A 54,957-nucleotide genomic window follows, 5' to 3' on the forward strand; every position below is an offset into this window, starting at 1 on the left:
GGTAGGTGTCGAGCGTCAGGTGGGAGAGCGGCTCGTCGACGAGGTCGCGGTAGGTGACGTCCAGATCCGGCTGAGCTCCCCGGAGGCGGTCGACGACCGCGGCGGAGATCGCCCGGCTGGCGGAGCCTTCGCCCATGATGCTGGAGTCGATGTGCAGAAGTTTCACTGATGGTCTCCGGTCTGGATTTGTGACCAGGACCAGCTATGTGACCGAAACTCTTTCGCCAAGAACGCATATTTCTAGGACCAGGTCACATGGATATGCCTGCCTCTCACGGCGTGACGGAGCGATGCCGCAGGATGAGCGGCGTGCTCACGATCGTCGGAGACAAGTGGACGGTGATGATCGTGATGGTCCTCATCGAGCGGCCGCGGCGCTTCAACGAGATCAAGCGTCTGATCGGCGGCATCTCGCAGCAGATGCTGACGCGCACGCTCAAGGCGCTGGAGCGCGACGGCATGGTCAGCCGTACGGTTCATCCGACCGTTCCGCCTCAGGTGGAATATGCTCTGACGGACCTCGGTCACTCGCTTTCGAGGCCGCTGCGAGATCTGGGCGAATGGGCGGGCGCACACCTTGAACAGATCCTGGAAAATCGCGTGGGATACGACATGCGGAAGGATCAGGGAGACGTAACCCGGAGCCAGGCCAGCGGCTGATCCGAGGCCTTGGGGATCCTGCATCGCCTCGCGGTCGTTGCGGCGGAAACGAGGCAGGTTTCCAAGAACCGACGAGGAAGCTCCGGCTACCTGATATCGGACAAGGTCCGAATTGCGGGGGCGAGGCTACGGTCGGGCGACTTCATCCTGGGTCGCCGCGAAGCTCCGAAACCTCTCCTTCACATCTCGTATGTCAGTAAGTTGCGATGAATAATCGACCGCACTACGTCTATGTCGCTGCCAGCGACCGCCTGCTCGCCTGGTCGAAGGAGGAGTTCGACCGTGTCGTCGTGAAGGTCGGCATAAGCGAGCGCCCGACCATGCGCGAAATGGGACTGAATGGCACGCATCCGACCACGGGTGCGTACGTACATCCGTGCTGCGGCTGCAGCGACTGGAAAATAGTCGCATTGAAGCAGACTCCGACGAGGGGCGACGCCGAGGATCTGGAGAGGCGCTTCATCGCCGCCTTCGAGCCATTCGACGCCTATGTGCGTCACGCCGTGCCCTGGACACTCCCGTTCAAGGGTGCGGGGGAGGGCGAGCTGCTGCTGCTCCCGGAAAAAACTCCCGTCGGTGTGGAACTGGCGCGGTTCGATGCGGACGTGCGGGACCTCTACCTCGCGGGCCGCTCCGGCCTCCTTAGAGCCGTTCAGGTCATCGAACCCGAAGCCGACGAATGGGTCGACGATGAGGAACTCGAATTCCGCCGGGAGCGTGACGATTACGTTACCGGCGCCGAGCACAATCGTCACGAGGCACAGGACCGTGCGGCCCTGTCACGGGAAAGCGGTCACTACTACGAAGACTGAGTTCGAAGCGGTTCCGCCAATTCGGCCAGGATCAGACCTGTGCCCGGCCGCCATCGACGAAGAGCTCCGTGCCGCTGACGAAGCTGGATGCATCAGAGGCGAGATAGAGCACCGCCTGGGCCACCTCCTCAGGCAGGCCGACCCGACCCATCGGGACGGATGAGACCAGCTTCCGGAACGCTTCCGCGGACAGGCGCTGGGTGCCGGGCGTGTCGATGGGGCCGGGGCTCACGACGTTAGACCGGATCCGCCGGTCCTTCAGCTCGATCGTCCATGAGCGCACGAAGTTGCGCAGGGCGGCCTTCGTCGCGCCGTAGACGCCGAGTCCCGGCGTGCCCTTGGACCCCGCCACCGAGCCGATCAGGATGATGGAGGCGCCGTCACGGAGATGCGGCAGCGCCTTCTTCACCGTGAACACGGTGCCCTTCACGTTCGTCGAGAAGAGCCGATCGAAGTGCTGCTCGGTCATTGCTTCCAGCGTTCCCACCTCGGCGACCCCGGCGTTGGCGACGAGCACGTCTATCCGACCCAGTCCGGCGACGACCTCGTACAGGCGGTCAAGATCCTGAAGGGAGCCTACGTCGCCGCGAAAACCGGTGGCGGCCTGCCCGAGCGAAGCCACCGCCTCGCCGAGCTCCTTCTCCCGCCGGCCTGTCACGATCACGCGCGCGCCTTCCTGTATGAAGGCCTTCGCTATGGCGAAGCCGATGCCGGAGCTTCCGCCGGTGACCACCGCCAGCCTGCCTTCGAGCGTCGCCATGGTATGTACCTTCTCCAATGCGTGATTGAGGCGCCCGTCCGTGCGGGCGTCCGACATGACGCCTCGCCGTTTTCCGCTCAGGCTTCCAGGAAGAGGCGCAGATGAGCCAGGAACAGGTCGGGATACTGGAAGTGAGGAGCGTGTCCCGAATCCGGGTAGATGATGAGCTGCGCGTTCGGCAGATGCTGCTGCAGGTGAAAGGAATTCGTCGTGTTGAGCATCACGTCGAGGTGGCCGTTCGCCACCAGCGTCGGCATCGTGATGGCGGCGAGGTCCGCGAAGCGCTCGCCGTGCGGCTCGAGCCAGTCCCGCCCGGCGGCGACCTGCGCCATGATCGTCGGCATGCCGCTGGGCGCATCGACGTCCTCGGTGCGTGCATGCCGCCGTTCCCAGTACCGCGCCGCAGCCGCGCGGCCGGCGTCCGACTGTCCGAAGAACAGCCAGGCCATGTCGTCGAGGCCTGCGTTGCCGCGGGCGCGCTGGGAGACCTCGGCGATATACGGCGACGGATCGCCGCCACGCGGGCTGGTACCGACCAAGACGAGACGCCGGACACGCTCGGCGTTCTTCTTGGCGAACGCCTGGGCGACCATGCCGCCCATGGAGAAGCCCAGCAGGTCGAAGGTCCCTAGCTCGAGTGCATCGACGAAGTCGACGATGCAGTCCGCCATTCCCTCGATCGTGCTCGGCGTCTCTCCGCTCGAGGCGCCTACGCCCGCGTTGTCCACGAGGATGATCTCGCGATCCCTGGCCAGGCCATCGGTGAAGGCCGGATCCCAGTGGTCGAGCCCACCGGTGAAATGCTGCAGAAGCACGATCGGCGTCCCGGTCGAGTTGCCGAACCGGCGGTAGGCGTAGCGGTTCTGGCCCGCTTCGATGAACTGAGTGGGGGCGTTCTGATGCGTCTGCATGGTTCGATCTCCTTGAGGAGACCGTGGCTCACGCCGGCGCGGCTAGCGATATGGACGTCGGTATGATCCGGACGCACCCCCGTAGGGGCCGGGCATCGCCACGACGAAGTCCGGTTCGCTTCAGGCAGGATCCGCGTCCGCGATCGGCAGGTCGAACGAGAAGCCGGCGCCTCCGCTCGGCAGATTCCGCACGGTCAGCTGCCCTCCCATCGCCTCGACGGTCGTGCGGCAGATGTTCAGACCCATTCCTATGCCGGTCGACTTCGTCGTGAAGAACGGGTCGAACAGCCTGGACAGGTGCTCGTCGGGAATGCCCGGCCCGGAGTCCGCGACATGGACGCGGACCGCGGCATCCTCCGTAGTGATCTCCATCGATATGCGGCGGTGCCCGGGCTGGTCCCGCATCGCGTCGGCCGCGTTGCTCACCAGGTTGACGAGGACCTGCTGCACCTCGATCGGATCGCCAATCACGCATGGCACGCCTTCGCCGCAGACGATCTGCAGATCCGCCCCCGATCGCGCGAGATCATGGTGGAGGAGATCGCGCGTGTCGGTGGCAAGACGGCAGAGATCGACGGCCTTCCTGGCCGGCCGACCTGCGACGATGTTCTCCCGCGTCCGCTGTACGATGCCGGCGATGCGCTGGGCAGTTCTGTCGACGCGCTGCAGGATGCGGGCAACCGCTTCGACGTCGGGGTTATCCCTTCCTGCGAGGCGAAGTCCTGTCGTGGCGTCCATCAGCAGGGAGGCGATCGGCTGGTTCAGCTCGTGGGCGATGGAGGCGGAGAAGGCGCCGACGGTCGCGATCCGGTTCGCGCGCGCAAGCTCCGTCTGGGCGGCTCGGCGCATGCCTTCGATCCGCTCCTGGTCCGAGAGGTCCACGTGACTCGACAGGTGGAGACCTTCCGCCAGCCTGGTCACGGTGAAGTAGACCGGTATGCGTCTGCCACCCTTGCCGACGAGAACGGTGCGGCCATCGATATGGCTCAGCCCGTCGAAGTACATCTCCAGCTGGCGAAGCAGTACCTCGGGGCCGTCGTCTGCGTTCTGGGCCGGTGGATTCGCGACGAGCTCGGCCACGTTCTCGAAGCCCATCATGCGTGCCAGCGCCTCGTTGACGCGGGTGGTCCGGATTACGGCCAGGGTGCTGGCCAGCTCGTCCGGGTGCGTCGCCATGTACGAGCGTAGATCGGTGACTCCGCGCGCCCTGAGATCGTCGAGGATCCTCTCGGCCGCGCTGAAGTCCATCTCCGCGAAGGTCATGTTGCTGACGTCGAACAGGCCGGCGTAGCGGCGTTCGGTGCGGACCAGCTCGGACGTTCGTTCCGCCACCCGCTGCTCCAGCGTCTCGTTCAGCTCGCGGACCTTCTGATGCGCCGCCACCTCCTCGTGGATGTCCGACATTCCTCCGTACCATCGGATCTCGCCCGATCTGCCGGCGACGGGCACCGGCCGGCCTACGTGCGACATCCAGCGATAGCTGCCGTCCGCGTGGCGCAGTCTGTATACCGTTCGGAGCTCCTTCTCCGCAGGCATCACCTCCTTCAGCAGACCTACGAACCCGGCCCGGTCGTCGGGATGGATGTCGGCCAGGTAGTCCTCCGGCTCGATCCGGTCGCCGAACTGCCGCCCGGTAAGCTCCGGATACCTCCGGTTGTAGAAGTCGACGGTGCCGGAGGCGTCCGACCGCCAGAGGATCTGCGGCACCGAATCGGTGACGTTGATCAGTTCGGCCCGGCTCGCCTCGAGTTCTCGCTGGACCTTCTGCAGCTCCTCCTTCGCGACCACCTCGTCATGGACGTCCGAAAGGCCACCGAAGCGCTCCACCTTGCCGGTAAGCGGCGAGTAGGCGGGGCTGTCGTAGATCTGCATCCAGCGATAGCTGCCGTCACTCTGGCGGACCCTGATCTTGAGATCCGTCATCGTCCGCGTCGCGACCGCATGCGAGACCGTCTCGGTAAGGGCCGGCACGTCGTCCGGGTGGACGACGTCGTTGTAGCGCTGCCCTTCCAGAACGCTCCAGCGGTCCAGCCCGGTCACCGCCGTCCAGCTCTCGTTGAGGTACTCGATCTCGCCCTGCGGGTTCGAGCGCCAGAGAACGAACGGGACGGAGTTGGCGAACAGCTCCACTTCGGATCTGCTGCGGTCCAGGTCCAGCCTGACCGTCTCCAGGCGCTTGCGGCTGACCAGCAGCGCGGCGGTCACGCCGATGGCCACGCATGCGAAGATACAGCGCAGCGTGTTCGCGAGGGTCGGCTGGTGAAGATGTGCGACGATCCAGGCCAGGACGGTCAGCGCCACGCATATCTGCGCCGCCCGCAGGACCGCCTTCACGCCGCCACTGACCGATACGAGTACCAGGACCGCAAGATAGAGGATCGATACCGAGAAGTCGTAGACAGCGATGCTGTCGACGGAGAAGACGGCTGCCGCGAGCAGGATGGCCGCAACCAGGGAAAGCGGTCCTGCCAGTCGCCCGTCCATCATGCCGGCCCCCTTGGTTCGCACCGGCTCGCGGCCGGCACTATCCAGGAGCATACCTTCCCGACCTTCGCTTCGCAAAGTCGCTGCGGAGGAGGCGAGGGGGCGCCTCGATCATGGAGCCGGAGACGGTCGATGCCGCGCGGCGGCGAAGTACGCCATCAGGCTTCGCGCTTCGCGGCATGCGCGCTGCCCCACAGCGATCCCGGATTCACCCGCTCGGGATAGAGCGCGAGCATGGCATCGTAGAGGTCCCGGGCCGTCGTCGTCTCCCCATCCAGGCGGTCGAAGTCCTCGATGTACCGCCGGGTGGCTTCGATGTGTCGCGGGCTGTTGTCGGGGGTGAGCGGTCCATGCCCGACGATGACGATCTTCGGACGTAGCGCCTCGATGCGATCGAGCGCCGCGAGCCAGGCCCTGCGACCCGCCCTGTCCGTCTCGACCAGGAAGGGATGCACCTCGTTGTAGACGGCGTCGCCCGAGACGACGAGGTCAAGCGAGGGGACGTGAAGACCGGTGGTGTCGTCCGTGTCGGTGTGTCCGAGATCGATCACCCGGAACTCGTGGCCTTCAAGTTCGAAGCGATCATTCTCGAGTACCTGCGCGATCGTGAGACGATCGGGCACGAGACCCGGAAAGCGTTGCTTCCAGTTGGACTCCAGTACTTGGGGCGACGAAGTCGCCCGCATTGCGTCCACGACGTTCGGACGGGCGATCGCCCGAGCGTCGGGGAAGCGCTGCAGCAGCTTGGTTAGACCGAAGAAGTGGTCGGGATGGGCATGGGTGAGATAGATCGAGCGAAGGGTCCGGCCCTTGCTCTCGATGAAGTCGGCGAGCACCGACGTCTGGGAATCGCTGAGGAAGGTGTCCACCAGCACGGCGTCTCGTTCGCCCCAGAACAGGGTCGTCGTGTTGGCGACCCAGCTCAGGCTCTCCTTCCCCGGCGGGACGCCCTGGGTGGCGCTCGCGCGCTTCATGATGAACAGCTCCCATTCGAGCGGGGGACGGACTGCCTCGGTCATGGTGACGTCCTTCTATTCGGGTCAGAGATGTTCGCGAAACCACTCCAGGGCGGCGGCGATGGCCGCGGACCGCTGGGCGATGTAGATGTCGTAGTGGACGCCGGGAACCAGAACGAGCCGCTTGGGCTCGAGCGCCCGCTGGTAGGCCGCGAGCGCCAGGTCGGTCGGCGTCGCCCCGTCCTCCCGCGCTACGATGAACATCAGCGGCGTCGGCGAGACGCGGCTCACGAAGGCGCCTGGCTCGTACATGCGCGCCAGTCGCGACGAGCGCAGCGTTACCGTATTCTCCCATACGCCCTCCGGCACGGGCCGAAGCATGAAGTCGATTGCGTCCTGCGTCCGATACGCCGCCGGCACGCCTGGATCGGATCCGACCAGTGCCTGATAGCCCGGTTCGCCGTCGAGCTGGTTGCGGTCGTCCTGTGCCAGCGCCTCGTCGACGGCGGCGAGCTGATCGGCCGGGATCCGGCGCAGGCCCTGCTCGTAGCCGCTGATCGTCGGCACCTGGGCGACGACCGCCTTCAGTCTGCGGTCGCTGGCACCGAGCATGATGGCGTGCCCGCCGGAGTAGCTCGTGCCCCAGAGGCCGATCCTCCTCGCATCCACCTCGGGCCGGCCCTCCAGGTAGGAGATGGCCCGCCGCCAGTCCGCGATCTGCCGCCACGGGTCGACATCCTGACGCGGAAGCCCTTCGCTGCTGCCGAAGCCGCGATGATCGTGCAGCAGGACAGCGAAGCCAGCGTCGGCGAAGGCGACCGCGAACGGCTCCAGACCGTAATGGATCGTGCCGCCGAACCCTGCCGACATCGTGATCGCAGGGTACGGCCCGGCCCCTTGGGGAAGGAATAGCCAGCCGCCGATCGCGGTTTCCGCGTCGGCTCGGAAGGAGATGTCGGTCCTGCTGATGCTCATGGTCGTCTCGGATCAAGAAGGGAGATCTCAGGCGGCGGCTTCGGCGGACGGTCCGAAGGCGAGCCGGTTGTCGGAGAGCCAGCCGCTGACCGGGCGCGCGTCCTTGCCCGTGAGATCGCTGACGGTCTTGGTCGTCTCGGCGAGCACGCCATCCCGAAAGATCCGGTCGAGCCCGAGCAGCAGGTCCGCGACCATCTCGCTGACGCCCGAGGCGACGAGGATCTCCCGATGCTCGGCGCGCGTCCGCTGCGCATAGGTCACGGGTCGGCCGAGTAGCTGCGACAGTTCCTCCGCGATCTCCGGCATGCTCACCGTGCCCGGGCCCGTGAGATGATACGCCCGCTGGGAGTCGAGGAAGCGTTCGTCGAGCAGCGCGACGCGCGCCACCTCGGCGACGTCCCGCGTATCGATCAGATTGACCCGACCGTCTTCTGCCGTCCCGCCCCAGGTGCCGCTGGCGACGGGAGCCTTCGCTCGTGCGAGGACGTCCACGAAGCAGCTTGGACGCAGGACCGTGTAGCCGATGTCGCAGTCGGCCAGATGCGCCTCGATCTTCATGTGCCAGTCGAAGGGGTGCAGACGGGTGGGCGGTCCCATCGCGGACAGCTTGACGATGTGCGAGACGCCAGCGCGCACTGCTGCATCGATCATTGCGATCTCGTTCTCGACCTGCCTGTCCGACGTCCCGTGGGCTAGGAACAGCCTGTCGGCGCCTTCGAGCGCGACGGAGAGGCTTGCAGGTCTGTCGAAATCGATCTGCGCGATGGGGGGTGCGGGCGACAGGCGGCAATTCGACGCGCTCCGCGACAGTCCAAGGACCTCCACCGGGTCATCGGCAAGCCGGGCCATCAGAGCCGCGCCGACACGGCCCGTGGCCCCCGCCACCGCGATGCGCGGCCGAACCTTGCTGAAGCCGTCTCTGGACATGTGGATCCTCGTTCGGATGTGACTGACTTACGAGTCCTACTTCGGTCGGGACGCCGGACTGCACTGCACGATGGTATGGGGCGTGGCGTGCCTTCGTAGAATTGGAGGGCCGCGTGACGAGCGTCATCATCGTCGGCAGCCCGGCACATGCCGCGTACCCCGATGGAGGCCCTTCCGATGATCGCTTCAAGCACAAACCATGCGGACGGCCAGCCCGTCCGCGCGAGCAGGTCTGGGTCGTGAACGCGGAGACTCTGTCCGGCTGGTCCGGAGAGCTGTCACGTCGCGACGCGCTCGTCGGCCTGCTGGCTGCCGGCGTCATCGCAGGTGCCGCGGCCACCCCGCTTCTCGCATCCCCATCCCAGACGCACGGAGACATGACCATGACCACCTTCACGACCAAGGACGGCACGCAGATCTTCTACAAGGACTGGGGGCCCAAGGGTGCCCAGCCGATCTTCTTCCATCACGGCTGGCCGCTCTCGTCGGACGACTGGGACACCCAGATGCTCTTCTTCCTCTCGAAGGGGTATCGGGTGATCGCGCATGATCGCCGCGGCCACGGGCGCTCCACCCAGACCGACGTCGGCAACGACATGGACACCTACGTCGCCGACGTGATCGAACTGACGGATCACCTCAACCTGAAGAACGCAGTCCATATCGGCCACTCCACGGGCGGCGGCGAAGCCTGTCGCTATGCGGCAAAGGCCAAGCCGGGGCGGGTTGCAAAAGCCGTGCTGGTCTCGGCAATTCCGCCGGTCATGCTGAAGTCCGAGAAGAACCCGGGCGGGCTCCCGATGTCGGTCTTCGACGGCTACCGGTCGGCCCTCGCGGCCAATCGTGCGCAGCTCTATTACGAAATCGCAAGCGGCCCCTTCTACGGCTTCAATCGTGAGGGCGCGAAGGTCTATCCCGGAACGATCCAGAACTGGTGGCGCCAAGGCATGATAGGCGGCGCCAAGGCGCATTACGACTGCGTCGCCGTCTTCTCCGAAACCGACTTCACCGAGGATCTGAAGCAGATCGCCGTTCCCACGCTGGTGATGCACGGCGACGACGACCAGGTCGTGCCGATCGCGGACGCCGCGCCATTGGCCGTCAAGCTGCTCCGTCAGGGACAGCTCAAGGTCTACAAGGGCTTCCCGCACGGGATGCTCACGACCCATGCGGACGTGCTGAACCCGGATCTACTGGCCTTCGTCAAAAGCTGACCCGCACGAGCGCCGAGAAGGGCAGCCCATTCGCTGATCGCGGTGAAGACCGTGCTCGTCACATGGCGATGGCCGTACCTTCTCGGCAGCTCGGTCGTCATGCCAACATCTGGGCTTCAGCCCGTAGTATGCACGTCAGTGAGGCCTCCCTACTCTGCCGCATGATCAAGGCCGCCGATTGGATAGGTCGAGGTAAGAAGGTACATGGGGGCATGCCCATAGCCCACGACGGATCCGTGATCAGCTCCGACGGACGCCTGATCTTCTGCAGCGTCGAGAGGTTCGTGCGAGACATCTGCGTCGGCAGCTGCTGCTTCATATGCGGCCGTTCCGAGCGCGAGGTAAGGTTCAACCGCGAGCATATCCTTCCGAACTGGATATTGCACAGGTTCGATCTGCACCGTGAGACGGTCACGCTGCCCAACGGTGTGCGGCATCGGTACGGCACATACACGCTGCCATGCTGCGTCGACTGCAACTCCGAGATGTCTCGCATATTCGAGGCGCCGATCAGCGAAGCGGTCGGCAACGGCTTCCAGGGCGTGGACGCGATGCTGCGAGATGGAGGCGGCTTCCTCCTGTTTCAGTGGCTGGTGCTGGTATATCTCAAGTACCACCTGAAGGACCGGCTTCTGCAGCGTCACCTCGATGATCGCAAGGGAAAGGAGCCGATCTCTGCCGGATACGAGTGGGAGTATTTCCATCACCTGCATTCCGTCGCTCGCGCTCACTACACCGGCGCCGAACTCGGGTCGCACGTAATCGGATCGCTGATCGTAATGCAGGCTGCGGATCTCGAACCGGCGTTCGACGCGGCGACCGTCACCGACGCATCCACGATCTACCTGCAGCTGGGCGACGTGCTTCTCTTCGCGGTTCTCAACGACGCGCAGGCGTCGGTATCCGCGATCGATCAGATCCTGGAACGGATCGACGGCCCGCTGAACAGAGTGCAGGCGCGCGAGCTGGCCGCCGAGCTCGCGGCTGCGAACCTTCATCTCGAGAACCGCCCCCAGTTTCGTTCCCTCATGTCAGACAGAGAGGGCTCAGGTCTGGTGATCGAAGGAAACGTCGATGGTGAGAAACCGGTATTCCTCGATCGCGACGACCAGCTCGTCGGGTATATCAAGTGCGGGCTGCTGCATCAGTACTTCGGTCACGTGGTGGGCATTCCCGCTGGAGAGGTCGAGAAGCGAATGAGGGAAAATCACTTCACCTTTCTCTGGGACGCGGAAGGACGACTGCAGAAGACCGGAGCTCAGCCACGAGAAGGGTAGCGCAGCTTCCCAGTAGCAGGTCGTGCTCAGCACCGCCCTGTAGCTCTTCGGAGAAGCGCACGCCCTCTACGTCCGACAGATCGCTCGAATTAGGCTAGTCGAGCAGAAGCTCCAGTTCGTCTATCAGATCGGCGGGGGAGAAAGGCTTCTGCAGGAACTTACGTACGCCGGCTCCGTAGGCGCTCCGTTCCAGCTGCGCCGCGGGGTATGCGGTCATCAGAATGACCGGGGGGCCGGCTCTCGACTGGAGACACCTGGCAAGCTGAATGCCATCCGTTCCCGGCATCTGGACGTCGCTGACGATGCATGCCGCATCGGCGAGAAGAGGGGACCTCAGCAGATCGTCGGCGTTTTCGAACATAACCACCTCGTGTCCGATGCTGCTGATAAGCGCCTCGAGCGACACCCGTACGTCCTCGTCGTCGTCAACTACTGCGATGAGGGAGGTCGGACCGGTCATCTAGGCTACATTTCCCCCTCGGCCGGCGGACCAGCCGCTCCGGACGCGCAGTGTACCGGCGGATCTGACTACTCCTGCAATGCAGCCGGAGTTCCTGGACTATCCCACTGGCGTCGTCTGTGATGGCCCGAAGGGGGCGATCCCATACTCATGTATGTAGTCACCACGACGATCCGAGATGGCACGGCTGCGGAGGATGCGCTAAGTGGGAGCCTCGTCCGGCATCATGCGGAGGCTGGAATAAATGAGCGTCGCAGTTAACCTGAATGTGAAGGCGGCCGTGCTGGAAGAGGCCGTCCAGGCCCCGCTTGTGCTCGTAGTGGACGACGACGCCGACATCCGTGCGAGCCTGACCGACATGTTCCTGTCGGTAGGCATGGAGACGCTGACCTACGGCTCCACCGCGGAGCTCATGGCGGCCGGTCTCCCCGACCGGCCGAGCTGCCTCATCCTCGACCTTCGCCTTCCCGGTGTCAGCGGTCTCGAGCTTCAGGCCCAGCTCTCGGGCCAGGGTATTCGCCTGCCCATCATCTTCCTGACCGGCTACGCGGACGTACCCACCTCGGTTCGGGCAATGAAGGCGGGGGCCGTGGACTTCCTGCCGAAGCCGTTCCGCGAGCAGGAGCTCCTCGACGCGGTCGCGGAGGCGCTCCGCTTCGACGGCGAGCGACGGCGCGACGAGGACGAGGTGAACGGAATTCGTCATCTGGGGAGCCAGCTCACCCCTAGGGAATGCGACGTCCTGCGGGGAGTGGGGAGGGGACTGCTGAACAAGCAGATAGCGTTCGAGCTCGGGATCACCGAGATCACGGTAAAGATGCACAGGTCCAGCGCAGGCCGGAAGCTGAAATCCGTCTCCGTCGCCGACATGATCCGCAAGATCGAGCGGCTCGGCCTCTGATCCATTCCAAGAGCGGACCGGGCATCCGATCCGCTCAAGTACGGTGAGCTACCGTATCGTCCGCACGTTCTCTAGCCCGCGAGGGGCAGGACCAGGGTGGAAACGACGCCGCGTCGGTCCACGCGGTCCCTCACCGCTATGCTGCCTCCATGCGCTTCCGCGATCGAGCGGCAGATGGCCAGCCCCATGCCGAGCCCGTCGGCCTTGCTGCTCCTGAAGGTCTGGTAGGGCGCTGCGAGGAACTCCGGGGAGAGACCAGGGCCCGTGTCGCTGACCGCAACATGCGCGCTGCTCGCGTCCGATCGGATCTGCAGATCGATCGTCCGCGTCGTTCTTGGTACCTCGGCCAGCGCCTGGATCGCGTTCATCATGAGGTTGGCAAGTATCTGCTGGAGCTGGATGCGATCGCCCATGACCAGGGGAGCACCGACGCCCCGGTCGATTACTACCCTGATGCCCTGCTCGTCGAGTTCCTGACGCAGCAGCAGCCGGGTCTCGGCGACGACGTCGTCTAGGTACAGCCGTACAAGCGGCACTTCCCTGTTCGCCGCGACCGCCCGCAGCCGCTGGATGATCTCGCCGACGCGCACCGCATGCTGGCCGATGAGCGAGAGGACGCTTCCGAGCTTACCCGTGGGCGGATCAGGCCTGCGCGCAAGCCGCTCGGCGGCGGCCACATGATTCGCGATTGCCGTCACGGGCTGGCTTACCTCGTGGACTATCGAGGCGGTCAGCTGCCCCAGCAGCGAGATGCGGGAGGCATGCGCGACCTGCTGACGCATCCTGTCGATCTCGTCGCGCGCCCGGACCTGGTCCGTGATGTCGATCTGTGCGACGAGCACCTCGCTGCTGGCAGGATCCGGATTGGACACGCGGCAGAAGAGCGTGTCGACCGGGCTCCCGTCCAGACGCAGCATCCGCATCTCGGACTGGAAGACCGGCTCGCGCACGAACGACCCCTCGATCGACCGGCGCAGGACCTCGCAGCCGGGCGGGATGATGCCGGTCATGTTCCTGCCGATCAGCTCGTCCGGCGTGGCTGCTCCGAACAGTCGCACGGCCGCATCGTTGACGGAGACGAGGCGAAGGTTCGCGATGACGAAGTCGACGAAGTCCGGATGACTGTCGATGTACCGATGCATGTCGGTGACGCCATCCGAACGCAGCTGCCGGAACGTATCCGCGATTCCGGGTGCCGACAGCTCGGACAGCGCGATCGTGGGGACGTCCAGAAGCATCTGTCTGCGCGCGCTCACTTCGCCGAGCTGTCTTGCGGCCTGGACCCGGTCCGAGATGTCGGTGAACCCGACCAGGAGCGTCCCGCCCCCGACGGTCCCGGGAAGGAAGGAGACGGTGAAGAGCGCGTCGAAGATCCGCCCGTCCAAGGCCCTCATCCGGGTCTCGGCGACGTGACGTGGCCTGTTCGTGATCGCCGAGATGACGCTTTCGGCGAAGTCGCCAGTACTCTCCTCCGGCCAGTAGTAGTCGAGCGGCGTCGCCAGCAGCTCGCGCTTCGTGGCGGGGCCGAACATCTCGATCGAGCGGTCGTTCGTGTCGATGATGCGGGTCGCCCGCATCATGACGCGGGAGACCTCGGGATTGCTGCGGAGATGGCCCGGTATGTCGGTGACGCCGCTCTTCGCCAGCTGCTGGATCATGCGACCGACCTCGACGAAGTCCAGCTCCCAGAACGAAGCCGCCACGGCGCCGAACAGATTGCGGTAGCGATACTGGCTTGTCGCCAGGGCCCGCTCGGCGGGATGCTCGACGTCGAGCAGCGAGCTGACCTCCATGCACTCGGGGCGGTCTGCCTCCGCCAGTCGAGCGACGCGGAGCCGCACGGTGCACGCGGAGCCGTCCCTTCTCCTTCGCTCGACACTACCCTCCCACAGACCAGTCGCGGCGAGCGCCTGCGTCGCGGCTTCCGGATAGTGACCGACGAGTTCGGCTATGCCGCGTCCGACAGCCTCGTGAGGCTGCCAGCCGTAGAGCGTCGCCGAAGCCAGATTCCAGCTGTTGACCACTCCGTCGGCGCCGATCGAGATCATGCTCTCGCTGGACAGATCCAGTAACTGCGCCAGGACTCGCTGCACCTGTGTTCCTCACCTTCCGCTGTGGCCGACACCTCGACGGTTCGGCGCATACTCTAGCTTTCCGTGGTCGCGACAACGGCTGCTCCGTGCAGACAGGCTGTCGGACCGCCGGTCTCCGGTCATTCTCAGTATCAGGCTGCTTCGACGGCGGTCAGCAGCTGGTTGATCGTCGATATGACCAGAGGCCCCCTGCAAATGTTGGACGCGACGCGGTTGAGCCAGTCCAAGGACATGTCGCCGATCACATGCACTTCCTTCAGCGTGGTGACATGAGTGCCGGCGTGGACTGCTCCTTCTTCCGGCTTCAAGGTGCACAGGAAGGTACTGGCACGCGGGTGAGAGCTAGCGCCCGGGAGCAGCCATCCGGCTTCGGAAGGGTGCGCCGCTGCATCAGGGCGGTAAAGACAATGCAACGCGGGTCTCAGCGTTCGAGCCCGCGGTTTGCCTCGATGATCAGGTCTGCAAGCACGTCCACTGGATCAACTCCGCCAAGATTACGCCAGTCTCTAGGAGCTGCGTTCGGCCGCTGGGAACAATACGATGGTAGGGTGTAGGTCGGACCGATCGACTGACGTTCCGGCGCTCATTCGTTGGCCAGGACCGGAGATACCTTTTCGACGAGAAGCTCCAGCTGACCTTCGGACCAGCCTGCACGCAGGAAGGCGGCCATTTCACTCGGAGGAACGTGCCAGCCATGCTCGCTCGCGAGCGCCGCCATACGGCGCAGCTCCTCGAGCCGGCAATTCGCGAGTCGGTTCGGCTGACGGTATGCGAACAGTCGGCCGAACGCGTCTAGAAGCGGCCTCGATCGGAAGGACGAGGTTCCGTCCCGCTGCCCGATGGCTATAACCAGCCACTCCAGGGGCCCGAAGGTCTCCGGGGCTGGATCGCCGTCGAAGGCCCAAGCCGAAGGCTCCTCTATCGAAGCGCTCTGCTCGATCATGTTCTCCAAGATGGGTAAAGCGGTGAAGGCATTCATCGGCCTGCTCCAGGATACGCCGCCGTCCGGGCGACGGGCCTTTCCTGCGCCACGCACGGTCCGACGGAAATCGTACGGAGTGGCGTGAGCGACCTACCTGGGTATGGGAAGCCGGCCCATGGCCGATCCCGGCCGCTAGCCGAGGATGGTCTCGAGTTCGTCGATGAGCTCGTTCGGGTCGAAGGGCTTGCTCAGGAAGCGGTACGCGCCGGCTTCCTGCGCCCGCCGCTCGACGTCCTCGCTCGCGAACGCGGTAACGAGAATGACCGGCGCAGACGTGACCTGTCGGAGCCGACGAGCCAGCTGGATTCCGTCCGTTCCGGGCATCTGGACGTCGCTGATGAAGCAGGAGAAGGCGTCGAGGCCGCCTGCCGCGAGAAGCGCGTCGGCGGACTCGAACAGTACCGCCTCGTGCCCGATGCTCACGATGAGCATCTCGAGCGAGATCCGCACGTCCTCGTCATCGTCAATAACGGCCACAAGCGATGGGACGCTCAAGTCAGCAATCCTTCCGCCGCGACTACACCGTCCCGAGAACTAGACGGCACATCCCGCTTCCACAAGCATACCGAGGTACGTGGTCGATGGCCGAAGTAGCGATGTGAATCTGAGCTAGGTGGAGGTAGGAGAGGATCGCAGCACGTAGCGACGTGCGCCTCTGGGATGAAGTCGAACGGTTGCTACAGAGCGAAAGCCTTGAAGGACAGGCTTCCGGCATCCGGGCTGTCGAGCAGCCGGGATGTCCTGCCGATCCATACGATCTGCTTGGCGACAGCGTCGTCCGTATCGATGCCGACGGAACGATCGTCGGCTGGAATCGCGCGTCCGAGGAGCTCTACGGCCATGCGCGCGGGACGGCGCTCGGTAGAGACGCACGTGACCTCTTCGGGGATGTTGAGGCAGACTGGCGGTCACGCCTTGATGGGGTCGACAGCTGGAGCGGGGAGGCAATCCGCCCGACGGTGGTCGGGCCGACGCTGCTGCAGGTACGCTGGAAAGCGCGCCGCGACCAGGAGGGACTTCTCTGCGAGATCGTCGAGACGGCCCGAACCGCGCCCGAGCTGGAGCAGCTTCGACGCCAGGTTCGATCCGCGACGTACCGGTTCGAGAACCTCTTTCAGGCACTGGCGGTCAGCTTCTTCGAGACCGACTTCCGCATGGTCGGGGCCGAACTGAAGAGGATGCGCGACAGCGGCGTCACCGATCTGAAGACGCATCTACTCGGCGATCCCAGCCGGGTGCGCGCCCTCATGGACCTCGAGGAGGTCGTCGACGTCAACGCCGCCAGCGTAAGACTGTTCGGCGCGACCGAAGGAGCGGAGCTGTGCGGCCGGCGAAGCAGTCGGCTGTGGCCTGACGAGAGCATCCCGGACTATGTCGGCGCACTGGTCGCGGTCATGGACAAGCAGCCTGACTTCGTGTGCGAGACAAGGCTGCGTGCGCTCGACGGCAGTCTTATCGACGCCCTGTTCACCGTGGCCTGGTCGCCCGAGAGCGCGAAGCGCGGAGTGATGGTCGTAGGTGTGGTCGACCTGCGCGAGCAGAAGCGCGCTTTCGCAGAGCTGCAGCGGAGCGAGGAGAAATTCAGGAAGCTCTTCGACGCCATGTCGATAGGCCTGCTGGAGTACGACTTCTCGGACGCCGACCGGCTGATCGCGCGCTACCGAGCCGAAGGCGTCGTCGAACTCGGCGGCCACCTGACCGGGGATGCCGAACGAATGCAGGAGATGATCGACGCCATGCGTGTGGGCGCGATCAACGACAGAGCTCTCCAGATCTTCGGCCTGGGAAGAGAAGACGTCAGAACAAAGGGGGTCGGCTGGCTCTGGCCCCAGGATACGTGGAGCATCGTCGCGCGTGCGGTGAGCGGGCGCTATGAAAAGCGTCTGATTCCGCCCGAGGACAATCGTATCCGACGGCCGGACGGGAGCGAGGTCGACGTGAACATCACGCTCTGGGCAGAGCCGGAGCGTCGATCGGACCAGCCGGTGCTGTGCGGCGTGGTCGACATCAGCGACCGGATCGAAGCTCAGCAGAGGCTCGAGCTCGTACGGGCCGAGTTCGCCCACGCGTCCCGGATCTCCACCCTCGGCGAGCTGGCGGCGTCCGTCGCCCACGAGATCAGTCAGCCGCTCTCGGCTATCATCACGAACTCCAGCACGACGCTTCGCGCCCTAGAGAAGGACACGCCCAGGTCGGTGCTGCTCCGCTCGCTCGCCGAGCACACGCTCGGAGCGGCGCATCGCGCCACCGAGATCGTGACGCGGATCCGATCCGTCGTCGCGCCGATCACGCCTGAGCGACAGCCGCTCTCGCTCGACGCGATGGTGTCGGAAGCTCTGCCCTTCTTGCGACACGAGCTGAAGCAGGGACAGGTCCAGCTGATACTGCGCTTCGAGCAGCATCTGCCTCCCACCTGCGGAGATCGCGTCCAGCTTCAGCAGGTGGTGGTCAATCTCGTGCTCAACGCCATCCAGGCCATGCAGGACCTACCCGAGGACGAGAGGCAGATCGAGATCGCAACTGCACGAGACGGCGACATGGTCATGCTGACGGTCGACGACACGGGGCCCGGCATCGCGCCTGAAGCTCGGGAGCGGCTCTTCGATTCCTTCTACACGACCAAGCCACGTGGAATGGGCATCGGCCTGGCGGTGTGTCGCTCGATCGCGGAGTCGCACGGCGGATCGATCGCCGCGTTCCCCCTCCCGCGGGGGGCAAGGTTCGTCCTCACGCTGCCGCATATGGCCGGGGTGCATGCAAGCTAGGGACCTGGTCCTTCAAGAGCAGGGAAGCCGGATCGGCGGCCCTATACCGAAGTTGGGCTGTCGCGATCTTCAGCGGAGGAGGAGAAGGCTGTTCTATGAAGGACCGCATCCCGGAAGGACGAACCTGATGATCAAGCGCGCGCTGCTCCCCCTCCTGCTGCTGATGCCGAGCACCGGGAATGCTTCTTCGGCCAGTGCCTGGTCCAAGCTCGCAGCCGAGGCCAAGGCGCGCTGCTCCGCCGAGAGCCGACTTCTCCGTCCGTCCACGTCGGCTCCCCTCGTGTTCAGCGACAGCACCGGGCAGGTCGCGGTGCTCGTAACCGGCGAGTTTCCGCAAAAAGGTCTGCGAGGGGTGAAGGGTAGCTATCTGTGCCTCTACGATCGCCGGCACGGAAGAGCGGAGGTCCAGGAGGCCAAAGGGTGGCTGGAGGCGCGCTGATGTCGTCGACCGGCGAGGACGAAGGTGCCCGGCCGGTGCCGTTCGTCGAGTTCCCCATTCCAGTCGACGCGCTCCGCGAGCGGACCGTTCAATGGCATGATGCGGCCATGGCTGGTCCGCTGACGGCTGGGCTGTCGGGGCTGGAGGTCATGCGGGGAATACGCGATGGGACGCTGCCAGCCCCGCCGATGGCCCGAGCGATCGGCTTCCGATGCGTCGTCGCCGAACCGGGCGAGATCGCGATGAGGCTCGATTACGAGGCCTCGCTCGAGAACACGTTGCGCATGCTCCATGGCGGAGTCGCCGCGACGATGCTCGACACGGCGATGGGAGCTGCAGCGCACACCATGCTGCCGGTCGGAAGCGCGGTAGTGACCCTGGACCTCACGCTGACCTACATTCGACCGATAGACGCCCGGAACACGCCCGTGACGGCTACGGGGCGTGTGCTGAACGTCGGTCGTCGCACCGTCTACGTCTCGGGGGAGGTGGTCGACCGCCACGGTGCACTGACGGTTCATGCCGTCGGCAACTTCTCGATACTGAATACGCGACCAGCGCCAGCGGTCTAGATTATCCACTCGTGCGCTGGCGGCGGGCGCTCGCCCACGGGCCCGTCCGTTCGGCAGGCGATCCCACGCCGCCAGCGGAAGAGTGGCGAGATCAGAACGGCTATGGCCAGCGGCTAGAGGCGCGCATTTTACAGTCGGTATAAGCGCGAGCACGCCGCTTCCACAGAAACGACCGCCGGTTTGCGTTCAATCGTGGTTGCCCTCTGGGGAGGCCGCGCGATCACCTTGTTCGGTCACCGGTCGGCTAAGCGAAATAGGATCGCTCGCTGGAAACGTCTCTTCGAGGGCTTCGTCCAAGGCATCGTCTTGAGGTTGAAAATTTACGTGCTGGTCAATTCGGCCAGTCATGCTTCTAATCTCCAAGCTAGAAACTCAGCGAGCAATGACACTACCTATAGCCCGATCCTACCTGTCCCAAGGTATGCTGCGGTGTCTTGGCCAAGTACGCTGCAACTCGCTTGTGTTTAAGGCTACGCGGATCGCCTCTGCGTGCCCGAACATCGTAGGCGGTATCGATGAAGGAAAATTGCGTCGAATCTACGACGTACTTGAGTAGCGATTGCACTTCGCGCGACCGCGTCGCCAAAAGGTGGCCTCCGCTTGTAAACGGGTGCGAGTAGCGGCGGCACCACGGCCTGGAAGAGGCAGGGTTATGAAAAATCGGCGCAGGCTTACCGCTGAAGGACAAGGGATTGGCGCGCCCGGCAGGATTCGAACCTGCAACTCCAAGCTTAGAAGGCTCGTGCTCTATCCAGTTGAACTACGGGCGCGCGCGAAGGACCGGTTAGCGCGGTTTGCGCCGGACTGGAACCGCCATATAGTCCGGGCATGAGCAAAACGGGGGACGGGCGCGCGGTCGATGCCGGCGCGATCGGGGGCGGGGCGTTCCGCTATTACGATTTCGTGATGGCGGCATTCGTCGCGATCCTGCTGCTGTCGAACGTGATCGGGGCGGGCAAGGTCGCGCAGATCGTGCTGCCGGGGATCGGGCCGTGGCCGTTCGGGGCGGGCATCCTGTTCTTTCCGATCAGCTATGTGATCGGCGACGTGCTGACCGAGGTCTATGGCTATACCCGCGCCCGGCGGGTGATCTGGGCCGGCACCGCGGCGGTGGTGTTCATGGCGTTCATGAGCTGGGTGGTCGTCGCGCTGCCGCCGGCGCCGAGCTGGGGCAATCAGGCGGCCTATGCGACGATCTTCGGCCAGGTGCCGCGGATCGTGCTGGCAAGCGTCTGCGCCTTCTGGGCGGGTGAGTTCGTCAATTCCTACGTCATGGCGCGGATGAAGGTGCGCACCGCGGGGCGGCATCTGTGGATGCGGACGATCGGGTCGACGGTGCTGGGCGAAGGCGTCGACAGCCTGATCTTCTACCCGCTCGCCTTCCTGGGCGCGGAAGGCTTCACGCCGGGGCTGGTCGTCACCGTGATGCTGACGCAATGGGCGCTGAAGGTGACGTGGGAGGTGCTGTTGACGCCGGTGACCTATATCGTCGTCGGCGCGCTGAAGCGTGCCGAAGGGGTCGATGTGTTCGACCATGGCACTGATTTCACGCCGTTTGCGACGCGGGTGTGAGCGCGGCCGACCGACATGGACACCTGAGCGGAAACCGAAACCTTCCACCGTTTCCGTTCGTGCGATGATGGTCGACGATGGAAAAGAGCCGCCCGCTCGTGCAGCGGCTAGCACGGCTCGCGGCGTGTAGGACAGCGGGGCGGTTTGACGAGCGCATGCAACGGGTTGGCTATGCCCTCGTACCCATCCCATGCTGCGCGATGCTTTCCCTGTCCCGCCGGGGCAGGGAAGGGGCGTTACGCCCCGATCGTCTCCAGCACGCCTTCGAACAGGCGGCGGCCGTCGGTGCCGCCATGGGCGGTTTCGATCTTGCGTTCGGGGTGGGGCATCATGCCGAGCACGTTGCCGGTCGCGTTGAGGATGCCGGCGATGTCGCGGGCGGAGCCGTTGACCGGTTCGTCATAGCGGAAGGCGACGCGGCCGTCGCCCTCGAGCCGGTCGAGCGTGTCGGCATCGGCGAAGTAGTTGCCGTCGTGGTGCGCGACGGGGACGCGGATCGTCTCACCGGCGTCGTAGCGGCTGGTGAAGGTCGATTGCGCATTGTCGATCCGGAGTGCGACGTCGCGGCAGACGAAGTTCAGCCCGGCGTTGCGCATCAGCGCGCCGGGCAGCAGCCCGGCCTCGGTCAGCACCTGGAAGCCGTTGCAGACGCCGAGCACGGGCAGGCCGCGACCGGCCTGTTCGACGACCGCCTGCATGATCGGCGACCGTGCGGCGATCGCGCCCGAGCGCAGGTAATCGCCGTAGGAGAAGCCGCCGGGGACGGCGACGACGCCGATGCCGTCGGGCAGCGCGGTGTCGCCGTGCCAGACCATCGCCGGCGCGACGCCGGTCACCGCCTCCAGCGCGACGGCGAGGTCGCGGTCGCAATTGGAACCCGGAAAGACGATGACCGCGGTTTTCATCTCAGATCCGCTCCACGCGATAGTTTTCGATCACGGTGTTGGCGAGCAGCTGGCGGCACATGCCGTCGATCGCCTCGTCGGTGGTGGCGTCGGCGACCTCCAGTTCGAACACCTTGCCGGCGCGGACGTCGTCGACGCCCGCGAAGCCGAGGCTGCCGAGCGCATGGTGGATGGCGCGGCCCTGCGGGTCGAGCACGCCGGGCTTCAACGTCACGAAGATACGCAGCTTCATCTCATTTATCCCAGTTCACTTGCCCGAGTTTACTTGCCACGCCGTTTGCGATGGCTGTCGAGGTCGAGCACGGCGCTGTCCTCGCCCTCCGGCATCAGGCCGAGACGACGCGCGACCTCCTGATAGGCCTCCGCCTCGCCGCCGAGATCGCGACGGAAGCGGTCCTTGTCCATCTTCTCGTTGGTTTCCATGTCCCACAGGCGGCAGCCGTCGGGGCTGATCTCGTCCGCGAGGATGATGCGGCCGTAGTCATTGTCCCAGATGCGACCGAATTCGAGCTTGAAGTCGACGAGCTTGATGCCGACGCCGGCGAACAGGCCGGACAGGAAATCGTTCACCCGGATCGCGAGGTCGGCGATGTCGTGCATCTCCTCCTGGCTCGCCCAGCCGAAGGCGGCGATATGTTCGTCGGTGATCATCGGATCACCGAGCGCATCGTCCTTGTAATAATATTCGATGATCGTACGCGGCAGCTTGGTGCCTTCCTCGATCCCGAGCCGCTTCGACAGCGAACCGGCGGCGATGTTGCGCACCACGACCTCGATCGGCACGATCTCGACCTGACGGATCAGCTGCTCGCGCATGTTGAGGCGGCGGATGAAGTGCGTCGGCACGCCGATCGCGTCGAGCATCGTGAAGATATGCTCGGAAATCCGGTTGTTGAGCACGCCCTTGCCGTTGATCGTGCCCTTTTTCTGGGCGTTGAAGGCGGTGGCGTCGTCCTTGAAATACTGGATCAGCGTGCCGGGTTCGGGACCCTCGTACAGGATCTTGGCCTTGCCTTCGTAGATCTGGCGGCGCCGAGCCATGCGCATGTCCCCTGGAAAAGAGCAGCCCCGGCGGCGCGGGTGATCCGCGAGCCGGGGCCGGAATGGGCGGGCCTATAAGGGATGGGGGGCGGGGGTGCAATGCGGTGGCGTCAACTCGACCCCGGCGGCGGCGGCAGGTCACGGTCGCCGACGGCGATCAGCCGGTACCAGAGCGGGCGGCCGAAGCGGATCCAGAGCAGGATCAGCACGAGCAGGCCGAGGAAGGGCGGGCCTAGCGCGGCGAGCAGCCACAGCGCGGCGCCGAGCGTCGCGGCGGCGGATGCGAGGGCGGTGTCGCCCGAATCGCGCAACCGGTTGACGAAGCCGGAGCCGCGTCCGGTGGCATAGGTGAAGCGAACCGGGGCGGTGACGATGCTGGCGCGCGCACCACTGCGGGTGGCGGCCGCGATCCGCTGGTCGGCAAGGCGACCCGATCGCTGCGCCTGCAATTCGGCGCGTTCGGCCGCCGGCAGGTCCGACCGGGCGAGTTCGCGGTCGATGCGGGCAAGGTCGGCACCGGCGTCGTCCGACTGGCCGGTGGCGACCCGCACCTCCTGCGCGGCTTCGGTGCCGCCGATATGCGCCCCGGTCAGCGTCGCGCCGGCCCGTTCCGCGGCATCGACGGCGTCGCGGCCGAACCGGCGCGCGATCGGCGCGGCAACGTTGGCGGACAGGCTGGCGGACACGTCGCCGGCGGCATCGACGTCATAGGCGATGCCGGTGATCCGGCAGCGCTCCGGCCCCAGCGCCTCGCAGGCGGCGGCATGCGCTTCCTGCAGTTCGTCGATCGCCCGGGCGGGCAGCGTCAGGCTGTAGGCATAGGAGAAGGCGAGGCCGGCGGTGCTGGCGTTGCCCAGCGTCGGGCCGGGGTCGCTGCCATCGGGTGCCTTGCTGCACCCCGCGAGCGCCAGAACGGCGGTGCTGACGGCGGCGGCGATGCTGCGCATGATGGTCCCTCCCCGGATGTCCGATATACCATCGACGGACTGGGAAATGCGGTCAAGCGGCGTCGGCGGGTGACAAACCGATGACAAGCGCGCTGCGGCCGACTAACCGGCGGTGATGTTGCTGCTTCGTTACCTGTGGCTGTCGGGCCTGTTGCCGGCGTGCGTGCTGGCCGTGCCCGCGTGGGCGCAGCAGCAGGACGAGCAGTTCTGGACGCAGATCAACACCAACGTGCCGGTGACCGAGGACGTCCGCGTCACGCTGGAGCAGATCGCGCGGTTCAGCGACCGGCAGGACGGGCTGTACCAGACCGAGTTCGGCGTGCTGCTGGGGGCGAAGGCGGCGAAGGGGATCGAACTGGGGCTCGGCTATCGCAAGGTCGGCGCGCACAACGGCAACACGGCCGCGAACGAGAACCGGTTCCGCCAGCAGGTGGTGGGCACGTTCGGCGCGTTCACGACGCGATTCCGGATCGACGAACGCGTCAACCCGCGCGGCGACGAGGTCGGGTTCCGCATCCGGCCGCTCGTCCGCTACAACCACCGGCTGCACGCGGGGAAGACGACGGCGCTGTTCGTCAGCCACGAAAGCTTCTTCCTGCCCAACACGACGCGCTGGGGGCAGCGCAGCGGCTATGAGCGGATGCGCAACATCGTCGGGCTGATGCTGCCGATCGGGCCGCGGATGGTGGCGGATATCGGCTATCTCAACCAGTATCGTTTCGGCCGGTCGGGATCGCGCGCGCAGATGGACCATGCGCTGAACCTGCAGCTGACGATCAACATCCGCGGCGTGCTGTTCCCGCATCTGCACGACTGAGCGCGTCGGCGGCGGTCAGAAGGCGAACTGGACGCGTCCGACCAGCCGGTCGCCGCTGTGGGCGAAATCGGCGAGGCGGTTCGACGGCCCGTCCCGATCGACATCCGTGCCGGTATAGTCCAGCCCCAGGGTCAGGGCATTGCGTCGATGCTCGATCCCCAGGCGCCAGTCGACGTAGGGGCCACCGGGGCGAAGACGCTGCGCGCGGGCGACGTGGTCGACATCGCCCGACGAGCGACCCAGCCGTGTCAGCAGGGTGAACGGCGTGCCGGGAATGCCGGCGTTGGCGGCGGCATAGAGATAGACGTTGCTGCCGCCGATCGCGCGTTGCGACGGCGCGACCATCGTGCCGACCGTCGCGTAGAGCGGGCCGATGCCGTACCCGGCCGAGATCCCGACTTCGTGATAGTCCATGCCGCTGCGCGCGCCGGCAAACAGGTGGCTGGCGGCCTCCGCCCGAAGGCGTACCGCGCCAAGATCCCAACCGGTCGACAGCGCGAGGTCGACGACCGCGTCGGCGCCGTCGTGACGCGGGCTGCCGCGCGTGGTGACGACGCGCGCCGATCCGTCGATCGGCCCGGCGGAGATCTGTCCCTCCGCACTGGCGGCGGCGCGGCCGGCCGTCCAGCTGAGGCCGCGCCGCACCTCGTCGCTACCCGCCTCGACTGTCGCGGCGGGCGCACGTTGCGCGTGGACGGACGCCGGCAGGGTGCAGGCAAGCACACCCGCGATGGCCGCCATCCGCCGGCCTTTCGTCATGCCACCATCCGATCAGCCGGCGCGGACGGCGCCATGGATGCGGTCGAGTTCGCTGCGGAGCGTCTCATGGTCCTCGCGGGCCAGATCGATCAGATGGTCCTGCATGTCCGCCGTACGATCGGCGACCTCCCGGGCGATTGCGGCGCGATTGGTGACGCACCAGCCGGCGCGTGTGCCCGATACGATCGGCCTGCTTTCGATCTGGCGGGTCATGGTGGCGCCGGAGGCGGTGGCGGCGCGGCGATCGACGACCATCGATGCGGCCCAGTCGCAGCGCAGCGTCGAGCCCTTGCCGGCGGGTGCCACCGCGCCGACCTGTTTGTGCGACACCGCGACCGTGCCGCGATAATGGGTCGCGACCGGACCGCTATGGTGATCCAGCCGGCTCTGATGATCGACGGTCATGCCGAGCGCCGCACCCGCGGCGCCCAGCATCAGGCCGGCGGTCAAGAGATAGGCCATCGTTCCTCTCCTCTGCTGCGTCCGGTCCTGCCGACCGGCTCCTGCGATCGTTATCGATCCTGTCGATACAATGACGGTGGGCCAGGGTTGGTTGCCGTCCGGTCGCCGCGCAATACAATGTAATGCCGCGTTCAGGTCACCGCGTTGCGCGTCGCGAACCGGGGATCGCGCCATGCCTCGGTGGCGACGATGTCGCGCAGCTGTTCGCCGGCCTGCCAGACGTCCTCGTGGCTGAGGTAGAGCGGGGTCAGGCCGAGGCGGAGGACGTCGGGGGCGCGGAAATCGCCGATGACGCCGCGGGCGATCAGCGCCTGCGTCAGTTCGTAGGCATAGTCCGCGCGGAAGCTGATGTGGCTGCCGCGGCGCGCCGGGTCGGCGGGGCTGACGCAGGGCAGGCCGGCGGCAGCGCCCGCCTGTGCGAGGATGTCGAACAGCGCGGCGCTCTTGTTGGCGATGGTCGCCATGTCGATCCCGGTCCACAGGTCGAGCGCGGCCTCCAGGCTGGCCATGGCGAGGATCGACGGGGTGCCGACCAGCCAGCGCTTCATGCCCGGGGCGGGGCGATAGCCGTCCTGGAAGGCGAAGGGTTCGGCATGGCCCATCCAGCCGCTCACCGGGTTGGCGAGCGCCTCCTGATGACGGCGCGCGACGTAGAGGAAGGCGGGCGCGCCGGGGCCGCCGTTGAGATATTTGTAGGTGCAGCCGACCGCGAGGTCCGCCTGCGCGGCGGTGACGTCGAGCGCGACCGCGCCGACGCTGTGGCTGAAGTCCCAGAGCATCAGCGCACCGGCGGCATGGGCGCGGGCGGTCCATGCGGAAAGGTCGAAACGCTCGGCCGTCTTGTAATGGACGTGGGTGAGCAGCAGCAGTGCGGTGTCGTCGTCGAGCGCCCCGGCAAGGGCGGCGCGATCGACCACCCTGAGCCGTGCGCCGGGGACGCAGGCGACCGCGCCTTCTGCGATGTGCAGGTCGGTGGGGAAGTTGCCGGCCTCGCTGACGACGGTGCGGCGGGCGGGATCGTGGCGGAGCGCGGCGACGATCGCCTTGAAGAGATGCGTCGAGGTGGTGTCGCCGACGATCACCTCGTCGGGCGCGGCGCCGATCAGCGGGGCGATCCTGGCGCCGAGGCGCTGCGGCGCGTCGATCCAGCCCTCGTTCCAGCTGCGGATCAGCCGCTCGCCCCATTGGCGCGTCGCCGCATCGGCGAGCGCGGCGGGAACGGCGCGGGGAAGGGCGCCGAGCGAATTGCCGTCGAGATAGATCACCCCGGCGGGCAGCTCGAACCAGTCGCGAAGGGGCGCGAGCGAGTCGGCGGCGTCGAGGGCGCGGGCGTCGTCGCGAGTCATATGGTGCTTTCGAGGGCGGCGAGGATGAGGGTGCGTGCCTGCGTCCAGGCGGGCGTGCCGGGGGCGATCAGCTCGACATGGCCCGTGTCGGGCACGGTGTGGAGCTGCGCGGTGTCGCCGGCGGCGGTGGCACGGGCGACATAGTCGGTGGCCATGCGATAGGGGACGATCCGGTCCTCACGCCCGGCGACGAGCGTCTGCACCGCGCCGATCGGCAGCAGCGGCGGGATCGACGTATCGGCGAAGGGCGCGGGGCGGTCGCCGACGAGCCGGGCGATCACATCGGTGCCGCAGCCGTTGTCGGGACTGGCGGCGACCGCCTCCAGATCGGGCAGGCCGCCGAGCACGACGACATGGCGCACCGGCAGCGGGTCGGCATCCCGGAGCGGACTGTCCGCGGGCAAACGGTGGCGCGCGGCGAGCCAGAGCGCGAGATGCCCGCCCGCGGAATGGCCGACCGCGACCATGCGCGCGAGGTCGAGGCCATGCGCATCGGCCTCCGCACGCAGCCCGTCGGCGGCGGCGGCGGCATCGCGGAAGGTGCCGGGATAGCCGCCGCCCTCGCGGTCGACGCCGCGATAGTCGATGTTCCACACCGCAACGCCATGGTTCCGCAGGTCGGCGGCGACCCAGTCCATCAGCCGGCGGTCGGCGATCCCGGTCTGCCAGCAGCCGCCATGGACCATCAGCACGACCGGATGCGGGCCGTCGCCGGCGGGACGCCACAGGTCAATGCGCTGGAGCGGGTCGGCGCCATAGGCGATGGTCGCGTCCGGTGTTCCGCGCGGGCGGGCGGTGAGGTCGGGCCAGGTGAGATAGTCGGTCATCGGCATCGCCCGGCTAGCCGATGTCGCGGCGGCGATCCACGGCTTCCCGGCGCAAGGCGGGTTGTTAAGGATGGGGCGGCTAGGCGGTGGTTCGTCACACGAGGTCAACACGGGGGCGGCGATGAAGATCCTGGCGCTGTCCAGCCTGTACCCCAATGATGCGCAGCCGCGGCACGGCATCTTCATCGAACATCGCGTCGCGCATCTCGCCGCGCCGGGGGACGAGATACGGGTGGTGGCACCGGTGCCGTGGTTTCCGAGCGCGCATGCCGCCTTCGGCCGCTATGCCGCCTTCGCGCGGGCGCCGCAAAGCGCGGTGCGGCGCGGGATCGCGGTGACCCATCCGCGCTATCCGGTGGTGCCGAAGGTCGGGATGACGGCGGCGCCGTGGCTGATGGCGGCGGCGCTCTATCCGCATATCGCGCGGCTGCGGCAGACATTCGATTTCGACGCGATCGACAGCTATTACCTGTATCCGGACGGGGTCGCGGCGGGGCTGCTCGCGCGCGCGTTCGGCCGGCCGTATCTGATGACCGCACTGGGGACCGACGTCAGCCTGATCCCGCAGCATCACGCCACGCGGGCGATGATCCTGTCGGCGGTTGGCCGGGCGGCGGCGGTGACGACGGTATGCGGCGCGCTGCGCGACGAACTGCTGGTGCTGGGCGCGGCGGCGGACCGGGTGTGCGTGGTCGAGCATGGCGTCGACCTGACGCTGTTCCGCCCGCCGGCGGATCGCGACGCATTGCGGCGGTCGCTGGGGATCGAGGGGCCCGCGATCCTGTCGGTCGGGCATCTGATCGATCGCAAGGGGCATGATCTGGCGATCCGTGCGGTCGCGGACCTGCCGGGCGTAGTGCTGATGATCGCCGGCGACGGGCCGCGCGAGGGTGCGTTGCGGGCGCTCGCCGCAACGCTGGGCGTGGCGGAGCGGGTGCGCTTCCTGGGGCATGTCGACCAGCCGCGGCTGCCCGATCTGTACGGCGCGGCGGATATCGTCGTGAACGCCGCGGATCGCGAGGGGATCGCCAACGTGCTGCTGGAGGCGCTGGCGTGCGGGACGCCGGTGGTGGCGACGCCGGTGTGGGGATCGCCCGAGGTGGTCAAGGTGCCGCAGGCCGGGGTGCTGAGCGCCGACCGCTCGGCGGCGGCGATCCGCGATGCGATCGCGCATCTGCTGGCCGCCTTGCCCGACCGGGCGGCGACGCGGGCCTATGCCGAACGCTACGACTGGCGCGAGACCGGACGCCAGCATCGCGCGCTGCTGGCGGACGCGGTGGGGGACGTTGCCGTTTCCCGCCCCGCCGCCTAGGGTGTTCCCGATATGGCCACCGACTTTCAGGAACCGCCGATCGGCATACTCGATGCGCCGTTCGATACCGCTCTGTCCGACCGTTATCTGGTCTATGCGCTGTCGACGATCACCGCGCGATCGCTGCCGGACGTGCGCGATGGCCTGAAGCCCGTCCACCGCCGCCTGCTGTGGGCGATGCGGCTGCTGAAGCTCGATCCGTCGCAGGGCTACAAGAAGTGCGCGCGCGTCGTCGGCGACGTCATCGGCAAATACCATCCGCACGGCGACCAGTCGGTCTATGACGCGATGGTCCGCCTCGCGCAGGATTTCGCGCTGCGCTATCCCTTGGTCGACGGACAGGGCAATTTCGGCAATATCGACGGCGATAATGCCGCGGCCTATCGCTACACCGAGGCGCGGCTGACGCAGGTCGCGATCGACCTGATGGACGGGCTGGACGAGGATGCCGTATCCTATCGTCCGACCTACAATGGCGAGGAGCAGGAGCCGGAGCTGTTCCCCGGCCTGTTCCCCAATCTGCTCGCCAACGGCGCCAGCGGCATCGCGGTCGGCATGGCGACCAGCATCCCGCCGCACAATGCCGCCGAGCTGCTCGATGCGGCGATCATGCTGGTCGACAAGCCGGACGCGCCCGACACCGCGGTGCTCGACTACGTCAAGGGGCCGGATTTCCCCACCGGCGGGCTGGTGGTCGATCCGCCGGCGGTGATCGCGGAAAGCTACGCGACCGGGCGTGGCAGCTTCCGGGTGCGCGCCCGCTGGGGGATCGAGCGCGAGAAGGGCGGCGGCTGGCAGGTCGTGGTCAGCCAGATCCCGTACGGGGTGCAGAAGGGCAAGCTGATCGAGCAGATCGCCGGCCTCATCAACGATCGCAAATTCCCGATCCTCGCCGACGTGCGCGACGAATCCGATGCCGAGGTGCGGATCGTGCTCGAACCGCGCAGCCGCACCGTCGATCCGCAGGTGCTGATGGACGGGCTCTTCCGCTTCTCCGATCTGGAGACGCGGGTCAGCCTCAACCTCAACGTGCTCGACAAGGACCGCACGCCGCGGGTGATGTCGCTGGGCGGCGCACTGAAGGCGTGGGTCGAGCACCAGTTCGTCGTGCTCGACCGGCGGACGCGGCACCGGCTGGGCAAGATCGCCGACCGGATCGAGCTGCTCGACGGCTATCTGGTCGCCTATCTCAACCTCGACCGGGTGATCGAGATCATCCGTACCGAGGACGAGCCCAAGCAGGTGATGATCGCCGAATTCAGCCTGACCGACCGGCAGGCGGAGGCGATCCTCAACATGCGGCTGCGCAGCCTGCGGCGACTGGAGGAGTTCGAGATCCGCGGCGAACGCGACAAGCTCGACAAGGAGCGCGGCGAGCTGGAGGCGTTGCTCGCCGATCCGGGCAAGCAGAAGCGGCGGATGAAGCGCGACCTCAAGAAGGTGCGCGACCGCTACGGCCCCGAGACGCTGCTCGGCGCGCGGCGGACGACGATCGAGGAGGCGGCGCCGACCCGCGACATTCCGCTGGAGGCGATGATCGAGCGCGAGCCGATCACGGTGATCCTGTCGCAGCGCGGCTGGATCCGCGCGATGAAGGGCCATTCCGACCTGTCGTCGGCGGAGACGCTGAAGTTCAAGGAAGGCGACGGCCCCGCCTTCGCCTTTCACGCGCAGACCACCGACAAGCTGCTGCTCGCGGCGGAGAACGGGCGCTTCTATACGCTGGCGGCGGACAAATTGCCGGGCGGACGCGGTTTTGGCGAGCCGGTGCGCGCGATGATCGACCTCGACGGATCGGTCGGCGTCACCGCCTTCCTCAACGCGCGCGCGCAGGAGCAATTGCTGATCGCGGCGACCGACGGGCGCGGGTTCCGCGTGCCGGTGGCGGACGTGATCGCGGAGACGCGCAAGGGCAAGACGGTGATGACGCCGCGCGTCGGGTCGAAGCTGCTGATCGTGCGGCCGGTCGCGCCCAATGCGGATTACGTCGCCGCGATCGGCGACAACCGCAAGTTCCTGGTCTTCCCGATCGCCGAGCTGCCGGTGATGACGCGCGGGCAGGGGGTGCAGATCCAGCGCTTCCGCGAGGGCAGTCTGTCGGATGCGACGACGTTCGTCTTCGCCGACGGGATGAGCTGGCCGATGGGGGGTGACACCGGGCGCACCCGGACCGAGAGCGACCTGTCGCTGTGGCGGACCGCGCGCGGCGCCGCGGGGCGGACGCCTCCGACCGGATTCCCGCGCGACAATCGCTTCGGCGGCTGAGCGCACGCACCCCGATGCGCCGATTACGTCGGGTTACGACCCAATTTGCGAGAATTTTCAGCGGCTCTTAACGTTCACCGCCTAGGCAGGTCGGCATGGCCATTGCCTCGCCCGATCTGGTTTCCCTGCCGCTTGCCGAGCTGGAACTGTTCGCGCGGGACCTGGAGCTGATCCCGATCCCGACCGTGCAGGTGGTGCGCGAGGGGACGGGATTCGATTTTCTGGCGGTAAATCGTGCCTATCGCCTCGCCGGGCTGGGCGTGATCGCCGACCGGTCGCCGATGCTCGCGCTGCTCAGCAGCCGCATCGACGCCTTCCTGCGCTCGACCGACATGCGCAGCGATTTCGACTGGTCGATCGGGCAGGTGATCGATTCGCGTTACTATCGCGTCACGCTGGCGCGCCCGACGCCGGCGCTGCGCGACCGCTGCCAGATCGCCTTCATCGACCTGACCGCGCAGGTCCACACCGAACGCTCGCTGCGCCGCGAGATGACGACCGACAGCCTGACCGGCCTGCCCAACCGCGAAGGCTTCAGCGACATGATCGAGGCGGTGCAGGCGGACCGCAGCCGCCATGCCGTGCTGGTCATCGACATCGACCGGTTCGGGCGGCTCAACGCCTGTCTGGGCGGGCTGGCGGGCGACGAACTGCTCATCACCGTCGCGCGCCGGATCAAGGGCGTGCTGCGCGCCCGCGATGCGCTGGCGCGGATCGGCGGCGACGAATTCGGCATCCTGATGGCGGTGGACGACGATGCCGAGGAGGCGGCCCGGCTCGCCGAGCGCATCCAGCGCGCGCTCTCCGCGCCGTTCCGGCTGAGCGATTACGAGATCGGCGTCGAATGTTCGATCGGCATCGCGCAGGGCGACGATGCGATCGAGGACGTCGAGGAACTGATCCGCAACGCCCAGTTCGCGGTCAAGCGCGCCAAGACCGGGCGCCACGTCGAAAGCTACCAGACGCAGGCGTTCACGATCGCGCGCGAACAGTTCGCGATGGAGACTGCGCTGCGCCGGGCGATCGAGGAGCGGCAGCTGCGGCTGGCGTTCCAGCCGATCTGCGACCTGTCGAGCGGATCGATCGTGTCGTTCGAGGCGCTGGCGCGCTGGCGCGACCAGAATGGCGTCGAACACGATCCGGGCGACTTCATCCCGGTCGCCGAGGAATCCGGCCTGATCGTGCCGCTGGGCCGCTGGGCGATGGACGAGGCGGCGCGGACGCTGCGCTGGTGGGACGACATGTGCGGCGGCGATTGCGGGATGCGCGTCGCGGTCAATCTGTCGGCGATCCAGATGCAGCGCGACGATATCGCGCCGGTGGTCGAGGCGGCGCTGATCCGCCACGATCTGGCGGGCAACCGGTTCAACCTCGAACTGACCGAGAGCGCGATCGTCAGCGATCCCGATCGCATCGCCGGGATCATGCATGCGCTGAAGGCGCTCGGCACCAGTCTGGCGATGGACGATTTCGGCACCGGCTATTCGAACCTCGCCTATCTGCAGAAGCTGCCGATCGACATCCTGAAGATCGACCGCAGCTTCGTGTCGGGCATGCTCGCCGACCGCGACAAGATCGCGATCGTGCGCGCGATCCTGAGCCTGGCGCAGGCGCTGGGCATGCGGACCACCGCCGAGGGGATCGAGAGCAACGAACTGGCGCAGACGCTGGCGGCGCTCGGCTGCACCTACGGCCAGGGTTATCTCTACGCGCGGCCGCTCGAGGCCGACGCGGCGCTGTCGATGATCGCGGCGGCAAGGGCGGCGGCGACCGCTTCGTCGGCGAGCTGATCGACGCGGGGGGCGTCGGGGAAGCCCTCGGCGATCCAGCGATCCTCGATGCCGCGCAACACGCGCGCGACTTCCGGCCCCTTGCGCAGCCCGCGCTGCACCAGCGCGCCGCCACCGATCGGCAGGGCGGGGGGCCTCCAGCCGGCCAGCGCGGCGGTATCGGCGCCGGCGAGCAGCAGCCGGTCGGTCGCGCTGGCAAGGCCGGCGCGATAGGCGAGCGCGCGCGGCCCTTCGTCGCCCGCACCCTGCGTCGCGGCGATCAGCCGCTTGCGATCCGCATTCGACAGCTTGAGCCGTGCGCCGACGCCGTCTGCGGCATCGGCCGGCAATAACGCGGCGAGGCGGCGGATCGCGTCGGGGGGGATGCCGGCCGCCGCCTCGCGCGCGGCGAGCGTCGCCAGCGTCCCGGCATCGGTGATCTCGGGTAGGACGGCGCGGAAGATGCCGTGTTCGATCATCAGCGCGATCACCGGCACCGCGTGCCGCGCGACCAGCAGCTTGAGCAGTTCGGCAGCGATGCGCTCGCGCGACAAGGCCATCAGGTCGTTGGCGCGCGCAGCGCAGGCGGCAAGGCCCTCCGGGTCGATCGCGGACTGGTCCGCCGCGCCGAAGCGGGCGTGGAAGCGGAAGAAGCGCAGGATGCGCAGATGGTCCTCGGCGATGCGGCGATAGGCGTCGCCGATGAAGCGGACGCGGCCGGCGCCGAGATCGTCGAGGCCACCGAAGGCGTCGAACACCGCGCCCGTCTCCGGATCGGCGTAGAGCGCGTTCATCGTGAAGTCGCGGCGGGCGCCATCCTCCTCCCATGCATCGGTGAAGGCGACGATCGCATGGCGGCCATCGGTCGACACGTCGCGGCGCAGCGTCGTCACCTCGATCGGGCCGTCGGGCAGGATCGCGGTGACGGTGCCGTGCGCGAGGCCGGTCGGCACCGCGCGGATGCCCGCACTCTTCAGGCGATCGAGCACCACCTCCGGCAGCAGCCGGGTGGCGAGATCGATATCGGCGGGATCGAACCCGAGCAACGTGTCGCGCACCACCCCGCCGACCAGCCGCGTCTGTTCCGCCCCGCCGAGCGCGGCGATCAGAGCGGCGAAGCCCGCGCGCGGGGCGATCCGGTCGAGCGGCAGCGTCAGGCCCATGCGAGCTGCCGCGACAGGTTGACGATCATCGCCGCGGTGGCGCCCCAGATGCGGCGATCGGCCCAGCGGATCTCGTAATAATGGCGCGTGCGGCCCTGCCACTGCGCGCTCGCCTCGATCTGGTTGGCGGGATCGAGCAGGAAATCGAGCGGCACCTCGAACACGCTCGCCACCTCCGCCTCGCTGGGGACCAGCGTCAGGTCGGGCGGGATCACGCCGAGCACCGGCGTCACCGTAAAGCCAGTGACGGTGCGATAGCGGTCGACCTCGCCGACCAGCATCACCGCGGAGGGCGGCAGCGCGATCTCCTCGTCCGCCTCGCGCAGCGCCGCGGCGATCGCGGTTTCGCCGGGGTCGATCCGGCCGCCGGGAAAGGCGACCTGCCCGGCATGGTTGCGCAACGTCTCGGTCCGCTGGGTCAGCAGGACGCCGGGGCGCGCGCGATCGGTCACCGCGACCAGCACCGCGGCGGGGGTCAGATCGGCCTCGTCGCGCACCTCCAGCTCGCGATGGTCGCCGGTCAGCAGCACCGGGCGCGTCGCGCGGCCACGATCCAGAGCCTCGCCCAGCCGTTCGACCAGGTTCATGCAGTGGGTTCCGATGGGGCGGGTTCCAGCGCGAAGAAGGCGCCGTCGCTCCACACGCCGGGGCGCGCCGCATCGTCAGCGAGGGCGCGTTCGGCAAGGTCGTAATAGACCGCACGCGCGACCAGCGCTTCCAGCCCGCCGCGGACGTGGAGATAGGGGCGCGGGCCGTCCTCGCCCTCGGCGAAGCGCAACGGATGGTCGGGGCCGGCGGTAACGAGATCGCCGGTGTTGAGCCGGAAGGCGAGGCGGGCGGCGGCGCCTTCGCCCTCGGCCTTCATCTCGACCGCGACGAACGGCACATCCTCGACCGCGATGTCGAGCTTCTCGACCGGGGTGACGAGGACATAGCGGCCATCCGCCTCGCGGCGCAGGATCGTCGAGAACAGCCGCACCATCGCCTGACGCCCGATCGGCGACCCCTGGTGATACCAGGTGCCGTCGCGCGCGATCCGCATCTCGCTGTCGCCGCAATGCGTCGGGTTCCATTGCTCGACCGGCGGCAGGCGCCGCTGTTCGGTCAGGGTCGCGATCTCGGCCAGGCTGAGCGTCGCGAGGTCGGGCAGGTCCTCCATCGGCATCGGGGCGAGGTAGGGATTGTGGCGGTGCGCGTAAAGGCGCGTGACCGGTCAGGTGACGGCGGGGACCGCCGGGCCGAGCAGGCCGGCGACGGCGGGGACGGCGTCGCCACGCGCGAGCAGCCGGTGGCGCTCGACCGGACCGGGCAGCCGCCAGTCGGCGGTGCGACTCGCATCGAAGCCGAAGAAGCGGCCGTAATATTCGGGATCGCCGATCAGCATCAGCGCATCGTCCAGCCCCTCCGCGCGCGCCGCGTCGAGCGCGCGCGTCATCAACTGCCGGCCGATGCCGTCGCGCTGGAAGCCGGGATCGACCGCGACGGGGCCGATCATCACCAGCGGCCGGGCGGCGCCGTCGTCGCCGTGCAGCCGGACCGGCCAGCACTGGATGGTGCCGATCAGGCGCCCGTCCGCAACCGCGGCGAGGCTGAGCGCGGCCAGCGGTGCGGCTTGGCCGCGGACCTTATAGGCGGTGCGGCTGTGCCGATCGAGGCCGAACGCGCGGTCGAGCAGCGCTTCCACGGCGGCTCCGTCGGCGGTGCTGAGCGGCACGAATGCGATCACGGCGGCGTTCCTTTCCGGCCCGCCGGTGCGATCCAGCGGCGGGCGGGCCGCGCGCATGGCGCCCGGGGCGGGCGAACGCAAGCGGAATGCGATTCGCATGGGGGCGCAGGTCTTGCTAGAGGCCCGCGCCATGCAAGACAGTCTACAGCTGGAGGTCCACGACCTCGAGGTCCAGGTGCTCACCGGTATCTATTCGGAGGAGACGCACCTGCCGCAGCCGCTGCGGATCGACCTTACCGTCGACCTGCGCTGTCCCGATCGCTTCGCGCCCGAGACACCGTTGTCGGCGTCGAAAAACTATCTCGACCTGAAGCATGCGGCGACGAGCGCGCTGCCCGAGGGGCTGCATTTCACGCTGATCGAGGCGGTGGCGGATCACATCTGCGAGACATTGTTCCTCGGCGACGAGCGGGTGCTGCGCGTGCGGGTCAAGATCGTGAAGCTGGCGATCGCCGAGGCCGGCGAATCGATCGGCATCACCCTGGTCCGCAATCGCCGCTGATCCGGCGTCAGCGCAGCTGGCGCGTCCGGCCGCAGGCGCCCAGCTGCTGCACGACGAAGGCATAGTCCTCTCGCGCGATCCCCGCATTGGCGGGGTCGAGCGAGGCGGTGCTACGCTCCGGCAGGCTGGCGGGCAGCGCACAGGCGAGCCGATACCACAGCAGCGTGTCCCGCGCCGGCGGGGCGGCGGCCTCGTCGACGATCTCCGACAGCGCGACCGCATAGCGCTGCTGCTCGCCCGGGCGGCGCAGCACGGTCAGCGACACCGGTGCACCATTGGCGGTGGTCAGGAACACCTGCGTCTCGCCCTCGCCGGGTAGTGCGCCGGGGACGTGGAAGGCGTTGCCGATGCCGGTGATGACCGGCGGCGCGTCGGCGGCGACGAGCCCTTGCGCGATGGCGCGGATGCGCTGGTCGTCGGCGGGCGTCCAGGCGACCTGCGCGTCGGGCGCGACGAGCTGGATCTGCCCCGGCATCCCCGCCACCGGGCGGCCGAACAGCAGCACGCGCAACTTCTTCAACTTCGGCATGCGACCGGTGGCATCGGGCGCGACGTCGAGCAGATAGCCGATTCGCGGCGGCAGGCCCCCGGTGCCGCGAACGAGGGCGACGACGTCCGCCTCGACGTAGAAGCGCGTCGATCCCGGTGCGACCCCGGCGGCGTCGGCGCCCTTCAGCCGGATCGCCGACCGGATCGTCGCGTCGGCGATGATCGGCGCGGCGATGACCAGATCGGCGAGATCGGCATATCCCGTGCCCGCCGCGGCCGAACCGGCAGCCGCTACGGGCGCGGCCTGCGCGGGGGGGCGTGCGGCAAGGGGGGGCGCGGCAAGCTGCATCGCGAGCGCGATGCCGGTCGGCAGGACGATGCGGAAACCCGGTGTCATGTCGCTTTCGCTAGCCGAGTGCACCTGAACGATACAGAAATAATTCTGTCTCGAAGCGATTGTACGTTTGTTGCGTCCGACAAAGCGTTTGCGTGCCGGGAAACGGGACGATAGGGTTCGGTCACTGCCACGCACGGCTTCAGCCGGGGCAGGGGCCTACGCGCGTTCTTCCCCCGGGCGCTGCGAGGACCACGAGATTAGGGAGTGTCGTTGCTGAATGGCCTATGCTGACCAGAAGATGTCCGGTGGCAGGGTGGTCGCGATCGTCATCGTCGTGCTCATCCATGCCGCGCTGGGCTATGCCTTCGTCACCGGGCTCGCGTACCAATACGTGAAGAAAGCCCAAGAAAAACTTAATACGTTCGACGTGGAGGAGCCGCCTCCCCCGCCGCCGGACGAGCCGCCGCCCCCTCCGCCCGACACGCCGATGACGCCGCCACCGGTGGTTTCGCCGCCGCCGATCGTGCAGAATCCGAATCCGCCGCCCGTGGTGATCCAGACGGTCTCGACGCCGCCGCCCGCCGTCAATCTGACGCCGATCGCTGCGCCGCCGGCTCCGCCCGCGCCCCCGGCACCCGCCGCTCCCGTCGTCAGCAAGGCGGCAGGCGCAAGGGGCAATCCGGCGGAATGGATTTCGCAGGACGACTATCCGCCCAGCTCGCTGCGCGGAAACGAGGAAGGCACCAGCGCGATCGCCTGGACGATCAACACGCAGGGTCGCGTCGAGAATTGCCGCGTCACGGCGTCGAGCGGCTCGGCTGCCCTGGATCGTGCGGCATGTCAGGCGATCACGCGGCGGGGTCGTTACACCCCGGCGCAGGACGCGTCCGGCAATCCGATCGCCACGTCGTCGTCGCGTCGCGTGGTCTGGAAGATCCCGAAGGAATGATGCGGTCCCCGCCTGACCGTCCGGAATTGGCCGGACGGGCAGGCGGGTCCTCCCCGAACTTCTACACCGTTTGATAAGGACTCAATTCACCATGCTCACCACCATTCTCGCGGCCGGCGGCACCGCGGCAGCCGAAAACCAGTTCGGCCTCCAGGCTGCGCTGAAGGAAGGCGGCCTGATCTCGCAGTCGGTCTTCACGATCCTCGTGCTGATGTCGATCGTCTCCTTCTACATCCTGTTCTCGAAGCTGTTCGAGCAGCAGAAGATCATGAACCAGGCGAAGCGCGTCCGTCAGGGCTTCTGGCAGTCGTCCTCGCTGCGCGAGGGTTCGGCCAAGCTCGAGAAGAACTCGGCCTACAAGCAGCTCGTCGACGATGGCCTGCAGGCGCAGGACCAGCACGCCAAGCTGACCGATCCGGTCGAGGCACACGACTGGCTGCACGGTTCGCTCGCCCGTTCGGAAGCGGCGATCAACTCGAAGCTGGGCGGCGGTCTCGCCTTCCTCGCGACGGTCGGCGCGACCGCACCGTTCATCGGTCTGTTCGGCACCGTGGTCGGTATCTACCGCGCGCTCATCAAGATCGGCGCGTCGGGCGATCCCTCGATCGACAAGGTCGCCGGCCCGGTCGGTGAGGCGCTCATCATGACCGCGCTCGGCCTCGTCGTCGCGGTTCCGGCCGTGCTCGCCTACAACTGGCTGCAGCGCCGCAACAAGTCGATCGCGGAAGACCTGTCGGCCTTCTCGAACGACGTGCTGGGCTTCCTCGCCTCGAACGGCGCGGTGAAGCCGACGCTGGCCGGTGCGCCTGCGCCGAAGGCAGCTCCGGTGAAGCCGGCAGCGGCCACCACGACCGCCGGCCAGACCGGTGGCGTGCAGACCCGCCCGTAAATACCAAAGGCTGCGGGACCGCCACGGCGGCGGTCCCGCTACCGGTCGATGGCCCGAAGCCATCGGCAAGAGGAATGGATAGGATAGCTCGCACATGGCGATGAGCGCTGGCGGAGGAGGAGGTTCCTCCGAAAAACCACTGTCGGACATCAATACCACGCCCCTCGTGGACGTGATGCTGGTGCTTCTGATCATCTTCCTGATCGCCGTTCCGGTCGCAATCCAGACGGTCAAGGGCATCGTCCTGCCCAAGGTGCGTTTCGATCCGACGACGACCAAGCCCGAGAACGTGTTGCTCTCGGTCACGACCGGCCCGGACGGCAATTGTCTGGTGTATTGGGGCACGTCCCCGATCACGAGCAAGGACCTGCTGACCCGTGCGGTCGACAAGCTGAAGCTGGAAATCGAACGTCAGGGCGGCGCAGGCAACCCCGATCTCGAACTTCCCGAAGTCCACATCCGCGGCGACGTGAACACGCCGTACAAGTGCATCGGCGGTTCGGTGTACACGATGCAGCAGGCCGGGTTCGCCAAGGTCGGCTTCATCTCGCAGCCGCCACCCGCGGGCGGCGCGTCCTAATCCGTACCGGCCGACCCAGGAGTATCTGACATGGCAATGAGTGGTGGTTCGGAAGACGGCGAACCGATGATGGAAATGAACACGACGCCGTTGATCGACGTCATGCTCGTGCTCCTCATCATGTTCATCATTACGCTTCCCATCCCGACCCACGCGGTGAAGGTGGATCTGCCGGTCAATGACCCGCGGAACCAGACGCCGCCGGTCGATCCGCAGAAGAACAAGATCATCATCGATGCGGCAGGGACGGTGTCCTGGAACGGCGCGCCGGTCGACGAGGTCACGCTGCGCCAGTATCTCGATACGGCAGCGGCGATCAATCCGGAGCCGGAGCTGCACTTCCAGCCCGACCCGCAGGCGAAGTACGACAAGGTCGACCAGACGCTGGCCGTCATCAAGCGGTCCGCGGTCACCAAGCTCGGCTTCATCGGCAATGAGCAATATCGCAACGACTTCTAAGTCGCCGCGACAGACGGATGACGACAGGGCGGTTCCGCGAGGAGCCGCCCTTTTCGTATTGGCGGGCATGCCAGCGCGTTCCGGCAGTCAGCGATGGCGAGTAGACCTGCGGTGAAGCCTGACTACGGTGTTGCCGGGAAGAGTCGGCTCACTCAGGGGGACTCCGCCTTTTTCTTCGTGGGCGGGCACTCATGACCTTCGGGCGGTGGTTCGCCCGGCCCGGGAAAAGGTTGAATTCACGCGGAGGCGCGGAGGACGCGGAGAGTTGCGCCCGCGGCAACGCGGCGCTCTCATCGACGCGGTCCGATGGAGAGGTGACTGATCAGGCACGTGGAACACCTTCGCGCCTTCGCGCCTTCGCGTGAAAACAATCCTTCGTGCGATGCCTTTCCGCGCACCTTGCGTGTCGACCGGACTCAGGTCGGCGGTGAGTCGGAACCATCCCGCTCCATCCTGCTGCCCCCCGGCGGCGGCGGAAACCGCGTCACACGGCCTTCAAATCCAGAGTCGGTCCGCCCTGCCAAAATAGAGAAGCTCGCGCGGAGGCGCGTGGGCGCGGAGGACGCGGAAAGTTGCGTCCGGAGCAGCACGCCGCTGCCAACGGCATGGCCGGTGGGGGGAGCGCGACCAATCAGGCAACCGGAACACCTCCGCGTCTCCGCGTCTCCGCGCGAAAACAATCTCCCACGACCCACCCATACGGCCGTCACACACCACCCAAAACGACGATCAGCGGCGGTCCGCCCGATCCCGTCGATCAGTGGCATCGGCCAAAAATCGCGTCACGCTGCCGGTGATGATCTGGTTTGTGATGCTGTGATAGGTCGTGTTGAAGTCGTGGCCCGAATAGGGGAATTCGACCAGGCGAACCCGCGCACCGAGCGCGTGCGCGCGACGGGTGAAGTCGCGTGCCGCGGCGATCGGCAGCAGCGGATCCTCGACCCCGGCAAGGATCAGCGTCGGCGGATTGGCGGCGTCGAGCAGGCGACGCAGGTCGAGCGCGGCGTAGCGTTCGGGAAAGGCGCGCGGCGGACCACCGATATAGGTGGCCATGTACGATCGTTGTACCGGTTGCAGCTCGCCGGGATTGTCCCATGACCCGGCGGGATCGATCAGCGGCACCCGCGCCGTGACCGCGGCGATGCGCGGCAGGCGCGGGCCACAACGGGGATCGGCCCGCGCCGTGCCGGCGGAATAGGCGGCGGCGATCGCGAGGCTGCCGCCCGCGGAGGCGCCGTTCATCGCGACCCGGTCGAGATCGAGCCGCAGCGCGGGGGCATGCGCCACCGTCCAGGCGAGCGCGCAATGGACGTCCCGGATCGCGAGATTCCACGTCGGCCGCCCCGGTCGCGCGAGGCGATAGTCGATGCTGATGACCGTCCAGCCGCCGCGCGCATAGCGGCGCATGTTGGCGGCGCTGATCCGCCGGTCGCCGCCGACGAAGCCGCCGCCGTGGACGACGACGATCACCGGGCTGAGGCGGGCCGGGCCGGCGACGACGGGGCGATAGATGTCGAGCGACAGCGGCTCGCCGCCGGGCGCGGCATAGACATGGGTTTCGTCGGGCGCGGCCTGTTCGCTGAAATGGCGGGTCGACAGGCTGGCGATCAGGTCGATCGGGATGCCGTTCGCCTGCGCCAGCGCCAGCAGACGCCCGACGACCAGCGCGGCCGCCGCGGTGGTGGCGACCGCGGTCGCGAGCAGCGCGCGGGTCACCGGCGTCGCCCGTCGCCGATGCGCGATCAGGCCGACCGCGCCGCCGCCGCCGCCGATCAGCAGCAGCCAGGTCGCGCGGTTGGGCACCAGCTCGACCGCCTCGATGCGGACCCAGGGGATGACCGGCACGATCGCCGAGAACAGCAGGACGAGGCAGGGCAGCAGGACCAGCCAGGTCACGGTCAGCACAGCCGTGCGGCACAATTGGCGGATCATGCTCACACAACCGGCTCGCGGGCGGGCGTATCGAACGACAGCGATCGCTCGGCTGACCGCGGCCGGACGATCCCCAGGATGCGGGCGAGGCTCGCGTAGCGGGCGAGCAGAGGCAACAGGACGACCAGCGTCACCAGCGTCAACACGAGCAGCGCCATCCCCTGGACATGGTCGGCGCGCCACAGCGCGAAGACCAGCGGGTGCCAGAGGTAATAGAACAGGCTGTTGCGCCCGATCGCGGCGATCCCCGGTACCGGGATCGGCAACCGCCGGACCACCGGCAACAGATAGATGAGCGGCAGGCAGGCGATCAGCTCGGCCGCCACCTCCGCCGCGACGTTCGGCCTGTCGTAGAGCGAACACCACCACAGGAACCCGATCGGGGCGAGGATCACCGCGGCGCCCTGCCGAAACCGGTCGGGTTCGCGCTGCGCGACCAGCAGGCCGTAGAAGAAGTAGATCGGATAGATGAAGAAGCGCCGGTCGGGCATCCCGCCGTGGAGGGCGGGCGGCAGATGACCGACACCGAGCAGGTACATGGCGGCGATGCTGACCGGGGTTGCGATGGCCAGCATCGCCGGCGGCGTCCGGCGGGATGCGGCGGCGATGAGGATGAAGGTCATGATGACCGGCACGAACCAGAGGTGGAACGGCGGCCACAGCACCAGCGACAGCGGCGTGCCGACATGCAGTTCGCGTGCGAGCGTGACATGGACGAGGCTGGCGACGATCCATGGCAGGATCAGCCGCGGATAGTAACGGCGCAGCAGCGCCGCGATCGAATCGCAGCGGGCGCGCTCCAGATTGAACAGGTAGCCGGTGAGGCCGATGAACAACGGCATGCGCAGGCCGGCGCCGATCCAGGCGGGAAAGCTTTCGCCTTCGGTGATTTCGAAGAAATGGCCGAGGATCACGCCGAGGACGAGCAGGCCGCGGATGCCGTCGATCCCGGTGCTGCGATTCCCCGCCGTGTCTGCTCGCATCACCCGCCCCACCCCAGAGAATTCAGGGTGTTAGCGTGGCCGTCCTAGCGGGGCGTTAACGGCCCGCGCATTCCGCTTGCACAGCTGTCTTCGAAGTGACACAACAATGTCACAAAAGTGAAACCTGCCATCAAGGCGGGGGAAGGAGACGATGACATGCGTTTGATTGTAGCGACGATGCTGGCGGGTGCATGCCTGACGACGCCAGCGCTGGCCAACGACCGGACTGGCTATCAGGCGATCGCCGCGGGCAATTATGCCGAGGCGACCAAACGGATCGAGGCGGAGCGGCGGATCTTCCCCGAACGGCCCGAACTGATGCTGAACCTTGCCGTCGCCTATGCGCGGACCGGCCGCACCAGCGAAGCGCGCGCGCTCTACAGCGATGTGCTGCAGCGCCCGGTGGTGGCGATGGACATGCCCGATGGCGCGGTGGTGTCGTCGCACGACGTCGCGACGCTCGGCCTGTCGCGATTGACCACGACGCTCGCGACCCGCTGACCCCTCGGCACTGGTCGAAACGCTGCGGCCCGCTCGGTGAGCGGGCCGTTGGCGTTTGGGGGACGGGAGGTTCCGGTCCGTCCGGTCGGGGACCGGTCACGGTCAGAGGCGGGGGAGCGTCACCCCGCGCTGCCCCATATATTTGCCGGCGCGGTCGGCGTAGCTGATCTCGCACGGTTCGTTGCCCTGCAGGAACAGGAACTGGCAGGCGCCCTCGTTGGCGTAGATCTTGGCGGGCAGCGGCGTGGTGTTGGAGAATTCGAGGGTGACATGCCCCTCCCAACCCGGCTCCAGCGGCGTCACGTTGACGATGATTCCGCAGCGCGCATAGGTCGATTTGCCGAGGCAGATGACCAGCACGTCGCGCGGCACCCGGAAATATTCGACCGTCCGCGCCAGCGCGAAGCTGTTGGGCGGGATGATGCAGACGTCGGTCTTGCGATCGACGAAGCTGTTCGACGCAAAGTCCTTGGGATCGACCAACGCATTGTCGACATTGGTGAAGATCTTGAATTCGTCGGCGACGCGCGCGTCATAGCCATAGGAGGACAGGCCGTAGCTGATGCAGCCTTCGCGGCGCTGGCTCTCGACGAACGGCTCGATCATATTCTGGCTCAGCGCGGCTTCGCGAATCCAGCGATCGGACAGGATGGACATGGCGGCTCCCCTTCGATGCGCCTCTTCGCCGGTTCGGCGGGGCAGGGCAAGGCTGGCGTCACGCCGCCGTCCGCCCTAGCATCGCGGCATGCGGCCGTTGATCGATCTCGCCTATCGGATGCGCCGGCGGCTGATGGCGCTGGTCGGCTGGCGGACGCGGGGCGTCAAGGTGATGGCCGTCGATGCGGACGGGGCGCTGCTGCTGGTGCGGCATCGTTATGGCCGGTCCGACCTGTGGATGCTGCCGGGCGGCGGCATCAACTGGGGCGAGGCGCCCGCGCTGGCGGCGGTGCGCGAATTGCGCGAGGAAACCGGCTGCGTCCTGCGCGACGTTGCGCCGGCCGGGACGTTCGAGGCGCGGGCGGAGGGGCGGCGCGATACCGTGCATCTGTTCCGCGGCACGACCGCCGGGCCGCCGCAGGTCGACGGGGTCGAGCTGGCGGAGGCGCGATTCTTTCCGCCCGATGCCCTGCCCGAGGCGATCTCGCCGGCGACGCGGCGGCGGATCGAGGAATGGCGCGGTCTGCGCGCTGCGGATGGCCGCTGGTAGGCTTGCCGCCGCCACCGATCGCGGCCACGATCGCCACAGACCATAAACGAGGGAGATGGACATGACGGTAAAGGTGATCGCATTCGTGACGGTCAAGCCGGGCCACGAGGACGCCTTCGTCGAGGCGGCGCGCGTGTGCGTCGCGGCGTCGCGCGCCGAGCCGGGCGTGCTCCACTACGAATTGTGGCGCGAGGCGGAGGGCGAACGGCGCTTCGTCTTCAACGAACTCTATGCGGACGAGGCGGCGGTGCAGGCGCATATGGCGGCCGACCATTTCAAGGCGTTCGGCCGCGCCGCCCGCGACCTCGCCGCCGCGCGGCCGGAGATCATCGCGACACAGCCCATCGACGTCGCGGGATAAGGGCCGCGGGTCGACGGCGCGATGGGGGTATCCCGACGCGGCTGGTGACGGACGGGCGAAAACGCTAAGGCGCCGGCATGCTGCGCATTACCGAGTTGAAGCTGCCCCTCAACCATCCCGAGGAGGCCCTGGCGGCGGCGATCCGCAACCGGCTGCGGATCACGCCGCGCGATCTGGTGCGCTATACGGTCGCGCGGCGGGCGCATGACGCGCGCGACAAGACGGACATCCATTTCGTCTATTCGGTCGACGTGACGGTGAAGAACGAGGCGCCGGTGCTCGCCCGCTGCAAGCGCGACCGCCACGTCAATCCCACCCCCGATACCGGCTATCGCTTCGTCGCCAAGGCGCCGGCGGACTATGCCGGGCCGCGCCCGGTGGTGGTGGGGGCGGGGCCGTGCGGCCTGTTCGCCGGGCTGATCCTCGCACAGATGGGGTTCCGCCCGATCATCCTCGACCGCGGCAAGCTGGTGCGCGAGCGGACCAAGGACACTTGGGGCCTGTGGCGCCGCAGCGAGCTGAACCCCGAATCGAACGTCCAGTTCGGCGAAGGCGGGGCGGGGACCTTCTCCGACGGCAAATTGTGGAGCCAGATCAAGGACCCGCGCCATCTTGGCCGCAAGGTGCTGACCGAATTCGTCAAGGCGGGCGCGCCGCCGGAGATCCTGACCGAGGCGCATCCGCATATCGGCACGTTCCGGCTGGTGACCATGGTCGAATCGATGCGCGCGACGGTCGAGACGCTGGGCGGCGAATATCGCTTCCAGCACCGGGTCGACGATATCGATGTGGAAACGGCCGCGGACGGCAGCCGGCACCTGCGCGGGCTGACGCTCCAGACCGGCGAGCGGATGGAGACGGGGCCGGTGGTGCTGGCGCTGGGCCATAGCGCGCGCGACACCTTCCACATGCTGCACGAACGCGGCGTGCATCTGGAGGCGAAGCCGTTCTCGATCGGGGTGCGGATCGAACATCCGCAAAGCTGGATCGACGATGCGCGCTTCGGGCCGTGCGCCGGCCATCCCGATCTGGGCGCCGCCGCCTACAGCCTGTCGCATCACTGCCGGAACGGGCGCACCGTCTACAGCTTCTGCATGTGTCCGGGCGGCACCGTGGTCGCGGCGACCAGCGAGCCCGGGCGCGTCGCCACCAACGGCATGAGCCAATATTCGCGCAACGAGCGCAACGCCAATTCGGGTATCGTCGTCGGCATCGACCCGGCGCGCGACTATCCGGGCGGTCCGCTCGCCGGGATCGAACTGCAACGCGCATGGGAAACCCGCGCGTTCGAGGTCGGCGGGGGCGACTATAAGGCACCGGCGCAGCGGCTGGGCGATTTCCTCGCCGGACGGCCCTCGACAAAGCTGGGCGACGTCATCCCCTCCTACCGGCCGGGCGTGCAGCTGACCGATCTGGCGGCCTGCCTGCCCGATTTCGCGGTGACCGCGATGCGCGAGGCGCTGGTCGCCTTCGGCCAGCAGATTCCCGGCTACGACCATCCCGACGCGGTGATGACCGGCGTCGAGACGCGGACCTCCTCGCCGGTGCGGATCACCCGCGGCGACGATTTCCAGAGTGTCAACACCGCCGGGCTGTATCCGGCGGGCGAGGGGGCGGGTTACGCCGGCGGCATCCTCTCCGCCGCGGTCGACGGTATCAAGATCGCCGAGGCGGTCGCGCGCGATCTGGTCGGACGGGCGGCGCGGCCGGCGACGGCGCGCGCGGCGTGACGATGGGTTTCAGTCCGCAACGGTCTTGTTTATCGCTGCGCAAGTTTCTATACTGAGCGATATGGAAATGGTTGCCACTCTCCCCCCGAAAGGGCGCCCCCGCGAATTCTGCACCGAGGCGGCGCTGGCGGCGGCGCTGCGCGTGTTCTGGAGCAAGGGCTATGAAGGCGCCTCGCTCGCCGACCTGACCGAGGCGATGGGCATCACCCGCCCCAGCCTCTATGCGGCGTTCGGCAACAAGGAGGCGCTGTTCCACAAGGCGCTCGACCTCTACGAGGCGGAGAAGCTGGACTATACCCGCGTCGCGCTGCGCCAGCCGACCGCGCGCGGCGTTGCAGAGCATTTCATGCGCGGTGCGTTGCAGATGCAGACCAGCCAGTGCGACCCCAAGGGGTGCCTGGGCGTCATCAGCGCGATGGCCTGCGGGGCCGAAGCCGAATCGATCAAGGCCGACGTCATCGCCCGCCGCGCCTCGTCGCAGGCGGCGCTGATCGAGCGGTTCGAACAGGCCAAGAGCGACGGCGACCTGCCCGCGCATGTCGACGTGCTCGGGCTGACCAGCTACCTCTACGCGCTGTTGCAGGGGATGGCGGTGCAGGCGGGCTCGGGCGCGAGCCGTGCCGATCTCGAGCGGCTGGTCGACACCAGCCTGGCGGTCTGGCCGAGCCGCTGATCGCGCACCGGCCGCGGAATTCGCGCGGCCGTCGACGGAATCTGTGGCAGCATCGGGGACGATGACCGTATCGCGTCGCATCGGATGGGGGCTGCTCGTCGCCGCGCTGCTGGCGCTGGGAATCGTCGCCGCGGGCAGCCGCTGGGCGAGCCTGTCGGCGCGGACCGCCACCGATCGCGCCGCGACGACGATCGCGCGCACCCATCTGGGCCTGCTGACCAGCGAATTGCAGAAATTCCGCCTGCTGCCGCTGGTGCTCGCCGAATATCCCGGCGTCGCCCGCGCGCTCGCCGGCGGCGATGCGGCGGCGGCGCGGCGGCTGGACGAGACGCTGGAGCTGCTCGCCGCGCGCACCGATGCCGCGGTCCTCTATGCGGTCGATGCCCGCGGCCGTGCGGTCGCGGCGAGCAACTGGCGGTCGCCGACCAGCTTCGTCGGGCAGGACTATACCTTCCGCAGCTATTTCAACGAGGCGATGGCGCGCGGCCAGTCGGAGGTGTTCGCACTCGGCAGCGTCAGCCGCCGGCCCGGCCTGTATCTCGCGCGCCGGATCGATGCCGGCGGCCGGCCGCTGGGGGTGATCGTCGTCAAGGTCGAATTCGACCGGCTGGAGCGCGAATGGGCGCAATCGCCGGGCGCGACCGTCGTCGTCGACGCGCGCGGGCTGATCCTCGTCACCAGCGTGCCGGCGTGGCGGTTCCACCCGACGCGGCCGCTGTCCGCGCCGGCGATCGCCGCGCTGCGCCGTTCGCGGCAGTTCGGTGCGTCGCCGCCGACGACGCCGGCCTTCACGCTCGCGGGCCGCGACGCCGTCCAGCGCGACCGGCGCTACCGGGTCGCGGCGGTCGCGGCGCCGATCGAGGCGACGCGGCTGCTCCACCTCGCGCCGCTCGCGCCACCGCTGGCGGCGGCACGCACGCAGGCGCTCCTGTGGGGATCGGGGCTGTTGCTGCTCGCGGCGCTGGCGGGCGGCATCGGGCTGCGCGGCGCGGAGCGGCGGCGGATGCAGGCGCAGGCGCAGGCGGCGCTGGAGCGCGAGGTGGTGCGCCGCACCGCCGAACTGCGCGACACCAACGCGCGGCTGGTGGTCGAATCGGAGGAGCGCGCCGAGGCCGACCGTCGCTTCCGCGCCGCGCGCGAGGAGCTGGCGCAGGCCAATCGCCTCGGCTCGCTCGGCCAGATCACCGCGGGCGTCGCGCATGAGATCAACCAGCCGCTCGCCGCGATCCGCACCTTCGCCGAGAACGGCGTCACCCTGCTCGATCGCGACGCGCCCGATCGCGCGCGCGACAATCTGTCGCGGATCGTCGCGCTGACCGACCGGATCGGCACGATCACCGCGGAGCTGCGCGCCTTTTCGCGCCGGCGCACGCCGTCGCGCGGCGCGCCGACGCTGGCGGAGGCGATCGAGGGCACGCTGCTGCTGATCGGCGACCGCGCGCGCGGCGTGGTTGTGGACGCGGTGCCCGCCGACATCCGCGCGCTGCGGGTGAGCGCGGATCGCATCCGGCTGGAGCAGATCCTCGTCAACCTGCTGCAGAATGCGCTCGATGCGGTCGCCGGCGTTGCCGACCGGCGGGTGACGATCGCCGCGGAGCGCGCCGACGGCGTCGTCGCGCTGCGCGTCGCCGACAATGGCAGCGGCGTCGACCCTGCGCTGGACGCGACGCTGTTCACCCCCTTCGCCTCGGCCAAGCCGGAGGGGCTGGGGCTCGGCCTCGCGATCGCGCGCGATATCGCCCGCGAATTCGGCGGCGAGCTGGCGCTGGCGCCGGGTGCGGGCGGCGCGGTATTCGTGCTGACGTTGCGCCTCGCATGACGGGGCAGACGGTCCTGCTGGTCGAGGACGACGAGGCGCTGCGCTTCGCGACGCAGCAGGCGCTGGAGCTCGCCGGTCTGTCGGTGCGCGCCTTCGCGGGGGCGGAAGCGGCGCTGGCGGCGCTGTCGCCCGATTTCGACGGCGTCATCGTCTCCGACATCCGCATGCCGCGGATGGACGGGCTGCAATTGCTGGCGCGGGTGCGTGCGCTCGACGGCGACCTGCCGGTGATCCTAGTCACCGGCCATGGCGACGTGCCGATGGCGGTCGCGGCGCTGCGCGACGGCGCCTATGATTTCCTGACCAAGCCGTTCGCCACCGACCATCTGGTCGCGACGATCGCCCGCGCGCTGGAACGCCGCGGGCTGCTGGTCGAGAACCGGCGGCTGCGCGCGGTCGCCGAAAGCGCCGAAATGGAGAGCCCGCTGATCGGGCAGAGCGTCGCGATCACGCGATTGCGCGCCGCGATCCGGCCGCTGGCGACCGCCGGGCTCGACGTTCTGGTCGAGGGCGAGACGGGGACGGGCAAGGATCTGGTCGCGACCCTGCTCCATCGCCAGGGACCGCGGCGGGCGCGGCCGTTCATCGCGGTACAATGCGCCGCCCTGGGCGAGGAGCAGGCGGCGCAGGCGCTGTTCGGCCATGCCGCCGACAGCGTCTCGCACACGCGGCTGTCGCGCACCGGCAGCATCGCGACCTCGAGCGGGGGGACATTGCTGCTCGACGAGATCGACGCGCTCGCCCCTGCGGTGCAGGCGGCGCTGTTGCGGGTCATCGAGGAGCGCGAGGTGCAGCCGATCGGCGCGGAGCGGGCGGAGGCGGTCGACCTGCACGTCGTCGCGACGAGCCGCGGCGATCTGGCGGCGGCGGTGGCGGCGGGGCGGTTCCGCGCCGATCTCTACCACCGGCTGGCGGCGACGCGGCTGCGACTGCCGCCGCTGCGCGAGCGCGAGCATGACCGGACCTTGCTGTTCGTCGCCTTCGTCGAACAGGCGCGCGTCGCGCTCGAACGGCCCGACCATATGATCCGCGAGGCCGAGCGGCGCCATGTGCTCGACCATGGCTGGCCCGGCAACGTGCGGGAATTGCGCAATTATGCGTTCGAATGCGTGCTCGGCTCGGGCGGCGATCCGGTCGCGGACGACGTGCAGGACCTGCCCGCCCGCGTCGCCGAATTCGAGGTGACGGTGATCGTCGACGCGCTGCGGGCGAGCGGCGGCAACGTCATGAAGGCGGTCGAGCGGCTCGGCATCCCGCGCAAGACGCTCTATTACAAGCTCGGCCGCTACGGCATCGATCCCGACGCCTTTCGCACGCTGCGCTCGGGCGGCTGACCGGCGCCGTTCGGGCGGTTTGTCCCGTCTGCCCGCTGCGGTCGGCCCCCGGGTTCAGGCGGGAACGGACTCCGCCTGTGCCTTGCCCCTGATCGCGTCGATGTCGCGGTCGATGATCGCGAGCATCGCCTGGACCAGCGGCGCCAGCGTCGCCCCGGGGCGGACGATCTGGTGGTGGAGCAGCCCCAGCGACATGGTGAGGATGACGTCGGCGAGCGCGGCGCGGCGCTCGGTCAGCGCCGCCCCCGGGGCCAGCATGTCGAGCGCGGCGAGCATCAGCCGGTGGACGTCGTTGTGCGTCCGGTCGAAGATCGCGGCGATTCGCTCGTTGCGGCCCGCCTCGGCCATGATCTCGGCGAACAGGCGGCCGTCGTCGGCGTCTTCGTCGGGCAGGACGAACTGGCGAATCCAATCCCTTACCTGACGTTCGTCGCCCTTTTCGATCGCGAGTCGCAGCGAGTCGGCAGCCATGAAGCTGCGACAATCGGTGTCGACGATGGCCGCGACGATGTCTTCCTTCGCTGCGAAGTCGCGATACAACTGGCCGACCGCGACGCCCGATTCCTTGGCGATCTGGGCGATGCCGGTGGCGTGAAAACCGTTGTCGATAAATAACTTACGTGCAGCATCGATCACCCGTTCGCGGCGGACGGCGGTCCTATTTCGTGGTGCGTCGCAACAAAAACCGGAATCGATCATTCCATCCTCATACCACGAGCCTTGACGCTCGTTCCTGAACGGTTGTAGCAGGGCGTGAGTGATCGATCACTCACAATTTTTTTAGCGGACATTTTGGCATGGCGATGAAGCGACACGGAGTGGCGGTGCTCGCGTTGGCACTGGCTCTGGCGGCGTGCGGCGGCGGTAACGAGCAGCAGCAGGCGCCGCAGGGGCCGCCCACCGTCGGCTATGTCCTGGTCCGGCAGGAGGCGGTGACGCTCACCACCGAGCTGCCCGGCCGCACCACCGCCTTCGAAACGTCGGAAGTCCGCCCGCAGGTCAACGGCCTGGTGCTGGAGCGCCTGTTCGTCGAGGGCGATGTCGTCCGCAAGGGCCAGCCGCTCTACCGGATCGACCCGTCGCCCTATCAGGCGCAGGTCGCCAGCGCCCGTGCCGCACTGGCCCGCGCCCGTGCCAGCATCGCGTCGAGCGCGGCGCTCGCCCGCCGCTACGGCGAACTGGTCAAGATCAACGCGATCTCGCGTCAGGACCTCGAAAACGCGCAGACGACGGCGCAGCAGGCGCAGGCCGATGTTGCGGCGCAGCAGGCCGCGCTTCGCACCGCGCAGATCGATCTCGCCCGTACGACCATCCGCGCGCCGATCACCGGTCGCATCGGCCGGTCGGTGTTCACCACCGGCGCGCTGGTCTCGGCGGCGCAGACCGAGGCGCTGGCGACGATCCAGCGCATCGACCCGATCTATATCGACATCCAGCAGTCGAGCGCCGACCTGCTCAAGCTGCGCCAGCAGATCATGAGCGGCCAGCTGACGCGCGACGGCAATGCGCCGGTCAAGCTGAAGCTGGAGGACGGCAGCGATTACGGTCCGCAGGGGACGCTGCGCTTCGCCGACGTCACCGTCGATCCGACGACGGGCTCGCAGATCATCCGCGCATTGTTCCCCAATCCCAACGGATTGCTGCTGCCGGGCATGTTCGTCCGCGCCTCGCTGACGCAGGGTACGGACCAGAAGGCGATGCTGGTGCCGCAGCGCGCCGTCACCCGCGATGAAAAGGGCGGGGCGACCGTCATGGTCATCGGCGCCGACAACAAGGTGCAGCCGCGCGTCCTGCAGACCAGCCGCACGATCGGCGACAACTGGCTCGTCACCGGCGGTCTGAAGGTCGGCGACAAGGTGATCGTCGAGGGCGGCATGATGCTGCGCCCGGGCATGCCGGTGCAGGGCAAACCGTGGAACCCCAACGCCCCCGCCGCCGGAGCCCAGCCGGGCAACGGCGCCGGCGCGCCCGCAGCTCAGGCGAAGTAACCGCTGATGTCCCGCTATTTCATCGATCGGCCCATCTTCGCATGGGTCATCGCCATGGTGCTGATGCTGGCGGGGATCATCGCGATCCGCAGCCTGCCCGTCGCCCAGTTCCCCGAGATCGCACCGCCCGCGGTCGCGATCACCGCCAGCTATCCCGGCGCCGATGCGGAAACGCTGGAGCGCACGACGACGCAGATCATCGAGCAGCAGCTCAAGGGCATCGACAACCTGCGCTATTTCTCGTCCTCGTCGTCCTCGGCGGGCACGGTGACGATCACGCTGACCTTCGAACAGGGCACCGATCCCGACATCGCGCAGGTGCAGGTGCAGAACAAGCTGCAGGCGGCGACCCCGCTGCTGCCGCAGGAAGTGCAGCGCCAGGGCATTCAGGTGACCAAGTCCGCCGCCAGCTTCCTGCTGGTCGTCGGCCTCGTGTCGACCGACGGCTCGCACACCAATACCGACCTTTCCGACATGGTCGTGTCGAAGTTCCAGGATCCGGTCAGCCGCGTCTCGGGCGTCGGCGAGCTGCAGGTGTTCGGCGCGCAATATGCGATGCGCATCTGGCTCGATCCGGTGAAGCTCAACAGCTACGCCCTCACCATCGGCGACGTCTCCGCCGCGGTGCAGGCGCAGAACGCGCAGGTTTCCGCCGGACAGATCGGCGCGCAGCCCGCGCCCAAGGAGCAGATGCTCAACGCGACCGTCTCGGTCCAGTCGCGCCTGCAGACGCCCGAGCAGTTCGGCAACATCCGCCTGAAGACGACCACCACCGGTGCGGTCGTGCGCCTCAACGACGTCGCCCGGGTCGAACTCGGCGCGGAAAATTACGGCTTCGACGTTCAGTATAACGGCAAACCCGCCTCGGGCTTCGGCGTCCGTCTCGCCGCGGGGGCCAATGCGCTCGACACGGTCGAGCTGGTCAAGGCGCGGGCGGAATCGATCGGCAAGACGCTGCCCGCCGACGTCAAGGTCATCTACCCCTACGACACCACGCCGTTCGTGCGGCTGTCGGTCGAGCAGGTGATCCACACGCTGATCGAGGCGGTGGTGCTCGTCTTCCTCGTCATGTTCCTGTTCCTCCAGAACTGGCGGGCGACGATCATCCCGACCATCGCGGTCCCGGTCGTGCTGCTCGGCACGTTCGGCGTGATGGCGATGGCCGGCTTCACCATCAACACGCTGACGCTGTTCGGCATGGTGCTCGCCATCGGCCTGCTGGTCGACGACGCGATCGTCGTGGTCGAGAACGTCGAGCGGCTGATCGTCACCGAACATCTCAGCCCGAAGGAAGCGGCGCGCAAGTCGATGGACGAGATCAGCGGCGCGCTGATCGGCATCGGCCTGGTGCTGTCCGCGGTCTTCCTGCCGATGGCCTTCTTCGGCGGGTCGACCGGCGTGATCTATCGCCAGTTCTCGATCACGATCGTCTCGGCGATGGTGCTCTCGGTCATGGTCGCCCTGATCCTGACCCCGGCGCTGTGCGCGACGATCCTGAAGCGTCACGATCCCGACAAGAAGCAGGGCAACGGCCTGCTCGCGCGCTTCTTCCGCTGGTTCAACGAGAAGTTCGACAACGCGCAGCACAAATATGAGGGCGGCGTGAAGCGCACGGCGCGCAGCTGGAAGCGGTCGCTGCTCGTCTATGTGCTGATCGTCGCCGGCATGGTGTTCGTGTTCACGCGCCTGCCGTCGGGCTTCCTGCCCGACGAGGATCAGGGGACGGTACTCGCGCTGGTCCAGGGTCCGGCGGGTGCGACGACCGCACGCACCGACAAGGGGCTGGCCCTCGTCCGCGATCATTTCCTGAAACAGGAAAGCGCCAACGTCGCCGGCGTGTTCACGATCAACGGGTTCAGCTTCGCAGGGCAGGGCCAGAATGCCGGCCTCGTCTTCGTCAACCTGAAGCCGTGGGAGGATCGCGGCGGTGCCGAGAACAAGGCGCAGGCGATCGTCGGCCGGGCGATGGGCACCTTCGCCCAATATAAGGACGGCATGATCTTCGCGCTGGTGCCGCCGGCGGTGCAGGAGCTGGGCAATGCCACGGGCTTCGATGCGCAGCTGGTCGATACCGGCGGGATCGGTCATGAAAAGCTGGTGCAGGCGCGCAACATGATGCTCGGCA

At 67.7% G+C, this 54,957-nt stretch carries 56 protein-coding genes and 1 tRNA gene (2 of these 57 running past the window's edge); 27 read left to right on the plus strand and 30 right to left on the minus strand.

Annotated elements, in window-relative coordinates; all coding sequences use genetic code 11:
• Positions 1-166 carry the 5' end (the start) of an FMN-dependent NADH-azoreductase gene (locus AC1RTO_RS02645; RefSeq protein WP_493159384.1) on the minus strand. 416 nt of this gene lie to the left of the window's left edge, so 166 of the gene's 582 nt are visible here — the first part of the coding sequence; the start codon lies at positions 164-166; the stop codon falls past the left edge of the window.
• Positions 167-300: 134 nt separating this feature from the next.
• Here AC1RTO_RS02645 and AC1RTO_RS02650 point away from each other — a divergent pair, with 134 nt between their 5' ends.
• The gene (locus tag AC1RTO_RS02650) at positions 301-660 is read left to right on the plus strand and encodes a winged helix-turn-helix transcriptional regulator (RefSeq protein ID WP_493159385.1); all 360 of its coding nucleotides are present in this window, start codon (positions 301-303) and stop codon (positions 658-660) included.
• 206 nt (positions 661-866) lie between these two features.
• A complete protein-coding gene (locus AC1RTO_RS02655; protein ID WP_493159386.1) occupies positions 867-1,472 on the plus strand; it encodes a hypothetical protein in 606 nt (201 codons plus the stop codon).
• 31 nt (positions 1,473-1,503) lie between these two features.
• On the opposite strand, the gene AC1RTO_RS02660 is transcribed toward AC1RTO_RS02655, so the two are convergent.
• The 6 genes from AC1RTO_RS02660 to AC1RTO_RS02685 form a co-directional block, all read right to left on the minus strand.
• Positions 1,504-2,232 (minus strand): SDR family NAD(P)-dependent oxidoreductase, encoded by a 729-nt coding sequence (locus tag AC1RTO_RS02660; RefSeq protein ID WP_493159387.1) that lies wholly within the window; start codon positions 2,230-2,232, stop codon positions 1,504-1,506.
• Between the two features lie 77 nt (positions 2,233-2,309).
• A complete protein-coding gene (locus AC1RTO_RS02665; RefSeq protein ID WP_493159388.1) occupies positions 2,310-3,143 on the minus strand; it encodes an alpha/beta fold hydrolase in 834 nt (277 codons plus the stop codon).
• A 120-nt stretch (positions 3,144-3,263) separates the two neighbouring features.
• On the minus strand, positions 3,264-5,630 hold the full coding sequence (locus tag AC1RTO_RS02670; protein WP_493159389.1) for a PAS domain-containing sensor histidine kinase: 2,367 nt from the start codon (positions 5,628-5,630) through the stop codon (positions 3,264-3,266).
• Between the two features lie 155 nt (positions 5,631-5,785).
• Positions 5,786-6,646, minus strand: coding sequence for an MBL fold metallo-hydrolase (locus AC1RTO_RS02675; RefSeq protein ID WP_493159390.1), 861 nt, complete (start codon positions 6,644-6,646; stop codon positions 5,786-5,788).
• Positions 6,647-6,667: 21 nt separating this feature from the next.
• Complete coding sequence (locus tag AC1RTO_RS02680; RefSeq protein ID WP_493159391.1) at positions 6,668-7,558, minus strand: alpha/beta hydrolase; 891 nt, start codon at positions 7,556-7,558, stop codon at positions 6,668-6,670.
• 27 nt (positions 7,559-7,585) lie between these two features.
• A complete protein-coding gene (locus AC1RTO_RS02685; protein ID WP_493159392.1) occupies positions 7,586-8,485 on the minus strand; it encodes an NmrA family NAD(P)-binding protein in 900 nt (299 codons plus the stop codon).
• A 383-nt stretch (positions 8,486-8,868) separates the two neighbouring features.
• Between AC1RTO_RS02685 and AC1RTO_RS02690 the strand changes: the two genes are divergently transcribed.
• A complete protein-coding gene (locus tag AC1RTO_RS02690) occupies positions 8,869-9,699 on the plus strand; it encodes an alpha/beta fold hydrolase (protein ID WP_493160311.1) in 831 nt (276 codons plus the stop codon).
• 161 nt (positions 9,700-9,860) lie between these two features.
• Positions 9,861-10,976: a hypothetical protein gene (locus AC1RTO_RS02695; protein WP_493159393.1), complete on the plus strand. Its 1,116-nt coding sequence runs from the start codon at positions 9,861-9,863 to the stop codon at positions 10,974-10,976.
• 94 nt (positions 10,977-11,070) lie between these two features.
• On the opposite strand, the gene AC1RTO_RS02700 is transcribed toward AC1RTO_RS02695, so the two are convergent.
• Entirely contained in the window at positions 11,071-11,436 is a 366-nt protein-coding gene (locus tag AC1RTO_RS02700; RefSeq protein ID WP_493159394.1) for a response regulator, read from the minus strand.
• A 244-nt stretch (positions 11,437-11,680) separates the two neighbouring features.
• Between AC1RTO_RS02700 and AC1RTO_RS02705 the strand changes: the two genes are divergently transcribed.
• A complete protein-coding gene (locus tag AC1RTO_RS02705) occupies positions 11,681-12,337 on the plus strand; it encodes a response regulator transcription factor (protein WP_493159395.1) in 657 nt (218 codons plus the stop codon).
• Between the two features lie 71 nt (positions 12,338-12,408).
• Here AC1RTO_RS02705 and AC1RTO_RS02710 read toward each other — a convergent pair whose 3' ends face one another.
• The 4 genes from AC1RTO_RS02710 to AC1RTO_RS02725 form a co-directional block, all read right to left on the minus strand.
• On the minus strand, positions 12,409-14,430 hold the full coding sequence (locus AC1RTO_RS02710) for a PAS domain S-box protein (protein WP_493159396.1): 2,022 nt from the start codon (positions 14,428-14,430) through the stop codon (positions 12,409-12,411).
• Between the two features lie 131 nt (positions 14,431-14,561).
• The gene (locus AC1RTO_RS02715; RefSeq protein ID WP_493159397.1) at positions 14,562-14,738 is read right to left on the minus strand and encodes a hypothetical protein; all 177 of its coding nucleotides are present in this window, start codon (positions 14,736-14,738) and stop codon (positions 14,562-14,564) included.
• A gap of 275 nt (positions 14,739-15,013) precedes the next feature.
• Positions 15,014-15,409, minus strand: coding sequence for a hypothetical protein (locus tag AC1RTO_RS02720; protein WP_493159398.1), 396 nt, complete (start codon positions 15,407-15,409; stop codon positions 15,014-15,016).
• A gap of 135 nt (positions 15,410-15,544) precedes the next feature.
• Positions 15,545-15,907, minus strand: coding sequence for a response regulator transcription factor (locus AC1RTO_RS02725; protein ID WP_493159399.1), 363 nt, complete (start codon positions 15,905-15,907; stop codon positions 15,545-15,547).
• A gap of 152 nt (positions 15,908-16,059) precedes the next feature.
• Here AC1RTO_RS02725 and AC1RTO_RS02730 point away from each other — a divergent pair, with 152 nt between their 5' ends.
• The 3 genes from AC1RTO_RS02730 (at position 16,060) to AC1RTO_RS02740 (ending at position 19,188) form a co-directional block, all read left to right on the plus strand.
• A complete protein-coding gene (locus tag AC1RTO_RS02730) occupies positions 16,060-18,177 on the plus strand; it encodes a PAS domain-containing sensor histidine kinase (RefSeq protein WP_493159400.1) in 2,118 nt (705 codons plus the stop codon).
• A gap of 127 nt (positions 18,178-18,304) precedes the next feature.
• Entirely contained in the window at positions 18,305-18,616 is a 312-nt protein-coding gene (locus AC1RTO_RS02735; protein WP_493159401.1) for a hypothetical protein, read from the plus strand.
• Positions 18,616-19,188: a PaaI family thioesterase gene (locus AC1RTO_RS02740; RefSeq protein ID WP_493159402.1), complete on the plus strand. Its 573-nt coding sequence runs from the start codon at positions 18,616-18,618 to the stop codon at positions 19,186-19,188. Before AC1RTO_RS02735 ends, AC1RTO_RS02740 begins: the two co-directional genes overlap by 1 nt.
• Positions 19,189-19,881: 693 nt before the next feature.
• Here AC1RTO_RS02740 and AC1RTO_RS02745 read toward each other — a convergent pair.
• Positions 19,882-19,958, minus strand: a tRNA-Arg gene (locus tag AC1RTO_RS02745).
• A 58-nt stretch (positions 19,959-20,016) separates the two neighbouring features.
• On the opposite strand from AC1RTO_RS02745, the gene AC1RTO_RS02750 reads away from it, so the two are divergent.
• On the plus strand, positions 20,017-20,760 hold the full coding sequence (locus AC1RTO_RS02750; protein WP_493159403.1) for a queuosine precursor transporter: 744 nt from the start codon (positions 20,017-20,019) through the stop codon (positions 20,758-20,760).
• 236 nt (positions 20,761-20,996) lie between these two features.
• Here the strand turns inward: AC1RTO_RS02750 and purQ are convergent, their stop codons facing one another.
• From purQ to AC1RTO_RS02770, 4 genes are all read right to left on the minus strand, one after another.
• Complete coding sequence (purQ, locus tag AC1RTO_RS02755) at positions 20,997-21,665, minus strand: phosphoribosylformylglycinamidine synthase subunit PurQ (RefSeq protein WP_493159404.1); 669 nt, start codon at positions 21,663-21,665, stop codon at positions 20,997-20,999.
• A gap of 1 nt (position 21,666) precedes the next feature.
• Positions 21,667-21,897 (minus strand): phosphoribosylformylglycinamidine synthase subunit PurS, encoded by a 231-nt coding sequence (gene purS / locus AC1RTO_RS02760; protein ID WP_293877774.1) that lies wholly within the window; start codon positions 21,895-21,897, stop codon positions 21,667-21,669.
• Positions 21,898-21,926: 29 nt separating this feature from the next.
• The gene (gene purC / locus AC1RTO_RS02765) at positions 21,927-22,706 is read right to left on the minus strand and encodes a phosphoribosylaminoimidazolesuccinocarboxamide synthase (RefSeq protein WP_493159405.1); all 780 of its coding nucleotides are present in this window, start codon (positions 22,704-22,706) and stop codon (positions 21,927-21,929) included.
• 110 nt (positions 22,707-22,816) lie between these two features.
• On the minus strand, positions 22,817-23,653 hold the full coding sequence (locus AC1RTO_RS02770; protein WP_493159406.1) for a hypothetical protein: 837 nt from the start codon (positions 23,651-23,653) through the stop codon (positions 22,817-22,819).
• Positions 23,654-23,768: 115 nt separating this feature from the next.
• Here AC1RTO_RS02770 and AC1RTO_RS02775 point away from each other — a divergent pair, with 115 nt between their 5' ends.
• Positions 23,769-24,470, plus strand: coding sequence for a DUF2490 domain-containing protein (locus AC1RTO_RS02775; RefSeq protein ID WP_493159407.1), 702 nt, complete (start codon positions 23,769-23,771; stop codon positions 24,468-24,470).
• Between the two features lie 15 nt (positions 24,471-24,485).
• On the opposite strand, the gene AC1RTO_RS02780 is transcribed toward AC1RTO_RS02775, so the two are convergent.
• The 4 genes from AC1RTO_RS02780 to AC1RTO_RS02795 all read right to left on the minus strand — a co-directional run bounded on the left by AC1RTO_RS02780 (position 24,486) and on the right by AC1RTO_RS02795 (position 27,864).
• The gene (locus AC1RTO_RS02780) at positions 24,486-25,229 is read right to left on the minus strand and encodes a TorF family putative porin (RefSeq protein WP_493159408.1); all 744 of its coding nucleotides are present in this window, start codon (positions 25,227-25,229) and stop codon (positions 24,486-24,488) included.
• A gap of 12 nt (positions 25,230-25,241) precedes the next feature.
• The gene (locus tag AC1RTO_RS02785; protein WP_493159409.1) at positions 25,242-25,691 is read right to left on the minus strand and encodes a hypothetical protein; all 450 of its coding nucleotides are present in this window, start codon (positions 25,689-25,691) and stop codon (positions 25,242-25,244) included.
• Positions 25,692-25,822: 131 nt separating this feature from the next.
• Positions 25,823-27,037, minus strand: coding sequence for a kynureninase (gene kynU / locus AC1RTO_RS02790; RefSeq protein ID WP_493159410.1), 1,215 nt, complete (start codon positions 27,035-27,037; stop codon positions 25,823-25,825).
• The gene (locus tag AC1RTO_RS02795) at positions 27,034-27,864 is read right to left on the minus strand and encodes an alpha/beta hydrolase (protein ID WP_493159411.1); all 831 of its coding nucleotides are present in this window, start codon (positions 27,862-27,864) and stop codon (positions 27,034-27,036) included. The genes kynU and AC1RTO_RS02795 overlap by 4 nt, the downstream gene beginning before the upstream one ends.
• A gap of 121 nt (positions 27,865-27,985) precedes the next feature.
• Here AC1RTO_RS02795 and AC1RTO_RS02800 point away from each other — a divergent pair, with 121 nt between their 5' ends.
• The 3 genes from AC1RTO_RS02800 (at position 27,986) to AC1RTO_RS02810 (ending at position 33,231) form a co-directional block, all read left to right on the plus strand.
• A complete protein-coding gene (locus AC1RTO_RS02800) occupies positions 27,986-29,176 on the plus strand; it encodes a glycosyltransferase (RefSeq protein ID WP_493159412.1) in 1,191 nt (396 codons plus the stop codon).
• A 12-nt stretch (positions 29,177-29,188) separates the two neighbouring features.
• Positions 29,189-31,441: a DNA topoisomerase IV subunit A gene (parC, locus tag AC1RTO_RS02805; RefSeq protein ID WP_493159413.1), complete on the plus strand. Its 2,253-nt coding sequence runs from the start codon at positions 29,189-29,191 to the stop codon at positions 31,439-31,441.
• Between the two features lie 95 nt (positions 31,442-31,536).
• Positions 31,537-33,231 (plus strand): putative bifunctional diguanylate cyclase/phosphodiesterase, encoded by a 1,695-nt coding sequence (locus AC1RTO_RS02810; RefSeq protein ID WP_493159414.1) that lies wholly within the window; start codon positions 31,537-31,539, stop codon positions 33,229-33,231.
• Here the strand turns inward: AC1RTO_RS02810 and AC1RTO_RS02815 are convergent.
• The 4 genes from AC1RTO_RS02815 to AC1RTO_RS02830 are packed head-to-tail and all read right to left on the minus strand — an operon-like array spanning position 33,147 to position 36,099.
• Complete coding sequence (locus AC1RTO_RS02815) at positions 33,147-34,373, minus strand: CCA tRNA nucleotidyltransferase (RefSeq protein WP_493159415.1); 1,227 nt, start codon at positions 34,371-34,373, stop codon at positions 33,147-33,149. The genes AC1RTO_RS02810 and AC1RTO_RS02815 overlap by 85 nt on opposite strands.
• Positions 34,364-34,960, minus strand: coding sequence for a CoA pyrophosphatase (locus AC1RTO_RS02820; protein ID WP_493159416.1), 597 nt, complete (start codon positions 34,958-34,960; stop codon positions 34,364-34,366). Before AC1RTO_RS02820 ends, AC1RTO_RS02815 begins: the two co-directional genes overlap by 10 nt.
• Positions 34,957-35,532: a DUF1285 domain-containing protein gene (locus tag AC1RTO_RS02825; protein ID WP_493160312.1), complete on the minus strand. Its 576-nt coding sequence runs from the start codon at positions 35,530-35,532 to the stop codon at positions 34,957-34,959. Before AC1RTO_RS02825 ends, AC1RTO_RS02820 begins: the two co-directional genes overlap by 4 nt.
• A gap of 54 nt (positions 35,533-35,586) precedes the next feature.
• Positions 35,587-36,099: a GNAT family N-acetyltransferase gene (locus AC1RTO_RS02830; protein ID WP_493159417.1), complete on the minus strand. Its 513-nt coding sequence runs from the start codon at positions 36,097-36,099 to the stop codon at positions 35,587-35,589.
• 130 nt (positions 36,100-36,229) lie between these two features.
• Between AC1RTO_RS02830 and AC1RTO_RS02835 the strand changes: the two genes are divergently transcribed.
• A complete protein-coding gene (locus AC1RTO_RS02835; protein WP_293877798.1) occupies positions 36,230-36,601 on the plus strand; it encodes a dihydroneopterin aldolase in 372 nt (123 codons plus the stop codon).
• 7 nt (positions 36,602-36,608) lie between these two features.
• Here AC1RTO_RS02835 and AC1RTO_RS02840 read toward each other — a convergent pair whose 3' ends face one another.
• Entirely contained in the window at positions 36,609-37,487 is an 879-nt protein-coding gene (locus AC1RTO_RS02840) for a hypothetical protein (RefSeq protein ID WP_493159418.1), read from the minus strand.
• Between the two features lie 217 nt (positions 37,488-37,704).
• On the opposite strand from AC1RTO_RS02840, the gene AC1RTO_RS02845 reads away from it, so the two are divergent.
• From AC1RTO_RS02845 to AC1RTO_RS02860, 4 genes are all read left to right on the plus strand, one after another.
• Positions 37,705-38,376, plus strand: a complete 672-nt coding sequence (locus AC1RTO_RS02845; RefSeq protein WP_493159419.1) for an energy transducer TonB — start codon at positions 37,705-37,707, stop codon at positions 38,374-38,376.
• Positions 38,377-38,467: 91 nt separating this feature from the next.
• Positions 38,468-39,265, plus strand: coding sequence for a MotA/TolQ/ExbB proton channel family protein (locus tag AC1RTO_RS02850; protein ID WP_493159420.1), 798 nt, complete (start codon positions 38,468-38,470; stop codon positions 39,263-39,265).
• A gap of 94 nt (positions 39,266-39,359) precedes the next feature.
• Positions 39,360-39,845, plus strand: a complete 486-nt coding sequence (locus AC1RTO_RS02855) for an ExbD/TolR family protein (protein WP_293877805.1) — start codon at positions 39,360-39,362, stop codon at positions 39,843-39,845.
• Between the two features lie 30 nt (positions 39,846-39,875).
• On the plus strand, positions 39,876-40,304 hold the full coding sequence (locus AC1RTO_RS02860) for an ExbD/TolR family protein (protein ID WP_293877807.1): 429 nt from the start codon (positions 39,876-39,878) through the stop codon (positions 40,302-40,304).
• A gap of 729 nt (positions 40,305-41,033) precedes the next feature.
• Here AC1RTO_RS02860 and AC1RTO_RS02865 read toward each other — a convergent pair.
• Together AC1RTO_RS02865 and AC1RTO_RS02870 are read right to left on the minus strand one after the other, a co-directional pair.
• A complete protein-coding gene (locus AC1RTO_RS02865; RefSeq protein ID WP_493160313.1) occupies positions 41,034-42,236 on the minus strand; it encodes an alpha/beta hydrolase fold domain-containing protein in 1,203 nt (400 codons plus the stop codon).
• Positions 42,237-42,238: 2 nt separating this feature from the next.
• Positions 42,239-43,219, minus strand: a complete 981-nt coding sequence (locus AC1RTO_RS02870; protein ID WP_493159421.1) for an acyltransferase family protein — start codon at positions 43,217-43,219, stop codon at positions 42,239-42,241.
• Positions 43,220-43,375: 156 nt separating this feature from the next.
• Between AC1RTO_RS02870 and AC1RTO_RS02875 the strand changes: the two genes are divergently transcribed.
• Positions 43,376-43,720 (plus strand): tetratricopeptide repeat protein, encoded by a 345-nt coding sequence (locus tag AC1RTO_RS02875; RefSeq protein WP_493159422.1) that lies wholly within the window; start codon positions 43,376-43,378, stop codon positions 43,718-43,720.
• A 102-nt stretch (positions 43,721-43,822) separates the two neighbouring features.
• Here the strand turns inward: AC1RTO_RS02875 and dcd are convergent, their stop codons facing one another.
• Complete coding sequence (dcd, locus tag AC1RTO_RS02880) at positions 43,823-44,377, minus strand: dCTP deaminase (protein ID WP_293877815.1); 555 nt, start codon at positions 44,375-44,377, stop codon at positions 43,823-43,825.
• A gap of 88 nt (positions 44,378-44,465) precedes the next feature.
• Here dcd and AC1RTO_RS02885 point away from each other — a divergent pair, with 88 nt between their 5' ends.
• The 6 genes from AC1RTO_RS02885 (at position 44,466) to AC1RTO_RS02910 (ending at position 50,844) form a co-directional block, all read left to right on the plus strand.
• Positions 44,466-44,927: an NUDIX domain-containing protein gene (locus AC1RTO_RS02885; RefSeq protein ID WP_493159423.1), complete on the plus strand. Its 462-nt coding sequence runs from the start codon at positions 44,466-44,468 to the stop codon at positions 44,925-44,927.
• A 55-nt stretch (positions 44,928-44,982) separates the two neighbouring features.
• Positions 44,983-45,288, plus strand: a complete 306-nt coding sequence (locus tag AC1RTO_RS02890) for a putative quinol monooxygenase (protein ID WP_493159424.1) — start codon at positions 44,983-44,985, stop codon at positions 45,286-45,288.
• Positions 45,289-45,365: 77 nt separating this feature from the next.
• On the plus strand, positions 45,366-47,018 hold the full coding sequence (locus AC1RTO_RS02895) for an NAD(P)/FAD-dependent oxidoreductase (RefSeq protein WP_493159425.1): 1,653 nt from the start codon (positions 45,366-45,368) through the stop codon (positions 47,016-47,018).
• A 61-nt stretch (positions 47,019-47,079) separates the two neighbouring features.
• Complete coding sequence (locus AC1RTO_RS02900; RefSeq protein ID WP_493159426.1) at positions 47,080-47,691, plus strand: TetR/AcrR family transcriptional regulator; 612 nt, start codon at positions 47,080-47,082, stop codon at positions 47,689-47,691.
• 61 nt (positions 47,692-47,752) lie between these two features.
• Positions 47,753-49,510 carry a sensor histidine kinase gene (locus AC1RTO_RS02905; protein ID WP_493159427.1) on the plus strand — a complete coding sequence of 586 codons (1,758 nt, stop codon included), beginning with the start codon at positions 47,753-47,755 and terminating at the stop codon, positions 49,508-49,510.
• Complete coding sequence (locus AC1RTO_RS02910) at positions 49,507-50,844, plus strand: sigma-54-dependent transcriptional regulator (protein ID WP_493159428.1); 1,338 nt, start codon at positions 49,507-49,509, stop codon at positions 50,842-50,844. The genes AC1RTO_RS02905 and AC1RTO_RS02910 overlap by 4 nt, the downstream gene beginning before the upstream one ends.
• Before the next feature lie 54 nt (positions 50,845-50,898).
• Here AC1RTO_RS02910 and AC1RTO_RS02915 read toward each other — a convergent pair whose 3' ends face one another.
• A complete protein-coding gene (locus AC1RTO_RS02915) occupies positions 50,899-51,480 on the minus strand; it encodes a TetR/AcrR family transcriptional regulator (RefSeq protein ID WP_493159429.1) in 582 nt (193 codons plus the stop codon).
• A gap of 167 nt (positions 51,481-51,647) precedes the next feature.
• Here AC1RTO_RS02915 and AC1RTO_RS02920 point away from each other — a divergent pair, with 167 nt between their 5' ends.
• On the plus strand, positions 51,648-52,832 hold the full coding sequence (locus AC1RTO_RS02920; protein WP_493160314.1) for an efflux RND transporter periplasmic adaptor subunit: 1,185 nt from the start codon (positions 51,648-51,650) through the stop codon (positions 52,830-52,832).
• Positions 52,833-52,838: 6 nt separating this feature from the next.
• Positions 52,839-54,957, plus strand: partial view of an efflux RND transporter permease subunit gene (locus tag AC1RTO_RS02925; RefSeq protein WP_493159430.1) — the 5' portion only. It continues 1,094 nt past the right edge of the window; 2,119 of the gene's 3,213 nt are visible here — the first part of the coding sequence; it begins with the start codon at positions 52,839-52,841; its stop codon lies beyond the right edge, outside the window.

The sequence above is a fragment of the Sphingomonas sp. GW821-FHT10F09 genome, assembly GCF_058809195.1.

Excerpts from the sequence above, each read along its gene's own strand:
- AC1RTO_RS02650 (WP_493159385.1), top strand. The coding sequence starts at position 301 with ATGAGCGGCGTGCTCACGATCGTCGGAGACAAGTGGACGGTGATGATC.
- AC1RTO_RS02655 (WP_493159386.1), top strand. The coding sequence starts at position 867 with ATGAATAATCGACCGCACTACGTCTATGTCGCTGCCAGCGACCGCCTG.
- AC1RTO_RS02660 (WP_493159387.1), bottom strand. The coding sequence starts at position 2,232 with ATGGCGACGCTCGAAGGCAGGCTGGCGGTGGTCACCGGCGGAAGCTCC.
- AC1RTO_RS02665 (WP_493159388.1), bottom strand. The coding sequence starts at position 3,143 with ATGCAGACGCATCAGAACGCCCCCACTCAGTTCATCGAAGCGGGCCAG.
- AC1RTO_RS02670 (WP_493159389.1), bottom strand. The coding sequence starts at position 5,630 with ATGATGGACGGGCGACTGGCAGGACCGCTTTCCCTGGTTGCGGCCATC.
- AC1RTO_RS02675 (WP_493159390.1), bottom strand. The coding sequence starts at position 6,646 with ATGACCGAGGCAGTCCGTCCCCCGCTCGAATGGGAGCTGTTCATCATG.
- AC1RTO_RS02680 (WP_493159391.1), bottom strand. The coding sequence starts at position 7,558 with ATGAGCATCAGCAGGACCGACATCTCCTTCCGAGCCGACGCGGAAACC.
- AC1RTO_RS02685 (WP_493159392.1), bottom strand. The coding sequence starts at position 8,485 with ATGTCCAGAGACGGCTTCAGCAAGGTTCGGCCGCGCATCGCGGTGGCG.
- AC1RTO_RS02690 (WP_493160311.1), top strand. The coding sequence starts at position 8,869 with ATGACCACCTTCACGACCAAGGACGGCACGCAGATCTTCTACAAGGAC.
- AC1RTO_RS02695 (WP_493159393.1), top strand. The coding sequence starts at position 9,861 with ATGATCAAGGCCGCCGATTGGATAGGTCGAGGTAAGAAGGTACATGGG.
- AC1RTO_RS02700 (WP_493159394.1), bottom strand. The coding sequence starts at position 11,436 with ATGACCGGTCCGACCTCCCTCATCGCAGTAGTTGACGACGACGAGGAC.
- AC1RTO_RS02705 (WP_493159395.1), top strand. The coding sequence starts at position 11,681 with ATGAGCGTCGCAGTTAACCTGAATGTGAAGGCGGCCGTGCTGGAAGAG.
- AC1RTO_RS02720 (WP_493159398.1), bottom strand. The coding sequence starts at position 15,409 with ATGAATGCCTTCACCGCTTTACCCATCTTGGAGAACATGATCGAGCAG.
- AC1RTO_RS02735 (WP_493159401.1), top strand. The coding sequence starts at position 18,305 with ATGATCAAGCGCGCGCTGCTCCCCCTCCTGCTGCTGATGCCGAGCACC.
- AC1RTO_RS02740 (WP_493159402.1), top strand. The coding sequence starts at position 18,616 with ATGTCGTCGACCGGCGAGGACGAAGGTGCCCGGCCGGTGCCGTTCGTC.
- AC1RTO_RS02750 (WP_493159403.1), top strand. The coding sequence starts at position 20,017 with ATGAGCAAAACGGGGGACGGGCGCGCGGTCGATGCCGGCGCGATCGGG.
- purQ (WP_493159404.1), bottom strand. The coding sequence starts at position 21,665 with ATGAAAACCGCGGTCATCGTCTTTCCGGGTTCCAATTGCGACCGCGAC.
- purS (WP_293877774.1), bottom strand. The coding sequence starts at position 21,897 with ATGAAGCTGCGTATCTTCGTGACGTTGAAGCCCGGCGTGCTCGACCCG.
- purC (WP_493159405.1), bottom strand. The coding sequence starts at position 22,706 with ATGGCTCGGCGCCGCCAGATCTACGAAGGCAAGGCCAAGATCCTGTAC.
- AC1RTO_RS02770 (WP_493159406.1), bottom strand. The coding sequence starts at position 23,653 with ATGCGCAGCATCGCCGCCGCCGTCAGCACCGCCGTTCTGGCGCTCGCG.
- AC1RTO_RS02775 (WP_493159407.1), top strand. The coding sequence starts at position 23,769 with ATGTTGCTGCTTCGTTACCTGTGGCTGTCGGGCCTGTTGCCGGCGTGC.
- AC1RTO_RS02780 (WP_493159408.1), bottom strand. The coding sequence starts at position 25,229 with ATGACGAAAGGCCGGCGGATGGCGGCCATCGCGGGTGTGCTTGCCTGC.
- AC1RTO_RS02785 (WP_493159409.1), bottom strand. The coding sequence starts at position 25,691 with ATGGCCTATCTCTTGACCGCCGGCCTGATGCTGGGCGCCGCGGGTGCG.
- kynU (WP_493159410.1), bottom strand. The coding sequence starts at position 27,037 with ATGACTCGCGACGACGCCCGCGCCCTCGACGCCGCCGACTCGCTCGCG.
- AC1RTO_RS02795 (WP_493159411.1), bottom strand. The coding sequence starts at position 27,864 with ATGACCGACTATCTCACCTGGCCCGACCTCACCGCCCGCCCGCGCGGA.
- AC1RTO_RS02800 (WP_493159412.1), top strand. The coding sequence starts at position 27,986 with ATGAAGATCCTGGCGCTGTCCAGCCTGTACCCCAATGATGCGCAGCCG.
- parC (WP_493159413.1), top strand. The coding sequence starts at position 29,189 with ATGGCCACCGACTTTCAGGAACCGCCGATCGGCATACTCGATGCGCCG.
- AC1RTO_RS02810 (WP_493159414.1), top strand. The coding sequence starts at position 31,537 with ATGGCCATTGCCTCGCCCGATCTGGTTTCCCTGCCGCTTGCCGAGCTG.
- AC1RTO_RS02815 (WP_493159415.1), bottom strand. The coding sequence starts at position 34,373 with ATGGGCCTGACGCTGCCGCTCGACCGGATCGCCCCGCGCGCGGGCTTC.
- AC1RTO_RS02820 (WP_493159416.1), bottom strand. The coding sequence starts at position 34,960 with ATGAACCTGGTCGAACGGCTGGGCGAGGCTCTGGATCGTGGCCGCGCG.
- AC1RTO_RS02825 (WP_493160312.1), bottom strand. The coding sequence starts at position 35,532 with ATGGAGGACCTGCCCGACCTCGCGACGCTCAGCCTGGCCGAGATCGCG.
- AC1RTO_RS02835 (WP_293877798.1), top strand. The coding sequence starts at position 36,230 with ATGCAAGACAGTCTACAGCTGGAGGTCCACGACCTCGAGGTCCAGGTG.
- AC1RTO_RS02840 (WP_493159418.1), bottom strand. The coding sequence starts at position 37,487 with ATGACACCGGGTTTCCGCATCGTCCTGCCGACCGGCATCGCGCTCGCG.
- AC1RTO_RS02845 (WP_493159419.1), top strand. The coding sequence starts at position 37,705 with ATGGCCTATGCTGACCAGAAGATGTCCGGTGGCAGGGTGGTCGCGATC.
- AC1RTO_RS02850 (WP_493159420.1), top strand. The coding sequence starts at position 38,468 with ATGCTCACCACCATTCTCGCGGCCGGCGGCACCGCGGCAGCCGAAAAC.
- AC1RTO_RS02855 (WP_293877805.1), top strand. The coding sequence starts at position 39,360 with ATGGCGATGAGCGCTGGCGGAGGAGGAGGTTCCTCCGAAAAACCACTG.
- AC1RTO_RS02860 (WP_293877807.1), top strand. The coding sequence starts at position 39,876 with ATGGCAATGAGTGGTGGTTCGGAAGACGGCGAACCGATGATGGAAATG.
- AC1RTO_RS02865 (WP_493160313.1), bottom strand. The coding sequence starts at position 42,236 with ATGATCCGCCAATTGTGCCGCACGGCTGTGCTGACCGTGACCTGGCTG.
- AC1RTO_RS02870 (WP_493159421.1), bottom strand. The coding sequence starts at position 43,219 with ATGCGAGCAGACACGGCGGGGAATCGCAGCACCGGGATCGACGGCATC.
- AC1RTO_RS02875 (WP_493159422.1), top strand. The coding sequence starts at position 43,376 with ATGCGTTTGATTGTAGCGACGATGCTGGCGGGTGCATGCCTGACGACG.
- dcd (WP_293877815.1), bottom strand. The coding sequence starts at position 44,377 with ATGTCCATCCTGTCCGATCGCTGGATTCGCGAAGCCGCGCTGAGCCAG.
- AC1RTO_RS02885 (WP_493159423.1), top strand. The coding sequence starts at position 44,466 with ATGCGGCCGTTGATCGATCTCGCCTATCGGATGCGCCGGCGGCTGATG.
- AC1RTO_RS02890 (WP_493159424.1), top strand. The coding sequence starts at position 44,983 with ATGGACATGACGGTAAAGGTGATCGCATTCGTGACGGTCAAGCCGGGC.
- AC1RTO_RS02895 (WP_493159425.1), top strand. The coding sequence starts at position 45,366 with ATGCTGCGCATTACCGAGTTGAAGCTGCCCCTCAACCATCCCGAGGAG.
- AC1RTO_RS02900 (WP_493159426.1), top strand. The coding sequence starts at position 47,080 with ATGGAAATGGTTGCCACTCTCCCCCCGAAAGGGCGCCCCCGCGAATTC.
- AC1RTO_RS02905 (WP_493159427.1), top strand. The coding sequence starts at position 47,753 with ATGACCGTATCGCGTCGCATCGGATGGGGGCTGCTCGTCGCCGCGCTG.
- AC1RTO_RS02910 (WP_493159428.1), top strand. The coding sequence starts at position 49,507 with ATGACGGGGCAGACGGTCCTGCTGGTCGAGGACGACGAGGCGCTGCGC.
- AC1RTO_RS02920 (WP_493160314.1), top strand. The coding sequence starts at position 51,648 with ATGAAGCGACACGGAGTGGCGGTGCTCGCGTTGGCACTGGCTCTGGCG.